Raw genomic sequence first — 56,480 nt, forward strand, 5'->3', positions numbered from 1 at the left:
GGCTCTGCGAGAACCCGGCGGTCCTGGCCGCGGCGGCCGACGCCCACGGCCCGAGCGCGGCGCCACTGGTCTGCCTCCAAGGCCAGCCCTCCGCCGCCACCCTCACCCTGCTCAGCCATCTGCACGAGCACGGAACCGAGCTCCTCTACCACGGAGACTTCGACTGGGGCGGGCTGCGTATCGCCTCCACCCTGCTGCGCCGGGTCCCCTGGCGGCCCTGGCGCTACACGGCGGCCGACTATCGCGCCGCCGCGTCCGTGCACCCCGGGGGCCCGCCGCTCACCGGCCTGCCGGCACAGGCGCCGTGGGACTCCGCTCTGCCCGAGGCGCTGGCGGAACTGGGCGTACGCGTGGAGGAGGAGACGGTCCTCGACGACCTGGTGGCCGATCTGGCGCGATGAGACCGGCGCCGCCCGCGGACTCCCGCCCCTGCCTCGGACGAGACGATGTCCGGCCGCCGGAGCGTGAGGACGTGCAGGGGCCGAGCACGTCGCCGACCCGGACGGCAGCGGGTCCGACGGCCTGCCGACGGTCGCGCCCCGCCCCTCGGCGCATCCCGCTTGAGGCGGGGCACCCCGGCCGGGCCCCGGAAGACCCAGAAGAAGAGATGATCGCCGGTAGGGCCGTGTGAGGTGGGTACCCGGCGCGCATGGCGAAACTGCGTCTTCCCAAGCGCGACAACCACCGCACCAACCACGAGGAGCCGGCCGCGGCGGGGCCAGGGCCGGAGGTGGAACGAAGAGAACCGGACACGCCGGCCAAGCTGCCGAAAGGCGCCTGGAGGGCGGCCCTCAAGGGGAGCCTGCACGAGTTCAAGGACGACGAGCTGACCGACCGCGCGGCCGCACTGACGTACTACGGGGTACTGGCACTGTTCCCGGCGCTGCTGGTGCTGGTCTCCCTGCTGGGCCTGACCGGGAAGTCGACCACGGACAGGGTACTCGAGAACATCCAGCAGCTGGCACCTGGGTCGGCGCGTGACATCCTCACCAATGCCGTGGAGCAGTTGCAGGGAAACGCCGGCATCGGCTCGGCCATGGCCATCGTGGGCCTGGTACTCGCGGTGTGGTCGGCCTCCGGTTATGTGGCGGCGTTCATCCGCTCCGCGAACGCCGTCTACGACATGCCCGAAGGACGCCCCGTCTGGAAGATCCTGCCGGTGCGGCTCGGCGTGACCGTCGTGCTGCTGGTGCTGGCCGTGGCCAGCGCGGTGATCGTCGTGTTCACCGGCAGCCTCGCCCGCCAGGTGGGAGAGCCACTCGGCATCGGGGACACCGCCCTGACCGTGTGGTCGATCGCGAAGTGGCCCGTCCTGGTCGTCCTGGTCACCACCATGATCGCCATCCTGTACTGGGCCAGCCCGAACGCGAAGGTGAAAGGCTTCCGCTGGATCACTCCCGGCAGCCTCATCGCACTGCTCATCTGGATGATCGCCTCCGCCGGGTTCGCCTTCTACGTCGCCAACTTCGCCTCCTACAACAAGACATACGGCACCATGGCCGGAGTCATCGTCTTCCTCGTCTGGCTGTGGATCACCAACATCGCCATCCTGCTGGGCCTGGAATTCGACGCCGAGACCGCACGGCAGCGCGCCATCGCGGGCGGCTACCCACCCGACGCCGAGCCCTACACCCAGCCCCGCGACACCCGCACATGGGACGAGCAGGACTGGCGCCGCGTCGACGAGACACGAGGGCCCGGCAGTCCCCACTGACCTCCCCGACCGAGAGGCGCGGCGAGATCCACGCCTTCCACCGCCCGGGGCATTCCCCGTGCAGAGGCCGAAACGGTTTCACAAGCACGCCGTGGGCGTCCCGGCCCGGAGCGGCGACGGCCCCGTCGCCGACCTCACGCCGGGCATCACCGTCCGCAGCCTCGACGCCGCGAGTCCTCGTTCCGAGGGCCGTCCTCGGGGGCTGCCGCAGATGACGATGAGAGGGTGGTGAGCGAGGAACGGCAGCGGGGCGGATATCGACGCGGTGCTGCGGTCGGCACTGCGCCGTCCGACACCGTCGGCCGAGGCAACCGAGTCGGGCCCCCTTGCGCTGGTTGACGCCGCGGAGGAGCCGGCGGCCGATGGTCTGCCGCCGGCTCCTTCGCCGTTTGCGTCAGTTCTGGCCGGGTGGGGCGTGCCCGGCCGGGTTCTGGTTCTCGCTCTCCTGGGTGAGGCCGCCGCCCGTGCACGTGGGCTGCTGGCCGCCCGGTTGCTGACCGCCGTTGTTGGTGCACTGAGTGTCCACCGGCTTGATCTTCGCGTCGGCGACACTCGCGCCGCCGAGACCCAGTGCAAAGGCCGCGGCTCCCGCGCTGACGGCTGTGACCAGGCTCTTCACCGTAACTCTGCTAAACATCCCGTTCCGCCTCCACTCTGTGTGTGCGGCTGCGGCAGAGTGTCATGGCTGTCGCGTGTCACTGATCCGCGCTTCTCTCCGAGGCGCCCCCGGTCAAGACAGAAAGGGCAATCCTTTACAAAAGGCCAGCAGGGTCACACTTCCCTCGACGAGGCCCCAGTACGTCCCACGAGGGCACCCAGGGGGCGAGCCGGCGTCTCGGCAGCTGTCGGCGGCGGAGGATCGACCGGGGCGCAGGGACACGAGGACGGCCGTATTGCCGACGTCGGCCGCAGTCCGCCGAGGCGATCGTTCCGAGGAGGTCAGCAGCCGGCGGTGCGGGTCGGGATCCTCGCCGAACCGCGCTGGCGCTGAGCGGGCTCCCAGCCCCTCGCCACAGTATTCGTGCTGCCTGCCCGCCCTTGACGTCAGGCGCCACCGCGGCCCCTCGCTCAGTGGGGCCACGAAGGCCATGAGCCGCATCTACATGGCTGCCTGGAACATCTGCATGCAGACCACGCAGTGCCTGTCCGTCGCTTCCTCTCCACCGAGTTTCTCCTCCCTTGCCATTCCGCACATCGTCCAGGTCTTCTCCGCCGTCAGGACATGCCACACCCAATGTCCCGAAGCGTCCGTACCACGCCACATCTCGTGCATGATCAACTCCCTTCAGGTCAGCGCGGAGCACCCTTCCAAGGGAGCACGGAGTGCACTGGTTGGCCCTGCGGGAGCGTCCGAGCGCGTGACGGGCGCTGCTGGTGACTCCGGGCGCGGATGGCACATCCGTCGCCGGAGTCGCCGAGTACTTCCCCGGTACGGCTGGTGCGCTGCAGGCGCAGGGGACCCCACTCTGCGGCAGAGCGCCGAAAGGCCCGCCAAGCGCTGAATCAAAGAGTCCTGGGGCTGGAGGCCCTTCTCAGCACATGGAAAACCCCGGGTGGCAGCAGGGGCAGCCAGGGGATCGGTACTGGCCTGCGCCCGGAGGCTGCCGGGCGCAGGAGTGCGGCAACCACGTCCATGGCCGCCGTGGAGCGGGGACGGTTCATGACACCACGGGAGCGGTGTCCGTGACCTCGCTGAGGCGGACCGTGCACAGTCCGCGGGGCTCGCTCTTGACCTCCGTCACCTTGAGCTGAGTACCCGGCGTAAGGATGTACTCCTCCTCGCCGGTGAACGCGGAGAAGCTCTTGATCCCGACCGCCCGGGCCGGCGTCACCTCGAAGAGGGTCCGCTTGCCGCGACTGCCCAGGAACGCCCTGGCCACCTTCAGTTCGGAGGTGCACGAGGAGACGCCCCACCAGGTCACCGTCCGGCCCACCGGGTACTGCGCCCGAAGGTCCAGCGACACCCCGCGCCACAGCGGCTGCGTGTAGGCCGGCAGCTTGGAGACCGCCGAGAACAGCAGCCGCAGGTACGGCAGGTACGGCGTGACCCTGGTGCGGTCGGGGGAGCGCAGAACGCTGTTGATCTCGCGGTAGAAGGCTGACTCGCAGGTGTAGAGGTGGAGCGCGGCGATCGCGTCGGCGGACAGGCCGCCGCCGACCGTCTGGTCCGCACGCTGCTTGCCGAAGTCACGGGAGCGCGTGACGTGCCCGGCGAGCCCGGACAGCGCCTCGGAGACCGGGGCTACGGCGTCCTGGAAGTCCATCAGCGGGGTGTCGAAGACACCGGTGATCTCGGGGAGGACCAGGCCCTCGTCCTTGACGCTGGTGAGGCGCTCCAGGTACAGCTGGTGCAGGTTCATGGTCGACTCGATGAACGCGCCCATGCGCGCCGCGACACCCCCGTCCGCACCGCCCGCGCCGGCCGCCGTCTCGTTCCACCCCTTGCTCGGCAGCCAGTCGATGCCGTCGGCGCCCAGCGAGGCCAGAGCGTCGTTGACCTGGGCGAAGTGGTCGCCCTCGCAGAAGATGTCGCCCTGTGCCGCCGGGTTCGCGTGGTCGAGGTGGCGGACCTCGACGTCCGGGTACTTCTGCTGGAGCCGCAGGACGACCTTCTTCAGGCTGCGGGCGTGCGCTCCCCACCACGCGAACACGACCCCGCGGTCCTCCTCGGGTGCGTCCTGCTTGGCCTTGAGGATCTCCTCGACGATCCGCTCGGCGACCGGCCGCCAGAACGCCGTGTGCTGGTCGGCTCCCATCGCCCCGTCACCGCTCGCGGTCAGCGACGCGTTCAGCAGGAGCACGCCCTGCGTCAGCATCGCCTGGAACCACTCCGGTGGCTGGACCGTGTCCCGCTCCTTCAGCAGCTTCCGCACGTCGGCGATCGGGGTCTTCTTGGCGATGCCGTACTTCCACATCGCCGCCGCCTTGATCAGGCACCGGATGCTGACGACCCGGCCGAACTGGCTGTCCTTCCAGTCGCCGAAGGTGTTGTCGAACATGGCTATGCCGGTGGCGCTCTCCGGCCGCGGATACGGGTTCTGGCCGAAGACCACGACCTTCCACTTGTGCGGCGGGTTCGGCTTGAGCGCCTGGAACGTCAGCTCGCGGACCGGGACCACCTCGTGGCTGCGGCCCTTCCCGATGAACCGCTCGGCGTCCGGCTGCGCCTCGATGACCGGCTTCAGCAGCGGGAGCCAGGTCTCGCCGCCGCCGTCGAAGAGCTCGGTCAGGGCGAGGGGGTCGTTCGCGTCGGGCTGGGGCTGCGGCGGCTGGCCCGGCGTCGGGACGCCGGTCGAGGGTCCGGTCACGGTGGAGGTGCTTTCGCTCGTCGTGGCAGGGGGAGTGGAAGGAGCGGGAGCGGCAGTCTCGGGCGCCGGAGCCGGGGCGGGGGCGGGGGCGATGGGAGTTGCGGCCGTCGGTGGCACGATGCGCACCCGCTGGTCGACGGGCGCGTTCTCGATCCCGTGGAGCTGGGAGACGATCGTGGAGCGCAGTTCGTCGTCGTCCTCGAACCAGTGGTCGTGGAAGAGCGTGTAGCCGGTCCACATCAGATTGGCGCACACCCGGGCCGGCACCTGGCCGGTCTGCGCCCCCAACCCGACCAGCGCCACCGACCGGATGCTGCCCGGCTTCTTCCGGTTCTGCCGGTGGACGGCCTGGAAAGCGGCAGCGCACGCCAGCGCCACGTTCAGGGTGGCGCTCACGTTCTGCGAGGACCGCACCATCGTCGGCGTCGATATCAGGTACCGGGGGACGCTCGCGCCGGACGCGACGCAGACCGCGCTGCCCACCGGCATCGGTCCCGCGAACCGGTCGCGGATCGCCCGCTGGACGCGTACCTGGATGCCGGACCCCAGATACCGCTTGATGACGGCGTCGACCCCGCCGTCCATCCGACCGCGGGAGTTCGTGGGCGTGACCCAGGCGTCGACGTCCTCGTCGAGGATCGAGCCCTTGCGGATCTCGATGCCCGGGGTGTCGGCGAACGCGGCGCGCCACGCCTCCACCACACGCTCGTTGACGTCCGTCAGCACCACCCTGAGCGCGGGCAGCGCACTGCTCTCGGTCATCGTCCACTCCTGTCGTGCAACAGCGCTTCCAAGACCTCGAACGTATCTCCCCCCACTGACAACGCGGCTCTGACAAGTGACCGATGACGTGCCGTCATGCCCTGGGGGGGTGAGGGCAGGGGCGGTGAGCGCGGCGGCGGCCGCCGTGACGGATCTGCGCAAGGGATTCCTCCGACCCGGGCGCGCCATCCGCGCCCGGTCGACTCACGGGCTCCCCGCGAGGTTGGCACCTGCGGGTTGCCCGAGGGAGCTGCGCCTCAGCGGGTGGGACGGTCCGTACGTGCGTCAGGCGGCGGATCCCAGCTGCATACCGTCGCGTCCAGTGCGATGGTGACCACCACCGGGTGGCCGGTGTCCGTCGCCACCCCTATTCCCCAGGCCTCGTCGGTGTGGGCGGCGATGAGTTCGCCGAGGGTCGTGAAGGTCCGCGCGTTTCAGCCGCGCAGAGAGCCGTCGCCGCAGACGGCCAAAACGACCTTCCGCCCGAGCAGTTCGCCGAGCCAGACGTCGTACGCTGCGCTGGATCCGGCAGTCAGCGGTGGCGTCACCCGCTCGATGGTCGTGCTGTCCCACACTCGGACGTTGCCGTCCCTGCAGCCGTGTTCGGCCGGCCCGGCCCACGGTCTACCGACGCTCCACCACGTCCTTCTCGACGAACTCGGCGCCAGAGGCGAGTTGGGCTGGTCACGGTGCGCGATCGACTCCCTCAGCCTCCGGGCGGCAAAGGGGGCACTGACCGGACCGATTCCTGTCGGGACGGGAACCGGGGCCGGCGATGCGGTCGTCCCGGGACATGCCCAGGCGGGCGAAGTCCTTGCTCAAGCCTGTTCCCCGGTGGTGAAGAAGCCGGTCAGGACGGGGGCGAGGAGCTCCGGGTCGATGTTGTGTTCCTGGCCGGTGAAGACGTGCAGGGTGAAGTTGTCGGCCAGCGCGGCGAGTTCCCGTGCGCCGGTGAGCATGTGCGGGGCGCCCGCGTCCCCGCTGCCGACGAGGACGGGTACGGTCACAGATCGCCAGCGGTCTGCGGGCAGCGGTCGGCCGGACATGGTGTCTCCCATGACCTGGCCGTCATAAGGCAGGGTTCGGGCGGTGGCTTCCATACCGGTCCAGAAGGGCGACTGCCGCATCCCGGCGACGACCTCGGCGGGCATGCCCACGGCCGCGGTCATGAAGTAGGCCGCGGCGTCGCCGTACGCCTCCTGCTGCACGAGGTCCGTCAGGTGGGCGACGTAGTCGGCGGGCAGCGGTGGGCGGCTGGAGTCGGTGATGAAGGGCGGCTCGTACACGGCCAGCCTGGAGACGGCGCTGCCCCGGGCTACGGCCTCCAGCGCCAGGACGGCGCCGGAGGACATGCCGAAGACCATCGCCTCGCCGCCCGCGCGCTCGATCAGGGCGTCCAGGTCCTCGACCTCGCGCTGTACGTCGTACTCCGGGCTGTCCCCGCTGTCGCCGCGGCCCCGTCGGTCGTACGTGATGACGGTGCAGTGCTCGGCCAGCAGGCCGGCGAGTGCGGCGGAATCGCCGCGCGTCATGAAAGCGCCGCCGACGAGTACCACCGCGGGGCCTGAGCCCTGCTGCTCGTAGGCGATGGCCGTGCCGTCGGCAGAGAACACCTTGTCCATGAGGAACCACTCCATATGTCTGCGGGGTGCGCAGGGCCGGAAGCCCCGCACCTTCGGAACTGGACGGTACAGTACTCGAATGGGTACTGGTCAGTCCAGTACTCTTGGTGGGAGAGGCGGACGCATGGAGAAGGGGTCGATGATGGACAGCCGTTCAGCGCGCAAGCACGAGGCGATTCTGGAGGCCGCGACCAGCGTCTTCCTGGACAAGGGATACGCGGGAACGAGCATGGACGACATCGCGAAGCTGGCCGCGGTGTCCAAGCAGACCGTCTACAAGCACTTCTCCGACAAAGAGAAGCTCTTCGCCGACATCGTCCTGGCCACCACCGACCGGCTCGACACCACGATCGACCTGCTGGCCGACCTCCCCACCGACGACGCGCACCTGGAAGAGAACCTGACCCGGCTCGCCCGTCAGTTCCTGACCGCCCTCACCGCCCCCCGAGTGATCCAGTTGCGGCGCCTGATCATCGCCAACGCCGACGTCTTCCCCGAACTGGGGACCGAGTGGTACGAGCGGGGTTTCCAACGAGGGCTCGCCACGCTGGCGGCGACCTTCCAGCGCCTGGCCGACCAGGGGCTCCTCCGCATCGACGACGCACTCCTGGCCGCTAACCACTTCTCCGGCCTGCTGCTGTGGATCCCGGTGAACAAGGCCATGTTCACCGGCAGCGCCCAGCACACCGAGGCCGACCTCGACCGCTACGCCGCCGCCGGCGCCCGCGTCTTCCTCGCCGCCTACCGCTGACCACCGCCCCCGGCCTCACCGACTCACCCGCATCGGGCGGGTGCTGCCCCGCCAGTTCATGGTCCGAGTGCGACCGGCACCGCTTCCGGAACGCCGCCCGGAGCTTTGGGGGTGAGGCCGTCGGCGCCCCTGGCCCGGTCGCTCCGCCCAGGAGGAGGCGCAGGGCGACGGTTGATCGGGTCAACCCGGGTTCGGCTGGTCGGGTGGGTGGGCGAAGTCGATCTCCTTCGCGGCGACGATCTGTGCGTTCATGTTGCGCTGCATCATCTCCATGGCGGCGGAGCCCAGTTGGGGATGGATGGTGGCGACGGCGTCCTCGGGCACGGTGACTTCGAGGTGGCGGATGTGCGCGTCCAGGGCGGAGTAGAGGACGCATTGTTCGGTGACCTGGCCGCTGAGGACGATGTGTCCTGCGCCAAGTCGCCACAGCAGGTATGACATCGGGGTTTCGTGGAAGATCGAGTGGCGGGCTTTGACGACGAACAGGGAGTCGTCGTCCGGGCGGACGGGCTCGACCAGGTCGGCGTGGGCGCCGGCGAGCGCGGTGTCCACGAGTTCGCCGTGGTGGGAGCGCCAGCTGCCGAAGTTGTCGTTCGCGTAGATCACCGGTGCCCGCGCCAGCCGGGCCCGCGCGATCAGGTCGGCCAGGACGGGTACGACGCGTCGGGCGGAGGGCACCAGCAGCTCGGCGTCCTCGTGATCGTAGGTGTTGATCATGTCGATCACGATGAGGGCGCAGGGTCCGCGTGGCTGCGGCTTCATCGGGCCGGCCTCGCCGGGTCCTCGTCGACGACGCGCACCGTGGCCAGCCCCTGGTCGGCCGGGTCGGGCAGGAACATTCCGGCTCGTACGCCGGTGGTGAGGTACTCCAGTACGGGCTGGGTCAGGCGTTCGCCGGGCAGGACGACGGGGATGCCAGGCGGGTACGGAGTGATCATCTCGGCGGCGATCCGGCCGGGGGCTTCGGCGACGGGAACCTTCGTGTGGCGGGCGAAGTAGGCGTCCCGAGGCAGGCGTGCCTGCTCCAGCCGCAGCTCGGACGGGGGAGGGACGGCTACGGCCGGGGCGTGTTGCAGGCCGGGCGCGTGGGCGGCGAGGTCGCGCAGGGCGGCGAGGAGCGCTGCGGCGGTCTGCTCGTCGTCGGCGTGGGTGAGCTGGGTGCCGAGGCGACGGTGATCGCTGAGGTGGGCGTCGATGCGATGGTTCGCGCGCAGCCAGTCGGCTGCCCGGTAGCCGGTGGTTCCCAGTCCGGTGATGTCGATGACGACGGGGAGCGGGTCGAAGTCGGCCGCGAGGCCCGGGCCGCAGAAGTCGTCCGCGTCGTTGACGTGGAGCCCCTCGATCGCCTCGATGGCCTCACGGGTGCGCGCCGCCAACTCCATTGCCCCGCCGACGAGTTCGTGGCCATGCTGTGCCATCTGCCTGCGCCATGCGTCGATGCCGGCGTAGATGAGGACGTTGGGGCTGGTCGTGCCGAGGAGGTCGGCCCGTGAGGCGAGTTCGGCGGGATCGATCAGATCCCCCTGGAGGTGGAAGACGGAGCCCTGTTCCAGTCCGCTGCCCATCTTGTGGATGCTCGTCACGCAGATGTCGGCGCCCGCGTCCATGGCCCAGGACGGCAGATCGTGGTGGAAGGGAAGGTGCGCGCCCCACGCCTCGTCCACGACGAGCGGCTTTCCGCGGCGGTGACAGACCTCGGCGATACCCGTGAGGTCCGCCGCGCCGCCGTAGGGCGTCGGGCTGGTGACGAGCGCCCCGTCGGCGTCGGGATGCTCGGTGAAGGCCTTGTCGTAGGCGACCGCGGAGGGCGGGTGGGCGAGGTGTCGGGCCGGGTCCCACTGGGGTTCCACCCAGACCGGTTCGACGCCGGAAAGGATCAGTCCGGCGATCACCGACTTGTGCGCGTCCCGTCCGACGAGCAGCCTGTGGCCGGGGCAGGCGACCGTGAGCATCGCCGCCTTGACGGAGAGGGAGCTGCCGCAGGTCGAGAAGAACGTGTGCTCGGCGTGGACGGCGTCGGCCATCAGTTTCTCGGCCCGTTCCAGGACCCGGTGACGGGCGAGCCGGTCGTCCAGACCGCCGTCGGCCAGTACGTCTCCGTAGAAGACGGCGTCACCGAGGACCGCCCGGGCGCGCGGGTCCGCGCCACGCGCCTGTTTGTGGCCTGGGGGAGCGAACCCCAGTTCGTCGGAGTCATGGTACTGAGCGAGTGCTTCGAGGACCGGGGCCTCCGCGTGATTGACAGCCATGGGCTCCGGGTTCCCCGCACGGGGCTGGCGTAAAGCCCTGTGACGGTGGGCCTCGATCGGGCAGGGCGGGGCGGGATCGCGGCCCGTCGGATCACGCTGCCAGGGTGAGGTTGTGCAGGCGGGCGGGCTTCGAGGTCCTCGGAGCCGAGCCCGAGCCCCCGGCGGATTGCGTGATCCGGCGCGGGGTGCCGGGCCTGGCGGTACGTCTCCGATCGGGTGACCACATGCGGAGGAGGGGTGTGGACGATCGTCGGTGAAGCAGGAACCACCGTGGGCGACCGCCGGAATGCCCGCCTGCAGGCGGGCGAGGAAGTCAGATCTGTCGCTTCTCGAGTGGCCGTACGGCGGGGCCCTGGAGGATGCGGCCGTCGGGGGCGAAGCGGGAGCCGTGGCACGGGCACTCCCAGGCCTGCTCCGCGCGGTTGAAGGCGACGAGACAGCCGAGGTGGGTGCAGCGGGCCGAGACGGCGTGGAGTTGTCCGTTGTCGTCCCGGTGGACGGCGCACTGGTGCCCGCCCACGCGCAGCACGGCGCCGTCGCCCGGTGCGAGATCCTCGACTGCGGGTGTCGTCACCGACGGCAGCCGGTCGCCGACGAAGTGTTTGGCCACGTGCGCCTGGTTCTTCAGGAACGACACGCCCTCGCGCACCACGGTGCCGAGGCGGCGCGGGTCGTACAGGCCCGCCCACTCGGGCTTGCGGCCCTCGACGAGGTCGGCGATCAGCTCGCCGGCCATGACGCCGCCGCTCAGGCCCCAGCCGCCGAAGCCGGTGGCGACGTAGGTGTGGCGGCTGCCGGGGTGCAGTGGCCCGACGAGGGGGACGGAGTCGGTGGAGTCGTTGTCCTGGGTCGCCCAGCGGTGGGTGAGGGTCAGTCCCGGGAAGCGGCTGGCGGCCCAGGCGGCGAGCCGGTCGAAGCGTTCCTCGACGTCGGTGCTGCCGGGGGTGAAGTGCTCGCCGGTGACGACCAGCAGCCGGGTGCCGTCGGCGTAGGGGGCGCTGCGGACGGATCGGGTGTTCTGCTCGGTGGTGATGTGCATGTCGCGCGGGGCCCGGTCCGCGCCGAGGGTTCCGGCGACGACGAGCTCGCGGCGTGGGGCGAGCCGGGTGAACAGCAGCGCGCGGTCGAAGACCGGGTAGTGCGTGGCGACGACCACCTCGCGTGCGCGCACCTTCACGCCCGTGTCGGTCGCCAGGACGCAGGGCTCGCCTTCGGTGAGGCCGGTGACACGCGTCCCCTCGTAGATGGTGGCGCCGCGTCGGCGCAGCTCGTCCGCCAGGCCGTGCAGGTACTTCACGGGGTGGAACTGCGCCTGCCCGGTCACCCGGACCGCGCCCGCCACGGGGTAGGGCAGCTCGGTCTCGGTGACGAACTCGGCCGGCAGGCCCGCCTCGCGCGCCGCCTCCGCTTCCGCGCGGAGCTGCGGGACGCGCTGCGGATCCTCGGCGTACGTACAGGCCGCGGCCTCCTCCCACGCGCAGTCGATTCCCAGGTCGTCGACGGTCTCGGCGGCACGGCGGATCGCCGCCGACTGTGAGTGGGCGTACAGCCGCGCGCCGTCGCGGCCGCGGGTGCGGCGCAGATGGTCGTACACGAGGGTGTGGAGCGCGGTGAGCTTGGCCGTCGTGTGGCCGGTGACGCCGCCGGCGATCCGGCCCGCCTCCAGCACGGCCACCTCGCGCCCGCGCCGGGCCAGCTCCCACGCCGTGCTGAGTCCCGCCATACCGCCGCCGATCACGGCGACATCGACGGTGATGTCCCCGGCCGGTGGGGGAGCGGCCTCATGGTCCGGTGCGGTCTCTATCCAGTACGACGTCCGGAGTACCTGATCAGTGTCCATGGCCGCCGAGTGCCCGGCCTGCCCGGGTGACACGCACAGGCGTGCGCTCGATCGACACCATGCTCGGGGCACCGTCGCCGCAGGTGCTCATCAGCCTGTGGGCCGGTGCGACGCAGCCAGTGCGGGGGCATGGGCTCTGGCGACATGACCGCGCAGGCGAATGTCCTGACCATCGCGCGCAGCCGATCGGGACTCGCCGCGGCGAGATCGTCCTCGGCGAGGGCGTGCGGGGGCAGACTGCCAGATGCGGTCATGGTGTCGGCTTCCATCGGGCTCCGGCACCTCGAAGGTCAGCCGGTGGCCTTCATCTGTGCGGGTGTCATCCCGACGCCGGGGAAACCCCCCGAATCAGGTCGAACCCGGACACCCTTTCCCAGGACGCAGTCCCGGCCGAATGATCATCGGGGGAGGGTTGGCCCGATGGTGAACAGTTCGTAGGTTCCCGTCAGGCGGAACAGCCGTGTGGGCTGGTGACGCAGGCCGGTGAGGGTGAAGGAGCTTCCGCCGGCGCTGTGGTGGCGGCGTAGTCGCAGCAGCAGGTTCAGACCGCCGGCGTCCATGAAGGAAACGCCCGACAGGTCGATCTGCAGCGTGGTGCACCGGGGTGGGATCAGTTCTGCGGCCCGGGAGAGGGCGGGGCTGGTGTCGAAGTCCATTTCCCCGGTGACGGTGATCACCGTGCAGTGCGTGTGCTGCCGCGTCGATGTGGTGAGCTGGTTCACGGTTCGGCCCTCGGTCCGGGTCGAGCCCATCACACCCCCGGCACGGGGGCGTCAAGCACGCGGCGTGGGGCCGCGTACAGCCGAGCAAGACAACCCGTACCGCGTCCTGGCCACTTGGGCCGGCACTCAGGGGCGGCGCGGGGTCTCCCACCAGACCAGGCTGGTTGTCCCTGCAGCCTGGCACAGGCGCAGCACGCCCGGCCAGCCTGCTCCCGCTCCAGGGGCGGCAATTGTCCGGAAGACGTCCCTCCGCCCTGGCCCCTCGCGCCGGATGGACATGCCGCAGCTGTCCCGCAGTCACTCGTGACGCATCCCGGCCGGTTAGCCGAGCACACGCCGCCGTCGCCGTCGCTGCTGCGACCGAGCACGGTGGCCCTCTGTGCTGCGTCGGGCCGTTTTCAGTCGGTGTCGGTGAGGAGTTCTTCGCGCAGGTGGGTGAAGCAGGCGGTGAGGAGGCGGGAGACGTGCATCTGGGAGATGCCGAGTTGTTCGGCGATGGCGCTCTGGGTCATGCCCTGGAAGAAGCGCAGGTAGAGGAGGGTCTGCTCGCGCTCGGGGAGTGCCTGGAGGCCGGGTTTGACGGCCTCGCGGTCGATGATGTGGTCGTAGGCGGGGTCGGGGGTGCCGATGGTGTCGGCGAGGGTGTAGTTGTCGGTACCGGGCAGTTCGGCGTCCAGGGACAGGGCGGAGAAGCAGTCGAGGGCGTCGAGGCCGGTGCGGACCTCGTCGTGGGTGAGGCCGGTGTGCCGGGCGATCTCGTCGAGGGCCGGGACTCCGCCCGGTGTGGTGGCGGTGAGTTCCTTGACGGCGCGGCGGACCTTGTTGCGCAGTTCCTGGGCGCGGCGCGGGACGTGGAGGGTCCACAGGTGGTCGCGGAAGTGGCGCTTGAGTTCGCCGGTGATGGTCGGGATGGCGTAGACCGCGAAGGCGCGGCCGCGGCCGGGGTCGTAGTGGTCGACGGCCTTGACGAGGCCGACGGCCGCGACCTGGTAGAGGTCCTCGAGGTTCTCGCCGCGGTTGCGGAAACGCATGGCGATGCGTTCGGCCATCGGCAGCCAGGCGCTGACCAGTTCGTTGCGCAGTTGACGGCGTTCGGGCCCGTCGGGCAGCCGGTGCAGCCGGTCGAAGGCCGCGGCGGTGTCGGGGGCGTCGTCATGGGGGTGGTGCTTCGTGGTGGCGGTCACACGCACGGCGCGTACACCTCCCGGATCGGGTGGTGCGGTAAAGGGGGGCCACCGTGGGAGGCAGCGTGCGTGTGCTCGCAGAGAAGGATGGGGGCCGACGCGCGGTGTCCCACGGTCGTGCCTCCGTTCCGAAGCACGTTGTTCACGTACCCGGCATGAAAAGGGCGAAACGGACTTCGGAAAGGTTGTACGAGCAGCGACCGGCCGACTTCGCAGCGGTACGGCGCTTTACCGGCCTCACCGGTCCGCAGCAGGACGACATCGTCGCCGCGCGGGAACGGGACATCACGGTGAGCGGCCGTCTGGACGTCGGGCGATCGAGTCTGCCCCGCACCACCGAGCCGCCGCACATTGCGCGCTGACCGCACGCTCGTACCGAGCCCGGCCCGCGCGGGCTGGAACGGCTCACGGTCCGCATCGTCGGAGGCGCCGGGCTGAGGCGGTTCGCTGGAGGCAGTCACCGGCGGCAGAGGCTCCCCCAGGAGCTGTGCCCCCGGGGGAAGCCCCAGGGGCTGTTGTCTCAACCCCTCAGGAGCCGGGTAGCCCTGCGGCAGGGCTCCCACACACGGGGAACGCCGATAGATGAAGGCTGCACGGTGGCGCCCACCGTCACATCTGGTGGGTGGCGCAGGCGTGCAGGTACTCCAGAGCGTCGGCAACGATGGTCTGCCGGTACCAGGTGTGCCATGCGGCCAGGTCGTCCGCGAGAGCGGCGAGGCCCGTGCGCTGGACATGCGTCATCCAGGAGCCTGGCTGTCGGCGGTGGACGCAGATGACCCCGAGACACTCACCGGTGCCGTCCATCCCCGGCACGGCATACAGGGCGCGACTGCCGTTGGCCAGCGCGGCCTGCCCTTGGTCGGAGCGGGCCAGGTCCGCGTCTTCGGTGATGTCGGCGACGAAGACCGGTCCTTGCCGGGCCGAGGCGCGCGCGGCCAGTACCGGCGGACTGCTGACGACGGCGAGGCAGTCTCGGTAGGCGGCGTCCAGGCCGACGTGGGCCTCCAGGACCAGGTGGTTTTCCAGCGCCGGGTCGGGCAGGTGCACTTCCGTGGCATCGGCATCCGTGAGCGTCACCGCCTCGCCGGCCACTGCACGCAGCAGGAACGCGCGGTCGCGCATCTGGGCGGCGGTGCAGTCGAGCAGCTCCGGCAGGGGTGGCGCTGTGTCATAGCTCCCTGAGAACGGCTCCTTCGACGTGGTCGGCGACGCTGCCGTCACGACGGCCGAGGCGACGGTCCGCAGGGGTACGTTGTACTGCTGGGAAGCCCTGCGCAGCAGGTCAAAAGCCTTCGGCGCAGAGGCCAGGCCGTAGCGCTCGTACAGGATCCCCTTAGCCATCCCGATCACCACGCCGGCCCGCGCCTTGGCGCGCAGACCGAACAGCTCGCTCCGCAGATCCCCGAGCGCCGCGGCGGACTGGTCGGCCGGCCCGGAATCCGCAGGCAGTGCGGGCTCCAGCTCCGCCAGGGCGGCACCGAGAGTGGAGCACACCCGCAGACCCGGCGTGGACGACAGCGCGAACATGTCCAGCACATGAGCGGCCTGGGCGACCACCAGAACGGGCCTGCGATCGAGATGGCGTGTATGGAGGTCGAGAAGACGGATGCCTGCCGCGCTCACCAGCCGGAGGTCCGACAGGTCAAGGACAAGCGGCCGCTCCCGAACGGAGGCCCGTTCCAGGTAGGGGGCCAACTCGGGCAGCAGTTTGGCGGCCCCGTCGGAGTCGAGGATGCCGGACAGACACAGAACGTCCACGCTGCCGCCGGTCACCGGCCTCAGCGTCACCTGCTCACCCGGCTGCGCACATGGCGCGCCGGGCGAGGCCGACTGCCCACCGTGAGACATACGGCCGACCCTTTCCTGACTTCCCGGCCACCCTACGACCCCGCATGTCAAGCCTTGCCCTGCCTCGCGGCAAAAGCAAGAACACGGCCGTCGGCCGACGGAGACCGTCCGGGCAGGACCAGGAAGGGCGCGCCCCGTCCGCTGTCGAACAGGCTCGTCCGGGGTCGGGATGCGCGTTGTCTCCCGTTGCCTCGGCCTCAGGCTCTGCAACTTCCACAGCACACGGCCCCATCGATAGCGGCCTCGTTCGGTCGCTCCGGCTGGTACCTCGCACATTCTTGCCATGCCGCTGGGAACATGTGCTGGGTTACGTACTCGGCGTCTGGCCGTTGAGCTGTCCGCGACACACGGGAGGAGCGCGGTGCGAACCCGGCAGGTCCCTTGCGTTCAGTCTTCAAGGGTGGCTTGGGGTTGCGCGTGGATGATGGAAGTCACTGCCAGCTGTCGTCTGCCGAGGGTGTAGGCGGTCTCGGTGAGACGTAGGTGCCGCTCGTTCACATAAGCGTTGAGCAGGCGGCCGCCTCCCCGATCGTTGAACCCGCGTACTCGGCGATCATGCCTTTGGCGAGCTCCAGCGTCGTTTTGGCGGCGATGACGCTCTGGAGGCGGGTGATGGCGTCGTCACTGCGGGCGGGCTCGGTCGACCAGTGCATCAGGGCCAGGCTCGCGGAGTCGGCGAGGGCCTGAGCCGGGTCCGCATCGTTTCCGGGCAGGTTTCCCATGGGCCTGCGCAGGGGTGAGGGCGCCCAGGCCGCGGTCGTGGAGCCGCACGGGGATCGCTTGCAGGGAGCCGTACCCGAGCTCGGTCATGGCGGTGGGCAGTCTGGGCCACCGCTCGTGTTCCGCGGCGATGTCGGGAACACTCACCGCTTCTGCGGTGCGATAGCAGTCCATGCAGGGGCCAAGGCCACTTTGCATCTGGAGCAGTTCGGCGAAGGCCGCGTCCTCGTGGGTCGTGGCCATCGGCTTCAAAATGCCCCTGGCGTCGGCGATCATCACGGCTGATGCGTCGGTGTCCAGCAGGTCCAGGCAGGTGTGGACGAGTAGGCGAAGAGCTGCAGCGGGTCGAACTCCGCCGCATAGGTGTCGGACAGGGCGACGAACGCCTGCGCCAGCTGTCGCTCGCGGTTCATGCCCGCCTCCCCGGCACTGTCATCGTCTGGGCCGGCTGCCTATTCATCATCGAAGCTCATCGAACGGTCGATGACGGCCCGGGCGACTTCCGCTGAGGTGCGACCCTGCGCGAAAGCCCGCGCGCGCAGCCGCAGCAGTGCCTCCTCGGCGCTCACTCCCAGCCGTACCATGATCATTCCTGTGGCCTGGTGCACCTCGTCGCGGTCCGTCTCCGCTCCTGACAGCCACGTTACGACTCCTTCGGGGTCTGGGGAAGCATGATCAAGGGCGATGACGGCCAGGGTGACGGCGTCGGCGACCAGCAGGGCGGTGCGGACGCGGTCGGTGGTGAGCGGTCCTGGCGTTTCGCGGTACAGGTCGAGGGTTCCTAGAGGATCTCCGGGACCCCGCAAGGGCAGCGAGAACGCGGCTTCTGCTCCGGTCTTGACCGCCTGGACGGAGAACAGCGGCCAGCGGCGGATGGCCGGAGGACCGGTCAGATCCGGGACGAACACGGGCGCGCGCAACCGGATCGCCTCCCTGCAGGGGCCCTCGCCAAGGGTGTACTGGATCTCCGCGAGTCGCGCCGCGACGTCGTCACTCGCGCACAGGACGACTCCTGCGTCCGGCACATCGCCTGTGATGGAGACGGACAGTCCCGACGCCGCGGGCAGCAGCGCCAGACAGGCGTGACACAGGGCCCGGGGCACTTCGGCGAGAGGCGTCCCGCGTATTGCGGCGATGAGTGCGTGGGCGATGCGGGCACGCTCGACGTCCATCTCCTGCTCGGCGTCTCCGCCACCCAGCAGACCGTCACCTGTCATGACCACCTCCCCGCCGCTCGTCCTCGGCACGGCTGCATCCGCTCTTGGCACACGGCCAGGTGCAGTCGCTTCACCCGCGTGCAGTCCGCACCGGCGTCAGACCCCCCGCGACGCAGCGCTCGTGAAACGGGGTCAGCCCTCGCTGCTGATGGTCCCGCTCGTCGACCCGGCGTTGTGCCATCCTGCCGTGCGCGCTCGCAGAGGATCATCTTTCCCGGCTCCAGCCCACAGCCGGGACTGCGGTCGGCCTGCGAACCACCGGGTTTCCGGCGGGTGCGCGGGGAAACGCCGGAGGCGCGCAGCCGCTGGGTGGGGACGTCAGCGTCACGCTGTCCCGCTTCGGCGAATGCGGTTGAATGCTCAGGATCGTGACCGGCCGAGATCGCGAGAGTTTGCGTGACGGTCGTCGGCCGGTCCTCGCGGCACACCAACGTCAACTGTGGTGCATGGGGGAACTGGTTCTGCTGTGGGGGCGGTCGAGTGAGATACCGCTGGAGGTTCGTGCCGAGCCGGAGGCGGCCCTGGACCGTCACGGCCCCATCCAGATCCTCGGCACAGGCTATGAGGTGTGCGCGGCGACCGCTTCCGTGCGGGGCGGAGCCGGCCGGAGTGCCAGGTCACAGGCACTGTGCTGTGCTCTTCGCGCGGCGCCTGTTGCGCTCGCCCGGCGTGGCGGCCGTGTTTCGTCTCGGGGATGGCCGGCATGCGGTCTGTTCGTTTTCGGGGATGTGGCCGCACGTTCGGGCGGGAAGGTTTCCAGTAGCCCTGAACAGCGGGGTTCCGTCCCGCGGCGTGGGCGCGGTTGTCCGATCCGAGGCGAGCGTCGATGTCCGTGCGGACAACTGGTGCCGGCCGTTCCCGTCCGGCGGCGGGCCCCCAGCCAGCCCGCATCACACGCTACGCGGGGGGCTGTCTTCCAAACGAAAACGGCGCCGCTCCGCGCCGCACCGCCGCGGACAGCGGTCCTGCACGAGCACGCTCCGTCCCGGGCGGCCGAGCGCCGAATCGGCCGATGGCGCCCGCCAGGCGCCATCCGGCGAAGGCCGGGCATCGGCCCGGTAATGCGGGATCTTTGCCTTGTACCGGGATTCGATCCGGCCGGTCAGGAACACCCGGTGAAAGGAATCCGACGCCAGTGCGAGGGAGCGGGTGACATGGCCACGCAGCCGTCACGGATCGAGCGGCATCCGAACGTCATGACCTCACGCCACACGAGGGGGATTCCGGCAGTGGACGACGCGCACGGTCGGCTGCCGTCGCTGGGAGGCTGACATGGACGCCTCCGTGGACCGGATCGCGTACCCCTGGGGCGGCCGTACCCCGTACAGCCGTGACGAACCGTGGCCCGAGCGGGTCGACATGTATCTCGAGGACGGTGTCGAACCCGCCCAGGTGGAACGGTGGCTGCAGACGGCCTCACTGCTGCATTCCGACGGTGACGCCATGGACATCGCGGTCCTCGACGGCCGCATGGTGGGCGTGCGCGGGCGGGTGGAGGACCGGGTCAACCGTGGCCGCCTGGGGCCCAAGGACCTCTTCGGCTGGCAGGCAGGCGCCTCAGCGGACCGGCTGACGACGCCGCTGGTCCGCGAGGACGGACGCCTGGTCGCATGCGACTGGGACACGGCGATGGAGCGCGTCGTGGCCCGTTCACGGCAACTGCTGGCGGAGCGGGGCCCGGGGTCTATCGGCTTCTACACCACCGGGCAGTTCTTCCTTGAGGAGTACTACACGCTCGCGGTGCTGGCCCGGGCCGGGATCGGCACGAACCACCTGGACGGCAACACGCGCCTGTGCACCGCGACAGCCGGCGAGGCGCTGAAGGAGTCCTTCGGCAGCGACGGACAGCCGGGCAGCTACGACGACATCGACCACGCCGACGTGATCGCGCTGTTCGGGCACAACATCGCCGAGACACAGCCCGTGCAGTGGATGCGGATCCTGGACCGACTGGAGGGCGGCGAGCCGCCCCGCCTGCTCTGCGTCGACCCGCGCCCCACGCGGGTGGCCCGCAGGGCGGCCGTGCACCTGGCTCCGCGTCTCGGCACGAACGTGGCGCTGCTCAACGCGCTGCTGCACGAGATCATCCGTACCGGCCGCGTCGACCGCGACTACATCGAGGCGTACACGGTCGGATTCGAGGAACTGGCAGCCCGCGTGCAGGAGTGCACGCCGCAGTGGGCGGCCGGCGTGTGCGACGTGCCGGCCGCGCGGATCGGTGAGGCGGCGGAACTCGTCGGCACGGCGGAAAGGCTGCTGTCCACGGTGCTGCAGGGGGTCTACCAGTCCCACCAGGCCACCGCGGCGGCCGTGCAGGTCAACAACCTGCACCTCATCCGCGGCATGCTGGGGCGGCCGGGTGCCGGGGTGCTGCAGATGAACGGACAGCCCACCGCCCAGAACACCCGCGAGTGCGGCGCCAACGGTGACCTGCCCGGCTTCCGCAACTGGCAGAACGACAGCCACGTCGCCGACCTGGCAAAGGTGTGGAACGTCGACCCGCGGACCATCCCGCACTACGCTCCGCCCACCCCCGCCATGCAGATGTTCCGGTACGCGGAGCAGGGTTCGATCCGCATGCTGTGGATCAGCGGCACCAACCCCGCGGTGTCGCTCCCGGAGCTCTCCCGGATCCGCTCGATCCTCGGACAGGACCGCCTCTTCACGGTCGTACAGGATGTGTTCCTGACGGAGACCGCGCAGCTGGCCGATGTGGTGCTGCCCGCCGCGACCTGGGGGGAGAAGACCGGCACGTTCACCAACGCGGACCGCACCGTGCACCTTTCCGACAAAGCGGTGGAACCGCCCGGCGAGGCGAAGCCGGACCTCGCCATCTTCCTCGACTACGCGGCCCGGATGGACTTCCGCGACAAGGACGGCGGCCCCCTGATCACCTGGCACGACCCCGAGGCCGCGTTCGAGGCGTGGAAACGGTGCAGCGCCGGCCGGCCCTGCGACTACACCGGCCTCACCTACGGCCGGCTGCGCGGAGCGAGCGGGATCCAGTGGCCCTGCAACGAACAGGCCCCGGGCGGAACGCAACGCCTCTACACCGAAGGGATCAGCTGGGCGCACCCCGACCTCTGCGAGAGCTACGGCAAGGACCTGGTGACCGGCGCGACCGACGACGTGGTCGAGTACCGCTCCCTCAACCCCGACGGCAAGGCGGTGATCAAGGCCGCCGCCTATTTGCCGCCGCACGAGACGCCCGACGAGCGCTACCCGTTCCAGCTCACCACCGGCCGCACCCTCTACCACTTCCACACCCGTACGAAGACCGCGCGGGCACCCCAGCTGAACGCGGCGGCTCCTGACGTGTGGGTGGAGGCGTCCGCGGCCGACGCGACCGCACTCGCCCTGGAAGAGGGCGACCTGGTCGAGGTCAGCACCCCGCGCGGCGCGCTGCGAGGGCGCCTGCGGGTGACCGCCATCCGCCCGGGACTGCTGTTCGTGCCCTTCCACTACGGCTACTGGGACACCGCGGGCGGATCCGGCCCCGACGACACCCCGGGACGCGCGGCGAACGAGACGACCATCACCGACTGGGACCCCGCTTCCAAACAGCCGCTGTTCAAAACCGCCGCCGCCGCACTGCACCTGGTGGAACGCGGAGACGGCCGCCCTGCTCCCGCGCCGACCACCACCGCGTCCGCGCCGGCACGCCCCGATGCCGTCCCCGCCACCAGGGGAGGAGCGTCCGCCCTCACGGCGGAGGCGGGCGGCGCCGATCGTGAGGAGGCCACCGAGTGAACGGCATCAGCCTCACCCTTCGCGCCCTGCACCAGGGCGAGACCCACCTCGCCCGGCAGCTGACGACCGTGGCGGAACGCCACCGCACCGACCACGAGGTCCACCACGTGGCCATCGACCTCGCCGGCTGGTCCCGCGAACACGTCCGACGCCTGGCCCAGGCCGCCCGCTCCCATGGCCTCGACCTCGACGACTCCGCCGCTGACGCGGGCCCCACTCTCCTCTCCACGCTCAGGCAGAAGGCCGCCGAAGCGGTGGGGCGCCGCCACGAGCCCGGTCTGCCGCTCCTGCGCGACCTGCTGGACCTGCACCTGGACGCCGCCGAGAACTCCCTCCACTGGGAGATGCTCGCGCAGGCCGCGCAGGCCACCAAGGACGAGGAACTCCTGGCCGTGGCGTCCGCCTGCCACCCGCAGACGCTGCGGCAGATGCGCTGGACCAACACCATGATCAAAAACCTCGCGCCCCAGACCCTGACAAGCCCGTGACGGACTCGGCCCGCAGCTTCGTGAACCCCAGGGCAGCAGCCGGAACACGGGGTCTTGTCGGCAGCGTACTTCCTGCCCGTGGCCTGGCCAACGGTCTCCGAGCGGCACGACGCGGCCACCGTGGTCGCCCCGGTCTCGATCCGGCTCGGCGCCCCGGCGCTGGCCGTCGCGCCCGTGGCCGCCGGCCAGTAGCGCCTCGTGGACGGCGCCGCGTACGGCAGTTGCTGAACAGCCGCTGAGCCCGCAACGGCCCGGGAAGGACCGGCAGTAGTCACCGTTGCTGAGGACGTAGTCATGCCTCAGCATTCCGGGGCGCGTCGGCTCGTGCCGACCGGGAGGTGACGGTTCGGCCGACCGCGGAGCCGGACGAGCGGTTGTGCGTTTCACCGTCGGCGGGGCACCGACGCGTGCTCCGCGGGCCCTGGCTCGATCGGACCTCGTCCGCTGGCCGTCGGCTGCGCCTCCTACTGTGACTCCCTCCGCCTGGCTTCCAGTCGGTCTATGCGCTCCTGCAGATCCTTCACATACGGGTTGTTCGCCCTGGCGTGCTTGCCGATCGCCGAGACGACGCCCCACCCGTCCGCGAGAACCACCCGGAAGATCGGCCAGAGCGCGACCCATCCGACGCCGACGCTCACAAAGATCATGCACACCTCGTCCGTAGCTGACGCCACGGACGAGGGATCACGGAGCGCGTTCAACGCAAGGATGACTGCCAAGACCTGGGCGACCATCACGGCGGCCCAGAGGAACCAGGCGCCCAGACGCATCCAAGCCACCCACCCGGTTCTCACCAAGGGCACCCGCTTCTTCCTGTCGGCCAGCCGTCGAGTCGCCCACCACGCCGTGGTCGGGTACATCTCGGCAACAGCCTTACGCAACTTGAGCTCCGCTATCACAGGGGTAAGGTCCCACCCGTCATCAGGCGGCGGGATCTCTGACGCCTGACGTCGCCTCTCCCGGAGGGCGCGCCACTCACCAAGATCCACCAAGATCGCCTCCGCCATCTCACGCGACCTCTCCCGCCTGTACCGCTCACGGCTGGCCACCTCGACAACAGCCACCAGGAGCACCACGGGAGCAACTGCCGCCACTGTCGCTGCAAAAGCTTCAGACATCTCTGCTGCCATCCCGAGTGCATTCCGCAGGTGAAGCACCGTCATGCCGCGCAACGCGCTACAGGTCTGCACCAGACCTGGATGCCCGACCCTGACCCAAGCCGGACGTTGCCCCGCCTGCGAGGCCAAGCCCAGAGCAGCCAGGCCGGCACCGAGCAGCCGCGGCTGCAACGCGGTCCGGCACAGAGCCGGCGCCGCCTGCCCCCGGACCCACCCGCACTGAGAGTGCCCCGCCTGCTCGGCCCTCCACCAGCTCCAGCGCGACCTGGCGACCGAGGCCGACGGGGCGTGGAACGGCACGCCGGCGGTGACGTCGCGGCCGAGATGGCCCCTGCGCCGGTGCTGGAAGCCGACCTCGCGCGCCGTACCGCGCACCGGTCTCTTCCCCGTCCGGAACGCGTCGTCAGACGTTCGCCGCACGCGCCTCCGCCGGCACCGCCGCCGTGGAGGTGGCGGTGCAGGGCGAGGAGCTGACCCTGCGCTTCGGCTACCGCACGGATGCCGAGGGCACCCATCCGGGAGGCACTCGTGTTCGACCGTGTCCGTCAGGAGCTGAAGGACAGCGTGCATGTGTGGCCGGCGACATCGCCCTCGTGACCGGGCTGGGAGCCGACGGGCAGCGCTGGCAGGCGTGGCTCAACGTGGACGTCGCCGCCCGAAGGACGACTGCTTGACGGCTCTGGTCGGATGGTAGGGCCCCCGGCGTGCGTCGCAGACGTCTCCGACTCGCGGACGGGCGATTGGCAGACACTCCAGTGGGACCACGGGCTACGGCAACATCTGGTCGAGGAGCCCGAGGACCGCGAGGACCAACTCCTGCGGCTGGACACGCCAGCGATTCACTCCTGGGTGCCGGGAGCCCGGTACCGCACTTGCCCGGCTTTGCGGAGGGCGGCGATGGTTTCGTCGATGGTGAGGAGAACGGTCGTCTCGAACGAGCTGAGTGCGCCGCCTCCGCTGATCGCCAGGGCGACCGCGGCCATGGAGACGTTGTCGGGGGCCTCCCACAGGTTGTAGCCGTCGCGGGTGCCGAACGCATACCAGAAGCCATGGAGCTTGCCGCCGACGGACTCGATGTACGACTGGGCTGCCTTGGCGCGGTCCTCGGGGTGGTCGATGAGTCTCGACCAGGTCTCCGGGGTGTAGCTGAACCTTGACAGGTAGAGCGGCATCATGTGTCCCTTTCGTCCCATCAACAGATGCCACGGTGGAGGGACACGCCCCCTGTACCACTCGCGTTTCCCCCGAACGGCCGAGGCGGCCACCGGCACGACCTTTGCCGGCGTCGGCCGGCTTGGACGGGTTCCAGAGGCCGGTGCTGACTGGTGATCTACTCGGTGTGCAGCGCCGAGGCGATGGTCGTCCGGGCCGCCGACCGGGCCGGGACCAGGGCGCCGAGGACGGCGGTCGCCACGCCCGCCAGAAGCATCGCGGCAAGCTGTGGCGCGTGCCACACGTCCTTCATGTGCGCGGGGAAGTCGACCACGGCGATGTTGTCCACGACGAGGCGGTGCGCCACGATGCCGAGCGGGATGCCCAGCAGCCCGCCGAACACGCCCAGCCAGGCGACCGAGGTCACCGTCATCACCACCACTTGCCGGGGGGTCATCCCGATCGACTTGAGCATGCCCAGGTCCCGGCGCCGCTCACGGGTGTTCAGGAGCACGGTGTTGAAGACACCGAGCGACGCGACGAGCGTCAGCAGCACCGTGAACACCGTCGAGAAGGTGATGACGGTGGCGGTGCCGGCGTTGCCGGAGTCCAGAACCGATGTGTGCAGGTCCGGGTCGAGCGCCGCGACCGTCTGGGCGTAGGCGCGCGCGTCGGCGCCAGGGGCGAGCCGCACCGTGTATTCGGTGGCGCGGGCGTCCGGTGCGAGCTGGGCGAAACTCTCCCAAGCGGCTTCCAGGGACCGGGCGTTGCCCTCTATGAGCTGACCCACGACGATCGCAGTGATCTTCCTGCCGTTCAGCTCCAGCGTGACCCGGTCGCCGACCTTCAGCCCGCGCTGGGTCAGGAACGCCGGCCCAGCTACGATCTCGCCCGCCGCGGCCGGCGCCCGGCCCTTGACGATGGTGTGCTCGTACAAGGAGTCGTCGCCGCGGTAGAAGTCGGCGAAGACAGGCTGGGGCTGCCCGGTCATGTTCACCTGGGACAGCGCGCGGGCCCGTACCCCCGCCGCACCCGGCAGGGATCGCAGCCGTTTCTCGATCTGCGGGTCACCGAGCCGGGGCGGGGTCCGGTCGTTACCCGGCCCTCCGGTCGTCACGTGGATCCTGGCGCCTCCGTCCTCCCGCCCGACATTGCCGTACGCCAGCATGGTGCTGGTCAGTCCGGTCGCCAGGGTCACCGTGGTGACCCCGAGGACGATGGCCGCCATGGTCAGCAGGGTGCGGCTGGGGCGGGCGAACGGCTGGCCGAGGCCCAGGCTGACCGGGCGCGGCAGCCGGGTGGCCCCGAGCATCCGCTGCACGCGCAGGCCGCGCCCCGTGCGCCGCTCGCCGTCCGCGCTGATCGCCCGTGCGGCGGGCAGCCGGTGGGCGCGCAGGGCGGGGACCAGCGCGGTCAGCAGGACGAGGGCGGGCATGCCCGCGAGGCAGGCGACGGACCACCACGGGCTGATGCCGCCGACCGAGGCCCGGCCCACCTCGACGCCGGTGAACGCGACCTTCAGGATCGGCCCGGCCAGCGCGTTGCCGGTCACAGTGCCCAGCACGCAGCCCACCACCGCCGGTACGGAGAGCATCGTCAGATAGACGGCGACGACCTGGTTCGGGGTGAAGCCCAGGGCCTTGAGCACCCCGATGTGTCGGTACCCGGAGACGACCGCCCCGCTGACCACGTTGCCGACGATCAGGGTGGAGACGAGCAGGCCGAGGATGCCGAAGAGTGTGATGAACGGGAGGTAGGAGTCGGCGAGCGCGGAGAAGGCCTGCTTGAGGGTGAGGTAGGTATGTGCGCCGGTCAGCGATTCCTTGGGCAGGTCAGTGGTGGCCCCTGCCAGTGAGGCGCTCAGCCGGGCTTCCGTCGAGGAGTCCGTGAAGCGGTAGAGCATCTGGGCGGAGGCCGGGTGCAGTGCGGCCATCTGCTCGGGCGAGACCCAGGCGCTCGCCGACCTGCTCATGCTGGTGGCGAATCCGACGACGGTCAGCGTCGGTCCGCCGGGGGTCTCCAGCCTGGTGCCGAGGAGCGCGGTCCCGGGAGAGCCCTGGGCGGACCAGTTGACGACGATCTCGCCGGGTGCGGTGGCCCAGTGGCCCTCAAGGAGTTCGATCCGGTCCACGGGGCCCGCCGGATCGGCCCGGCCCACCACCGTGAGCGTGCCGCCCGCCATCCAGAGCCAGTCCTGGGGGATGTCGACGACGGCCTGTCCGAACGGTCCGGCCGCGGTCTCCACCCCGGGCTGCCGGGCGGTCCGCGCCAACTGTTCCTGCGAGACCTTCGTGGTGTCGAAGGTCGCTACCGTATGGGCACCGCGCTGTGCGGCGTAGGCCTTGTCGAAGGGGCTCGAGGCCGCGCTCAGCAGCGCCAGCGCGAGCAGGACGGTCGTGGTGGAGCAGAAGACGACGAGCCCGATGACGAAGGTCTGGAGCCGACGGCGCTTCACGGCCGCACGGGAGGCTCTCCATACGGCGCTCACGCGGTCGCCTCCAGCGTGCTCTCGCGGGCGACCCGACCGTCGGCGACTTCGACCAGCCGGCTGGCGCAGCGGGTGGCCAACTGCGGGTCGTGGGTGACGATCAACAGGGTCTGGCCGATCTGATTGAGGTCGATCAGTAGATCCATCACCTGCTCGCCCGACCGGCTGTCGAGGGCGCCGGTCGGCTCGTCGGCAAGCAGCAGAGCCGGGCGGTTCATCAACGCCCGTGCGACGGCGACGCGTTGGCGCTCGCCACCGCTCAGCGTCCCCGGATAGCTGTTCCGGCGTCCGGCGACGCCGAGTTCGTCCAGGAGTTCCAGGGCACGGTGGCGCGCCTGCCGGGCCGGGGTACCGGTCAGTTGCGCGGCAAGCGCCACGTTGTCAAGGACAGGCAGATCGTCGATGAGGTTGAAGAACTGGAAGATCATGCCGACGTTCCGCCGCCGGAACAGCGCCAAGCCGGTCTCGTTCAGTTTCCCGAGGTCATGACCCTGCACCTCGACTGTGCCCGAGGTCGGCCGGTCCAGGCCGGCCACCATGTTGAGCAGGGTGGACTTGCCGCAGCCGGAGGGGCCCATCACGGCGACCGCGTCCCCGGCTCTGATCTGCAGCGACAGGCCGTCCAGGGCCTTCGCGTCGCCGTACTCCTTGTGCACGCCGTCCAGCCGTACCACCACTTGCCGGGCACTGTCGTGATCAGTTGTCATGGCTCGAACCTAGGACCCGGTGTGCGGACGGGGCGTCACACCCCGGATGTATCCGCCCGGGCAGGTCATCCCGGGGATGTACGGGGCTGCGTCCAGGGGCTGTTGTGGGGCGCGTGGTGCAGCTGCGAAGATGATCCGGTGTGGGGATCCGGGACGGTCTGGCTGGTCATCGCCCTGGCGGCGGCAGTCGCCATTGCCGGGTGTCTGTGCGTGGCGACGGTCCGGGCTCGGCGGCTGCACCAGGCGGCCGTCGAGGAGCGCGGCTGGCTGCTGGAGCGGGAGCGGGAGAGCGCGGCACGGACCGCGGTCGACGCCGAGCGGGCCAGGATCGCCACCGAGCTGCACGACATCGTCAGCCACAACGTGAGCCTCATGGTGGTCCAGGCCGGGGCCGCCCGCGAGGTGCTGGCCACGATGCCGGACGAGGCCGTGGCGGCGATGAGCGCCGTCGAGACCGCCGGGCGGAACACGATGACCGAGCTGCGGCACCTGCTCGGCCTGCTCGCACCCGCGCAGGACGGCGACGACGAGCCCTCCGGTATGGACCTGTCACCGCAGCCGAGCCTGAGCCGGCTCAGCCCGCTGATCGACCGGATCGCTTTCGCCGGCCTGCCCGTGGAGATGCGTATCTCGGGTGAGCCGCGTCCCCTGCCGACGGGCATCGATGTCACCGCTTACCGGATCATCCAAGAGGCCCTGACCAATGCCCTTAAACACGGGGACAGAGCGAAAGCCGAGGTGACGGTGCGATACGCGGACCACTACCTGCGAGTGGAGGTGCTGAACAGCGGACCGAGCGTCCTGTCGGGCAGCCGGCCCGCGCGGGGAGAACCGGTCCCGGGGCAGGCGGACGGAACGGGACGCGGGCTGCTCGGCCTGCGGGAGCGGGTCGCCGTCTACGGCGGCGACCTGGACGCTCGCCGTCGTCTCGGCGGCGGCTACCGAGTGCGCGCCCGCATCCCCCTGGGCCGGCCATGACGACACACACCGAACCCGCCCCTCGCGTCGTGATCGCCGACGACCAGGAGCTGGTCCGCACCGGCTTCCGCCTGATCCTGACCGCCCGCGGCATCGACGTGGTGGGCGAAGCAGGCGACGGAGCCGAAGCCGTGGCCACCGTGCGGGGGCTGCGGCCCGATGTCGTACTGATGGACATCCGGATGCCCGTCATGGACGGCCTGGAAGCCGCCCGCCGCGTACTCGCGCAGGCCCCGGACTGCCGGGTGATCATGCTGACCACCTTCGACCTCGACCACTACGTCTACGCCGCCCTCGCCGCCGGGGCCAGCGGATTCCTGCTCAAAGACGTCACCCCCGCGCATCTGGCCGCCGCCGTACGCCTGGTCGACACCGGTGACGCCCTGCTCGCACCCTCGATCACCCGCCGCCTGGTGGAGCGCTTCGCCCCCGGCGCCACCAGAACCGGTTCGGGTCTCTCGACCCCGGCCGTCCACCGAGACCTGGCCGCACTGACGCCGCGCGAGCGCGAGGTGCTGACGCTCATGGGCCGAGGCCTTTCCAATGCCGAACTGGCGCGGAAACTGACGCTCAGTGAGGCGACAGTGAAGACCCACGTGGCCCGGATTTTCGCCAAGCTGACCCTGCGCGACCGGGCCCAGGCCGTCGTCCTCGCCTATGAGACAGGACTCGTCTCACCGGGCGAGTCCGCTGACACCACCAGCCCCTGCCGTTAGCCGGCAATCTGGAGATCACGCATGCCTCTTCAGTCCCTTCGAGGGCTGTACCGCCTCGGGCTCCGCCGCGTCCTGGCTGTCGGCCTGCGCTCCGACGACCTGAACGCCCTCCGAGTCATCTGACCGAAGCAGCAACCCGATCTCGCCACCGACCGGCGGCTCTTCGGCATGTCCTCAGCCTCACCCTGTCGCCGCAGCTGACGCCTGCCCTGTGAGATGGCCGACCTCACGACGAGCCGCCCGCCCCACCCCCGCAAACGCTTCACCTCGTCCTCGCCGAGGTTCTCGCCGACGTCGCAGGGCGTCCCCGCCTCGGGGGCAACGGAACTTCTCGGGTGCTGGTGTCGGCGCGCGGGGTGGGGCCGCGGCAGGTGAGCGGGTGGTGCTGAAAGACCGGCTGACCCGCTGTCACGGGGTGGAGTACTTGCGCCCCGAGGCGCGACTGCCTCGCGACGGTGACCTCAGCCCCCACCCCGTCCAGCTCGACGCCGGAGGAGTCGACCTGGTGAACCGATGGGGGGATCAGCAGTCTGTACGGCAGGATTGCGGGTCTGGTCCGTGAAGGAGGTCTCGTCACCATGCGTGCTGAAGACGCCGCTGTTCCGGAGCCCGGCCTCATGCGTCCGCCGCAGGTGCCGCCCAGCGCGACCAGGGTCACGCGGGGGGATGCCTTCGGCATCGCCGATCGGTACGGGGTCATCGGTTCGCTGTTGGAGGCGGGCGTCGAAGCAGCCCGGATAGAGGTGTTCTACGACCCCGAGGTCGGCGGTACCTACTGGGTCGTCGCTCTGGACGGCGGGCGCGCGGCCGTGCTGACCGACGACACGGAGGAACACGTGGGTCATGTGGAGGGTCCGTGGCCGTTCAAGGCCGTGTTCCTCGGCCCGGACGGTGTCCGAACGGAGATCGATTACTCGATCGGTGACATGAAAGCGCGCCTTGTGACCTGGTGCGCGGCGGCCATGGGTGACGGGGCGACGGCCGTCGATGTCCCTGACCCGCGGCCGTCCGGCGCTTGAGGACCGGCGAACGAGGCAGTGAGCAGCAGCTGCGTTCTCCCTTCAACTTACGCGTGGCGTCATACCCGGGTTCCACGGCTGCTGGTACCGGCGCGCCGACGCCCCGGCGGTGAAGGCGGCCGAGGAGGCGCGGCTCGTGCCCACGCGCCAGTCGATCTCCTTGACCGCCTGGTACCAGATGATGCCGATGATGTCGTCGTGGCGCGGCAGCGAGCGGAACATTTCGGTGATCCACTCTGCTTTGCGTCCGGCGGCGTTCGTGGCACCGAGCTCGGTGATGACGAGCGGTCTGCGGGTGAAGCGCCGTATCTCGGTCTTCGTCGGCGTGAACAGGCTGTCGAACGACTGGTAGTTCTCCTTGCCCACCGTCCCGTAGTAGCCGGACAGGCCCACCCAGTCCACGTACGCGTCTCCCGGATAGAGCCGGGTGAGCGGCGTGGAGTTGGTGTAGCTGACGTTGGGGCTCCACACCCATACGGCGTTGCGGGCTCCCACCGAGTCGAAGACCTTGTGGACGTGACGCCACGCCCGGACGTACTCCCCGCGGCGGTTGCCGTTGGACTGCTCGCACCAGGGGTACCAGTAGCCGTTCATCTCGTGGGCGAGGCGGATGGCCACCGGGTAGCGCAGCGACTTGATGCCCCGAGCCCAGGACCTGATGTACCGGTCGAAGGAGCCGTTGATGATTCTCGACAGCCGGTACTCGGACTGCTCACCGCGCAGGGTGGGTTCGTCGGCCTCGGCTTTGTGGTCCCAGGGCTCCCAGGCGACCAGGGGCAGCATGCCCCGCCTGGCGACACTGTTGATGGCCTCGGCGTCGAACTGATCGCTCTCCCAGTCGGCCGAGAACTCGTAGACCTGCGGGCGGTGCCCGGTCTGCCGGACGAAGTCGGCACCTTCCGTGAAGTCATGGACGCCCGCCGACGTGAAGACACCGATGAACGCCTTACCCACGGCGGGAAAGGGGACCGTGGGACGCTGGGAGGGGCGGCGCGGCGCGGGCCCCTCGTCCGGCAGCACGGTCGTGGGGGGCAGCACGGCGTCGGCGCGTGCGGCTGCCGCCCGGCGTTCGCGGTCCGCCAGGCCCGGTGCCACCTGGAAGGTGTACCAGGACAGGAGGACCGCGCTCAGCACCGCGAGCACGCGTGGCGCGGTGACCCTCACCGGTCGGTCCTCGCGGTACGCAGGCGGGTGGAGATCCCCTCCGCCAGAGCGAGCACCGGCGGCGCCGAGCCGGCCGTGAGAGCCAGCAGCGTCCAGATCCGCAGGGCCGTGTAGTCATGCTGGTCGAGGAAGCTGACGATGAGCAGGCACCCGGCCAGCAGTGCCCACATCAGGTGCAGTCGGAAGGTGCGCAGGGACTCCTGGCTGCGCAGCTCGCCCTTGGCGGTGACCACGTACGCCAGCGGCCGGCGCAGCAGTGCGTTCGCCGCGGCGGCGATGTAGACAGGTCCGGCGAAGAGCGCCAGCAGGATGCCGGCCATACCGATCTCCCGCCTCTCGTGCTCGGCCAGGTGGAACCGGCGCAGCCACAACCACATGGCGAACGAGCCCGCCATGCCGGCCGACCACAGCAGGAGCCAGGGGAGTCCTGGCAGTTGGATCGACGAGACGCCGAGCAGCATGTACAGGGCGGTGGCCAGGGTGCCGAGAGTCAGGCTCATGGCGACGCTCGGGTAGTAGAACTGAACCAGGCCGTACAGCAGTCGCTGTCGGGGGCGGAGCCGGATGTCCTGCCTCAGCCGGGGGCTGAGTTTGATCTCCCAGATGCCGTAGGCCCAGCGCTTCTGCTGGTTGAAGTAGTCGGTCCAGGTGGTCGGGCCCTCGCCCACGGCGACGACGTCGGGGGTGTAGACGCCCTTCCAGCCGTTGCCGGTGGCGGGATTGAGCGTGCCGTGGATCCTCATGCTGGTCAGATGGTCCTCGATGATCGAGTCCTGGTAGCCGCCGATCTGCTGCCAGGCGGTGACCCGGTAGAGGTGATTGGTGCCGATCAGCAAGGGGGCGTCCAGACCGTTGCCGCCCCGCTCGACGATGCTGCTGAACAGGTACTGCTGTACCGACGCGCCGTGGGCGACCCAGTTGTCGTAGGCGTTGCCGTACACCTGGGGTGCCACCACGAAAGCGGTGTCGGGGTCGTGGAAGTAGCCGAGGGTCCGCTCCAGGAAACACGGCAGCGGCACGTGGTCCGGGTCCATCTGGGCGACGACGTCGTAGTCGTTCTCGTGCTCGGCGCGCCAGGCGTTGTGGTTTCCGGCCTTGGTGCGTGCGCGGAAGGAGCCGGACTGCTGGTTGTACTCCGGCCGCCCCTTGCGGCTGAAGTGATGGATTCCCAGGCGCGCCGCCATCTGGCGTACGGCCGGATCATTGCCCTCGTCCAGGATCCAGACGTCCACGGTGCAGCCCCAGCGCTCCACCTCCAGCATGGCCCGCAGCGTCTGCTGTACGACGGCCATCGGCTCCTTGGACGGCACGATGGTGGTCAGCATGGCGACCCGGAGGCCCTCCGGCGGCACCATGGGGATGGGGTCCTTTGCCCGGAAGGCGAATACCCAGATCGCCACCGCCTGCACGATTTTGATCATCTCGACCGCGATGACCAGGCAGAACCCGATCCGGGCCAGGAACAGCCAGCGGTTGCCGATGCCCGTGACCCCAGGGCCCGGCACATGTTCGGGAAGCAGCAGCCAGCCTATGAAGACGATGTCGGCCAGGGCTGTGGCAAGGGTGAGAGCGGTGAGCGCCACTCGGTGGCCCGGTCGCAGCAACGACCAGTACCGTACCTCCCGGCCGGGGTTGGCGAGCGGGCCGCATGATCGGGCGGCACGCGCGTAGGCGGCGACGGCTGAGGCGTTGCGGCCGCTCCTCTTCTCGGCGCGCCGCTCCAAGTGGCGTGAATATCTGGACATTTCCCCCCTTGGTAACCAACAGCATCACTCAGAGGTGAATAAGCCGCTAGTTGCGCTGAGTAGGACTGCTCGCGGTACCCGGCCGGTTCCCGGCCGCCTCAGATGCGAACGGAGTAGAGCGTGTTGTCGTCACTGCCGAAATACACCGCGTCCTGGGTGACGGCCGGTGCGTGTACCGGAGCGGATGCGGAGTAGGCCCACAGTTGCTCTCCTGCGGCGACGTTCACGGCGTAGAGCTTGGCGTCGTCGCTGCCCACATAGACGACCGCGCCTGCCGCGGCCGGCGCGTGGACGTCTCCGGCGGCCGTGAACTCCCACAGAGGTTGCCCGGTGCTGGCGTGCAGTGCGTGCAGTGTTCTGCCGCCCCCTACGTAGACGATCCCCTTGGCGACCGCCGGGTTCGATCCGACGGAGGCGCCCTCGAACCGCCAGGCGCCCTTGCCTGTGCCCGCGTCGACCGCGTAGAGGGTGCCGTCGGTGCTGCCGAAGTAGACGAGGCCGCCCGCCACGGTCGGGATGCCGGACACCGCACCGCGTGTGGTGAAGGCCCAGCGCTTCTCGCCCGTGTACGCGTTCACCGCGTAGAGACTGGTGTCGCTGCTGCCCACGTAGACCGTCTCGCCGGACATGGCGGGGGAGTGGGTGTCGTTGTCCGTGGTGAAGGCCCACCGGCGTTCTCCGCTGGCCGCATCGACGGCGTACAGCCGATGGTCCGCGCTGCCGACGTAGGCGACGCCCCCGGTCACGACCGGGGTGTGCACGATGCCCCCGGTGGTGAACCGCCAGCGGACCTTGCCCGAACGGGCGTCGAAGGCGTACAGGACGCGGTCGTCGCCGCCGAGGTACACGCTGCCGCCCAGTACGGCGGGTGCGGAGCCGATGGCCGCGGCGGTGGTGTGCTGCCACTGCCGCCGCCCGTCGTCGGTGGCCAGTGCGTACAGCGTGCCGTCGTTGCTGGCCGCGTAGACCAGATCCCCGGCCACCCTGGGGTAGGACAGCACCGTGCCGGTGGTGGTGAACCGCCAGCGCAGCGATCCCGCGCCCTTCGGTTCGCGGTCCCGCGCGATGCCCCAGGCGGCTGCCAGCCCGCCGGCCCCCACGGCGCCGGCCGCGGCGTACAGGAGCCGGCGACGGCTGACCGGCCGCTCCGGCGAGGGCGCTGGGGGACGCACCGGCGACGGCTCCGGCAGCCCGCGCTGCTCGGGCACCGGGTTGTGGCCCGCAGACGTCGACGTCGGCATCTCCGGCAGGGCGAGCGTGCCGGAAGTGTCGTCGCCCTGCCAGGAGTTGGGAAGCCACCCCTCGCCGAGCAGTTCCACCGGGGAGCGGCCGCCCGTCAGAGCGGGCATCAGCTCGGAGAGGGCCGGGCGGTCGGCAGGACGTTTGGCCAGGCACCAGCCGATCAGCTCGCGCAACCCGGGCGGGATCGTGTCGAGTTGGGGTGCTTCGTGCACCACGCGAAACAACAGCGCCGGTACGGACGCCTCACCGAAGGGTCCGGCACCCGTCGCGGCGAAGGCGAGGACCGAGCCGAGCGAGAACACGTCGGACGAGGTCTCGATCCGCTGTCCCTGGATCTGCTCGGGTGACATGTAGCCGGGAGAGCCGATCGTGGTGCCGGTGAGCGTCAGTCCGCTCTTCTCGACAAGCCGGGAGATCCCGAAGTCGATCACCCGTGGGCCGTCCGCGGCCAGAAGCACATTGGCGGGCTTGAGATCCCGGTGGACAAGACCCGCACCGTGAATCGCGGTGAGCGCTTCCGCCAGCGCCGCACCCAGCGCCCGTACGGACTGCTCCGGGAAAGGGCCGGATTTCTGCACCGCTTGTTGCAGCGACGGGCCGGGAATGTACGCCGTCGCGAGCCACGGAAGGCTTCCTTCGGGGTCCGCGTCGACCACGCCGGCCGTGAAGAACCCGCTCACGGCGCGCGAGGCGATCACCTCCCGTGCGAAGCGCTGGCGAAAGGCGGGCTCTTGTACGTAGTCCGGACGGATGACCTTGATCGCGACCCGCCGACCGCTCGGGGAGTACCCGAGGTAGACCCGGCCCATCCCGCCACTGCCCAATTGGGCGACCAGCCGGTACGGCCCCACGACGGCGGGGTCTTGAGGTCCCAACGGCTCCAAAATGCCCCCCGGGTCACATCCTGGACAAACGACCGTGTCAGTTGCGGCGGCAGTGTATCGGGTATTCGCGGACAAAAGATATCGACCGGTAGTTCGTCAATTCGGGCAGCAGACGCCCTCGTCGGCTCCGGAGAGGGTGCGTTCGGTCAGGGCCTGGAGCCCGGGGAGCCTCGTCCGTGCGGGGCCTTCGCGACCGTTCGAGGGCGACGGCAGGGGTGAGACAGGCACGTGTGGCTGCGGGCCTGCAGGGCCTTGGGGGCGGCTGGTGGGCCGGGGTGAGACGGTCCCCGACGGCCCGTACGGTCCGGCGGGAGGCGTCTTGCGGGGTGCGTCGGGTGCCTGGCGTCAAGACCCTCGCGTCCGGTACCCGACCCGGCACTTCGGCTTCCACCACGCTCAGCTCGCCCTCGGCCCGAGCGGCTGAAACGGATCAGTCGATGTGCGGGCTGCGGCGCTCGATCAGGACGGTGTCGCGCCAGCGGCCGTGGTGGCGGCCGATGCGCTCGCGGGTGCCGATGACCCGGAAGCCGGCCCGTTCGTGGACGGCGAGGCTGGCGGCGTTCTCCGGGAAGACGCCGGACTGGATGGTCCAGATGCCGGCCGCCTCGGTCGAGTCGATCAGGGCCTTCAGCAGCGTGGAGGCGATGCCGCGGCCCCGGGCGTCGGGGTGCACGTAGACCGAGTGCTCGACGACACCGACGTATGCGCAGCGGTCGGAGACCTTGGTGGCCGCGACCCAGCCGAGCACGCGCCCGGTCTCGTCGACGGCGGCGAAGCGGTGCTCGGGCAGCTTGGCCGCGTCGAACTCCGCCCAGGTCGGAGCGGTGGTCTCGAAGGTGGCGTTGCCCTCCTCGATCCCGGCCCGGTAGATCGCGACGACCTCGTCCGCGTGGTCGCCGGTCAGCGGCACCACGAGAGTGGAGGCGGTCACGCGGCAGAGGCTCTGGTCAGGAGCTGCCCCATGGCTGCCAGGACCGCCGGCTCGACGCGGTAGTACACCCATGTCCCGCGGCGCTCGGAGGAGAGCAGCCCGGCATCCTTGAGCTTCTTCAGGTGGTGGGAAACGGTGGGCTGCGAGACGCCGACGTCGGAGATGTCGCAGACGCACGCCTCGCCGCCCTCGTGTGAGGCGACGGCCGAGAAGAGCCTCAGCCGGACCGGATCGCCGAGCGCCTTGAACATGACCGCGGTCCGCTCGGCCTCCTCCGCTGTCAGCGGCCGCTCGTTGAGCGGCGGGCAGCAGGGCTCGGCGACGGTCTCCAGCAGCGGCAGCGCCTTCACGTTCGACATACGTCTATGTTGACACATGTCGAATCAGTCGCATAGGGCTGCGGGCGGCCGAGGATGTGACCCGGTCGCCGGGCAGCCCGCAGTGCATCGCGGCCGGCTCCGGGCAGGGGTGCGGACGACAGGCTTCGCTGTCGTTCCAGCCCGACGTGGGCGAGGCGGGGACGGGCCGGCGAAGCGCCGTCGCGGTGCCTCCGGCCGGCCCCTCTCGTCGAGGGCGCCGAGCGGGGCGGGGCAGCCGAGATCCGGCGCGTGGCCGGTGGCCTGGATGATCGCGGCTGCGTCCTCCTTGGCGCCGTCGGCCCAGTGACCCCGGGGCCGTCGATGCGCGTGAACATCCGGCGGTGATCCGGCCGGCCTGCGGCGAGGGCGGCTCGATACGCCGTCGTCGATCACCGCCATGGTGGCCGGGCGGCGCTGGAAGCGGCCGAACGGTGCCGTGTCCGAGCCGGTCACGGTGAGCCGGAAGCGCAGATCCCGCCCGAACGGCTTCCGCGTGAACCGGCGCACCGGGCCGCGGCTGGCAAGGCTCACCCGCGCGACGTTCGCGAGCCCGGCCGCCACCCGTACCGCGGAATCCCCCGCGCCAACGGCCACGGCCCGCTGCCCCGCGAACGGCTGCGAGGTTTGCTGCTGCCCGACGTGCGGCACCGTGCCGACGAAGGTGCCGAGCCCAGGCGGAGCGAGGCGGTTCGGCCGGCCGAAAGCGCCGGTCACCGCCTGGTCACCGTCACCACCGCCCGAGCTCCGTGCCGCCGCCCGTGCGCGAGGCCGACCGCGATGCCCTCGCCTCGCGAGCGCATCGACGTGACCTTCTGCCGGGTGCGGATGTCGGCGTCCAGGTGCTCGGCGTACCGGAGCAGGCGGGCCGCCACCTCGTCGCGGTGCGGGTACCGGCCGGGGTCGCCGCCGCTCGGCAGCCCCGGCGGCGGGCTGTACCGGGCGGGCGGGAACAGGGTGAGTATTGCGGGGCCCCGACCCCGCCGCCCGCTCCGAAGCCTCCAGGACCACGGGGTGGGGCCTTCCCGGAGCAGGCTGTGCGCTGCCGCGGGACCTGTCTGGCCGCCGATGGCTGCGACGTCGACGTGTTCCATGAGGCCCAGCCCAAATCGATGGATGTCTATGTTGACGCCTATCGATACAGGTGCCATGCTGAGGGCATAAGAGATCGACGGATGTCGAAACAAAAGGGGACCCGCATGAACGCCACCGCCGCCGAGCAGCTGCCCGTCGTGGTCATCGGGGCCGGCCCCGCCGGCCTGGCCGCCGCCGCCCACCTCGTCGAACGGGGCCTGGAGCCGCTGGTCCTGGAGGCCGGCGCGAGGGCGGGCGCCGCTGTGCGCGAGTGGTCGCACGTGCGACTGTTCTCCACCTGGGGCGAGGTCACCGACCCGGCCGCCGAGAAGCTCCTGGCCCCGACCGGCTGGGTGAAGCCCGACGCCGAGACCTACCCGACCGGCGGCGACTGGGCCGACCAGTACCTCCAGCCCCTCGCCGACATCCTCGGCGACAAGGTCCGCGTCGGCGCCCGCGTCTCCGGCGTCTCCCGCGCGGGCCGGGACCGGATCGTCGACACCGGCCGCGAGACCCAGCCGTTCACCGTCCACGTCGCGTACGCCGACGGGCGCGAGGGCCGGATTCCCGCCCGCGCCGTCATCGACGCCTCCGGCACCTGGGCCGTCCCGAGCCCGGCCGGCGGCGACGGCCTCCCGGCTCTGGGCGAGCGCGCGGCAGCCGGCCGGATCTCCTATCGCATCCCCGACCTCAAGGACCCTGCCACCAGGGCCCGTTACGCGGGCAAGCGCACGGCCGTCATCGGCTCCGGCGCCTCCGCCTTCACCGCCCTCGCCTCGCTCGCCGAGCTCGCGAAGTCGCAGGACGGCGACGGCACGCACGCCACCTGGATCCTGCGCCGGGGCATAACCGGCTCCACCTTCGGCGGCGGCACCGCCGACCAGCTCCCCGCCCGGGGCGCGCTCGGCCTCGCCGCGAAGGCCGCTGTGGGCGAAGGCCACGCCGACGCCGTCACCGGCTTCCGCACCGAGGCGATCGCGCGCGACGGCGAACACCTGATCCTCGTCGCCGAGGACGGCCGCCGCCTCGCCCCGGTCGACGAGCTCATCGTCCTCACCGGCTTCCGCCCCGACCTGTCCTTCCTCGACGAACTCCGCCTCGGCCTCGACGAACGCCTCCAGGCCCCGATCGAGCTCGCCCCGCTGATCGACCCCAACCAGCACTCCTGCGGCACGGTCTACCCGCACGGTGTGAAGGAGCTCTCGCACCCGGAGGAGGGCGTGTACCTGGTCGGAATGAAGTCCTACGGCCGCGCGCCGACGTTCCTCGCCCTCACCGGCTACGAGCAGGTCCGCTCCGTCGTCGCCGCGATCGCCGGCGACCGCGAGTCCGCCGAGCGCGTCGAACTCGTCCTGCCCGAGACCGGGGTCTGCGGCGGTGCGGGCCTCTTCGACCAGCCGCAGACCGACGAGACGGCCGACAGCGGCGGCTGCTGCGCGGCACCGGCAACCCTGCAGATCGGCGTCGGCGCACCGGCCGCCGCCTCAGGTGGCTGCTGACCCCGGTCCACCCGCTCAACCACCCACAGGAGGAACGTGATGTCCCGCGTACAGCTCGCCCTGCGTGTCCCGGACCTGGCAACGTCCGTCGCCTTCTACACCAAGCTGTTCGGCACCGAGCCGGCCAAGCTCCGTGACGGATATGCCAACTTCGCCATCGCCGAACCGCCTCTCAAGCTCGTCCTCATCGAAGGCGCTGCGGGCGAGGACACCCGCATGGACCACCTCGGCGTCGAGGTCGACAGCACCGACGCCGTCCACGCCGCCACCACCCGGCTCAGCGGCGAGGGCCTGGCGACGACTGAGGAGAACGACACCACCTGCTGCTACGCCCGCCAGGACAAGGTGTGGGTCCACGGCCCCGGCCGTGAACCGTGGGAGGTGTACGTCGTCAAAGCCGACGCCGACACCCTGACCAAGGAGAAGAACAGCGCCTGCTGCGCCGGCCCGGCCACCGTCGAGACCGAGGGGCCCGCACCGGTCTCCGCAGGCGGCTGCTGCTGACGCCACGATGACCGAACTCCACACCCGCGGGGTCACGACCGGAGTCAGGGACCGGCCGAGGCCCCGCGCCGTCCTGCCCGCACCGTGCGCCACCCGGATCACGGGCTGGGGAATGGTCTACTACGTGTTCCCTGTCGTGTATCCGGGGGGCAGAGGACTCGTCAGTTCGCCCATGTCGGCCTGCGGCAGCCGTACCTGCCCTCCACGCGGATCACGCTGCGAGCGGGTCGGGACCGGCGGGCGGGAGTGGGATGATTCTGTCCTGTTCGGTATGCCCGGCGACGTCACAGGTTCCGGGGTTTGCCGATGTCCGATGAGGAAGACGAAGGATCTATGACGCTGAGTGTGGGGCAGCGGGTGCGATTGGCGGTGGAGCTGCGGTTGGGCGGGTCGGCGACCCCGGCCGGGGAACCGCCGGAGGAGACGGGTGCCTTCGCCGCCTCTCTCGCCCTGGCGGCAGGCGTCGAGGGCACCGTCGAGCGTGTGGACGAGCACGACCGGGAGCAGAGTCACGAGGTCCGCGAGTACCTGCGCCTGAAGTCACTCCTCGAGGATTTCGGGCACCAGATGCCGCCCGTGAGCAGAACGCAGCTGGAGGAGCAGGTGGGGGACTTGGAAGAGCACTGGGTCGCCCATCAGCGACGGATGCTCCACGTCACGGTCCGGGTCCGGCTCGACAACGGATTCGTCCTCGACCCCGCCCCCGAGGAGGCGTTCACCTCCGCCTTGCCTGCTTACTGACGGTGAATGTGACTGGCGGTTCTGCTGGTGGGCCTGACTCACTGGCTGACGTCACCGACTGTCCTGCTTTAGCTTGACCTGGAAGCTTCTACAGATCGTCAAGCTGAAGACGACAGGCCGGGCGTGCCGCTGACTGGACCAAGGGCATCGCGCGGCAGCTGCGCGGACGAGAGGGCTTCACCCTGCTCCGCCACCGCATCCTCCTCGGACAGTCATCGCCCTGAGTTACCACCGAAAGGGAGACGGGGCCGTCAAATCGAGATACCCGGTTCCCGCGATGATTTGCCGGTGAGCGGTGCTCAACTGCCGTTTCGCTGAGGGTTCGTGTCGGCGTTGGCGGGTCGGAAGCACGCCGTCACCGTCTTGCCGTGCCGCTGGCACCTGGCTCCCCACTCGTCGGCGAGCCGGCGCACGATGGCCACTCCACGGCCGGAGGGCGCGTCCGGCTTCGGATCGCGCTGCCGGGGCAGCGCGGGGTCCTCGTCGTGGACGCTCACCTGCAGGCAGTCGCCGTCCCAGGTGAGTACGAGGTGGGCGTCGCTGTGTGCGTGGACGTGCGCGTTGGTGATCAGTTCGGACACCGCCAGCACGATGGCGTCCACCGTGTCCGGCCGGGCGGTGCTCCACGGCAGGGACTCCAGTCGTCCGCGGGTCCACTCGCGGCCGGCGCGCACTCCTTGGGACATGGGGAAGGAGTGCGCCCAGCCCATCGCCTTCACTGTCACTTTCCGGCTTCCTCTCCGTCGTCCGTGCCATGACGTGCGCGCATCGTGTACCCGGCCCCCCGGCCGACAGGCATCGGACCATCTCGGGGCCGCGACCTCCTTGTCGGCGCCGCGATGCCGGGCTGGAACCCGCCTGCGCGAGGGCGTCTTCGCCCGGGCGGCGTAGGACGCTCTGACCTGGCTGGCCGGGTGTGTGCGGTGGGCTCCGGCCGTAACCCCGTCCAGCCGGTGCCTCAGGCGTGGTCTGTGGGGGAGGGGCGAGCGGCACGATGGCGCAGTCGCAGCGGCAGCACGTACCAGCACAGGCCGAACCAGAGCATGACGGCGCCGACGAGTATTTCGGCGAGGACACCGGGTACCACGAAGCGGAGGATCAGCAGGAGTGTGCAGCCGATGGTGAGGGCGAGGAGGACCATGCCGCACATCATCAGACGGCCGGCGGTCTCCACCACGTCGTCCTTCATGCGGTGGCCGGACAACAGCCGGTGGATGGAGACCGGAGCGATGAGCGACGCCGTGGCCGACGCGCCGAGCACCACGGTTGCGACATAGATGACCCGGTCCAGCGTCTGCAGTTCCTTGAACACGGGCGTGAATGCCACGCTGAGCAGGAACCCGAAGAGGATCTGCACACCGGTCTGGGTGACCCGGGTCTCCTGCAGGATCTCGTTCCACCGGCGGTTGATCCGCTCGTGCGGCGATTCCGGCTCCTCGGCGTCGGGGCCTGGCCGGTGGGCGGGTCGCTCCGCTGCGCTCTGCCCGCAGCAGAGCTTGTCGTCGCTCGTCGACCGCCCCGGCCGCTCCGTCATGGTCATGGCGTCCTCCCTCTCGTCGGAGAGACCGTTTGCCCCGCTCGGAGCCCGGCATGCCGGTCATTCCAAGGACGGAGACCGTGCCGGTGGATCGCTGCCCGTCAACCGAGGCGCCCAGCCCCACGCGGCGTGGGGGAGGTGAAGACGCGACACCGACAAAGCTCACCCCTTGCATCGTCACCCGGCGTCGACGCAGCCCGGATAAGGGTGTTCCAGGACCCGGAGGTCGGCGGTGCCTGCTGCGTCGTCGCTCCGGACGGTGGGCGCGAGGCCGCGCTGACCGACGACACGTGGGTCATGTGGAGGGTCCATGGCCGTTCAGGGCCGTGTTCCTCGGCCTGGGCGGTGCCCGAACGGAGATCGATTACGCGATCGGGGACTTGACCTCCTCCCCCGCGTGAGGGCGGGAGGTTCCAGCGGTCGCCCGCTGGGGTTCCTGCTTCACCGACGACCGCCCCGTCCGGGAGGACTCCCGTTGAGGTCCTCCACCGTCTCCACGGGCGGACGCCGCCGGCTCGGCGGCCAGGGTGTCCCGTGCCGCGCTCACGTCGCGGTCGTGTACGGTACCGCAGCCGCAACGCCACTTGCCGACGTCGAGCGGCAGTGCCTCGCGGACGGTGCCGCAGGTTCCGCGCAGCCGGGAGCTGGGGAAGAAGCAGTCGACCGTCACGAGTTCGCGCCCGTACCAGGCACACTCGTACTCCGGCATGGAGCGCAGCTGCGTCCACGACGCGTCCGAGACGGCGCGCGCGAGGCGGTCGTTCTTCAGCAGGTCGCGGACGGCCAGGTCCTCGATCACGACCGTTCAGACGCCCCCATGACTTTCAAGTCGTCATGGGCTGATCGGTGTGGACTCTCGCCCCCGCGACGGCACCCTCACAGCGAAAACATCGGACGGTCGAGCAGAAGCACTGCGTTCGGTGCCGGGGTGGTGGGTGTTGTCGGCGGGCGGGGCTGCTGTTATGTTCCGCGAGCCGTCGATGGGGCGGGTGAGTGACCAGGGAGAACACCGGCTGATGTCCACCACAGGGTCTTCGTCCACGGCTGCCGCGTATGCCGAGGCGGTGGTGAACGGTGTGATCGTTCCTCTTCGGTGGAGTGATCTGGAGGCGAGTGCGTTCGGCCGGGTGCCCGAGGTGTACGAGGCGGCGGTGGCGGCGGGCGCCGATCTCGACCGGGACAGGACCGGGTGGGACCTTGCGCGGGACGCGGGGTGGCTCGCAGTCCTCTTTGCGCCTCTGGCTCTTCCGGTGCTGACGGTCTTCGCGGTGAAGGACACGGACGGTGCCGCCGGCCTGTACGGCGTCATCGGGCTGGTCTCGGTCGCCCACGTGCTGCTGCGCGTCCTCGAACGGCGGCGGACCCGGACCGGCGGGCCGAGGGCCACGGCGCGGGAGGCGCTGCTCGCCGGCTTCGAGGCCTGCTTCGCCATGATCTCGGCCGGCATCCTCGCGGCCGCGTCCCTGGCCGGGCAGTCCTGGTGGCTGTGGAGCCTGTGCGCGGTCCAGATCGCCGTGACCGTGGCCTGCGTGGTGAGCGTGCGCACAGCCCGAAAGGCGGCCGGACGCGGCGTCCCGACCGTGGCGCGGCCGCCCTTCGAGGAGTTCACCGCCCGCGTGGCCGATCTCGACGAACACGACCGCGCGGCGATACAGGCCGACCTCGGCACCGCCCTGGACCGGCTGGAGGACGCGGGCTTTGTCAGTCCCCCCGAACTCGCCGAGGCACGCCGAGCCCCGCTGGGCAGTCTGGCACGACGGCTGTGGGCCCTGGAGCGCTCTGCCGCGCGCCAGGCGCGGTGAGCACCGGGCGCCGGTACGGCCGTGGCCGGCGGGAGGCGTTCATGGTCTTCGGCGCCCTCGGGACTGCCGCGTGACGGGGCGCTGAGGGACACGCTCCGAGTTTTCGGGTTGGCCGGGCGGCAGCACCGGCGGGCGGATCCACGCCGAGGACGCCCGCAGTGGAGCGTCCCTCTGGCCCACGGCGATGCCCTGGTGGCCACGGTCGGCGACGTCAACGGCGACGGACACGGCGACCCCGGCGGTGCCTGGCACCAGGCCATGGCCTCCGTGCGGGTTCCGCCAGTGGCGCACCGGCCCGTCATCCCCGCCTGCACCCGGCCCGCCCTGTCACCCTGGGCCCACCGGCGGCCAGAAGTCCGAGACCGGGACACGGCTCGGCAACATCGGCGCCGACCAGCGGGAACTCGTCGACAACGCACTCCGGGCCGCCCTCGATCTCTGACCGGGGAACCCGCGGCAGCGGCGGGCTCCGGCCATGACGTCAACCTGATCGGCAAGGACCCGGGATGTCCCCGCCGTCGGCCGCGCGGTGTGCAGGACCGCGGCCGGCACGTGCTTCACGTGCTTCCGAAGGACGGTCACCACCCGGTCAGCGTCTGAGGAGAGCGGTCATCACGGTTGCCAGGTACCCGGCGTCCGCCGGCACGGAACCCGGGACGGCTTGAGTGAGCTGGGCGTGGCCCACGTAGCTGGTGTAGGCGAGGAGGCCGCGCCGACGGGCCTCGGGCGGCGGGAAGCCGAGCAGTTCGAAGAGGTGGGCGAGGTAGCCGACCCGGCGTTCGGTCACGCGGGCGAGGGCCGCTGTGACGGCGGGGTGGTCGGCGGCGGCGAGCAGCCGCACTTCCAGGGCGTCCGTTGCGGCCGTGGCGATGGCTCCGCGCAGGAGCGCCCGGAGCCGGTCGGCGGGATCCGGCTCGGTCGCCTCCATGGCCTGGATGATCCGCTCGGTGGAGAGTTCCTCCCAGCGGGCGAGGGCGGCCGCGACGAGTGCGTCCCGGTTAGTGAAGTGCCAGTAGAAGCTGCCCTTGGTGGTGCCCAGACGGGCCGCCAGTGTTTCCACGGCGACCGCCCCGAGGCCGCGTTCGGAGAGTGCGGCGAGGGCGGCGTCCGCCCAGTCGTCGGCGGTGAGGCGTTTACGGGCGGGGCGCTTCGAGGGGTCGGGCTGATCGCGCATGGCTCCATACGCTACCGTACGGTAGAACATACGCTCCCGTATGGAGGTGCGGTATGCGCACGCTGCGCAACGTTCACGAGCGGATCATCGAGGCCCCGGCCGAGACCGTAGGGGCCCTCCTCGACCGGCTCGCCACGTCGGACGATCCCCTGTTCCCCACCCCTGTCTGGCCCGCCATGGTCCTCGACCGCCCCCTCGGTGTCGGCGCCGACGGCGGCCACGGCCGGATCCGCTACAAGGTCACCTGCTACGAGCCCGGACGGTCCGTCCGCTTCGACACGACCGGGGACGGCCTCGGCGCCGGATACCACCGCTTCGACATCGAAACCCTCGGCCCCGACCGCTGCCGGATCTCCCACATCCTCGAAGTCACCACGAGCGCGGCCAAGTTCACCTTCTTCAAACTGGCGATCGAACCGGTGCACGACACAATGGTCGAGGAGATCTTCGACAACGCCGAGAGGGCCGCTCTCGGCTCACTGCCTCACCCGCCGGCCCGCCGCCCACGCCGCGCCCTGCTGGTCAACCGGCTCCTGTGGCTCCGGCCGACCGGGGTACCCGTACCGGCGAACGCGCGGCTGCTCCACGCCGCCGTCGAACGGCCCGACTTCACCGACGCCTGGCGCATGCCGCTCACCCCCGGCATGCCCCGCGACCCGCAAGCCTGGCGGCACGTCCTGCCCTTCACCGAACGGGGCGCCGGGGACCACGAGCTCATGCTCGGAGAGGACGCCTCCCACCTGGACTTCCGAGCCTCGGTCCTGGTCGACGAAGACTCCGTGACTCTGGCCACCGCCGTACGGCTGCACCACACGGGCGGCAGGCTCTACTTCGCCTTGGCGCGCATCTTCCACCCGTACCTGGCCCGCCGGGCGCTGCGCCGGGCCCACCGCCGCGTCGCGTTCGCGGTCCCGCCCGCCGGTGAGCGCAACGCACGTGCCACGGGCTGACACTCCTGCCTGGCCAGACGCTACGCGAGACGGCGTCGCCCCGGTGGCCGTCATGTCACCACCGGACGGTGGACCTGCGGAAACCGCTGCGCGGAACGACGACCGCCTTGCCCCGGCGCTGGCCGACCGAGGCCCGCCGCCTTCACCCGATCGAGTCAGGAAACCGACGAGCCCCCGACCCCTGATGATCACGTCGGCCAAGAAGGCGTGACGGTGACGTCACGGGACACGGTGTCACCGAGGCGGTCACCATGGCACGGCTGCGCACAGCAGTCCGTACCCTTGCCGACCTCGACATCCCCTGACGACCCGCTCGCCCGTCTCAGCGACCTCGTCCGCGAACTGGGCGACGACTCGTACGCCACCTGCCTGTACGCCGAACACGACCCGGTCACACGGATCTGCGTCTTCTCCACCGCCGGGCACCCGCCGCCGGTCGTCGCCCATCCCGACGGGACTGTCGTACGGCCCGAGCCGGCCGTCGACCCGCCGCCAACCACGGCCCTCCAGTCCGTACCTCGCGCAGGACATCGGGCCGCCCTTCCGGAAACCGTTGCCGGCGCCGCGACCGTCCTCGGCGGAGGTGCCGAGTGGCCAGAACCGGTAGCGTGCAACTCCGTTAAACGGCTGCCCACATCGTCCGGCCGGCCGTCTGCTCCCCTCAACCGCGAGGACGCGCCCGGCGCGGGCACCGCGTCCACGGCCGTGGCTGCCGCGGTCGGCGAAGACGATGCCGGGCCGCGTTGACGGCCAGCGGCTCCGGGCCGGTTGTTCAGCCTCCGAGGCCTGTGGTGCTGCGGAGTCGGGTGCCTGGGCAGAGGTGCAAGAGTTCGGGGTCTGCCTCGTCGAGGCCGTGGAGCAGGCCGACCGGGCGCCAGCCGGCGCGTTGCAGCAGCTGCATCGAGTGGTTGGAGACATTGGTGGAGGTGAACAACTTCCCGGTGGTGCATGCGGTTTCGGCGGCCGTGAGCAGATGGGTGCCCACGCTTCGTCGGCGAGCGCTGGGGGCGACTATCAGCATGGTGACGAAGCCCTGTTCGAAGAAGGTGTACTCCAGCACGCTGTAACCCAGCGGTCCGGACGGGTCCCGGGCGACGAGGACCGCACTCTGTTCGCACCAGCGCCGGATGCTGTCCCGTCGAGCGCGGTCGCCGGCTGCCGCGACCGAATCGATCCCGGCCAGCGCGCACAGTCCGACGGGTCCGCGCGCTCCACCTGAAGCCTGCTGAGGTTCGCACCGTCCATGAGGCGCATCCTGGCAGTGCAGGGGCGGTTGAGGCTCGCCAATTCGGTTCGACGGGGCGTGGCTCCCTCCTTGTGATGTGCGGCGCGCCTGCGCACCTCGCGGGCGCCGACCTGTCTGACGTGCGGCAGGGGATCTGACCCGGCAACGGTTCGGGTCCTGTGCGGGGTTGGGGTGCCTCTGCACGATGGTCACGGCACCGGACGGCAGTCCCGGGCGGGGGATCACCCGCACCTTTGGAGCGGGGTGGTTGCGTCCGGTTGCCGCAGGCGGTCTGCGATGTGCTTCATACGCGTGTGCATGCGCTGCAGCGGTGATGTCCTTCGGCACGCCGACCCAGGGGTTGATTACCAAACGGGTCGACCCGTATCGTAAGTGGTATGAGTTCCGCTCCGCCCTCCAGGGGCCGTCCCAGGGACCCCCGCTCGCATCAGGCGATCCTCAGCGCGGCCACAGAGCTGATGATCGAGGTCGGCTACGCCGCGACGTCGATCGGGGCGGTGGCCGCCCGTGCCGGGGTCGGCAAGGACACCGTCTACCGGCGCTGGCGGGGCAAGCCTGAGCTGGTCTTCGACGCCGTGTTCACCACCACCGACCACGTTCCGGTTCCCGACACCGGAACGCTGGCCGGGGACCTGACCGCACTGCTGCAGGGCCTGATCGACGAGTTCCACGCGCCTGCCGCGGCAGCGGCGCTCCCGGGACTGCTCGCCGACTTCGCCGCGGATCCGGTGCTGCAGGCACGCATCCGCAGCGACTTCCTGGCCCCGTCGAAGGAACGGCTGCTGATCGTCTTCGAGCGCGCCGTGACGCGCGCAGAGATCGCGGCCGACACGCCCGTGGATCTGGTCCTGGACACGCTGGCCGGGGCCGTGTTCTTCCACATCGGCCTGGTCGGGGAACGCCCCGACCCTCAGCTGGCCGGCCGGCTGGCTGCTTTCATAGCCAACGGGATCGAGGTCCGATGAACGGCTGGCTTCTCGCAGCGGGCATCACCGCGTCCGGTGTGGCCGCAGTACACATGGCCGCCGGACACCGGGACGTGGTCCGCCCGCTGCTGTCCTGCGCACTCGCAGACGAACCCCGACGCGTCCTTCACGCCGTATGGCACATGGTCACCGTCGACCTGGTCCTCTCCGCAGCCGCCCTGGTCTACCTCGCGCTATCGCACGACACGTCAGCGACCGCCCCGATGGCGTGGTTCGTGGCCGCGCACTTCGCCGCGTACACCGTCGCCTTCCTGGTCGTCACGTTGTCGGTCGGCTGGCCGAAGCCACTGCTCCGGCTGCCGCAGTGGATTCTGCTCCTGCCGGTCGCGGTCCTGACAGCGGCGGGTGCCGTGTAGCGACAGCCTGGAGATTGAACACGCTGTCGTCGGGCTGGAACGGAACGCCGGTGGGTAGCAGGAGACCGCGCAGCAGGGTTTCTCGCTGTCCGTTGTCCGCTGTCCGTAGCGAACTAGCCTTGGGGAGACGCTCGTTGATGGCCTGTGACCGGGTGCTCAGGTCAGGGTCTGGACTGCGTACAGGGTGCCGAGGGCAGTGGCGAGGGCGCCGAGGAGGAGGCGTAGGACGCGTTCGGGCAGGTGGGACTGGAAGCGGGCGCCGAGGTAGCCGCCGATCAGGCCGCCGGTCCCGCAGACGAGTCCGAGCCACCAGTCGGGGGCGACGTCTCCGGGACTGACGAGGGAGAGCAGGACGTAGGTTCCAGCCCCGACGAGGGAGGTGACGAAGGTGGCAGCGAGCGCGGCCGGGGCGACACGGGCGACGGGCAGGCCGCGGCCGACGAGGATCGGGCCGAGGAGGGAGCCGCCGCCGATGCCGTAGATGCCGCCGACCACGCCGACCGCCAGGGCGAGGCCGGTCAGGGCGCGGGGAGTCAACTTGTCGGCCGGTAGCGGCCGGTGACGGGACGGGGCGAGGGTGCGCAGGCACAGCCACAGGCCGAGAGGGAGCAGCAGGGCGGCGATCAGGAGGCGGAAGACGTCGGGGCCGGGGAGGGCGAAGACGCGGAGGGCGGCCCCCAGGGTGACGCCGGGCAGAGTGCCCAGCACCAGGCGCCTGGCGAGGCCGCCGCGCAGGGCGCCGTCGTGGCGGTAGCGCCACAGGGCGCCGGGTCCTGCGACGACGTTGAACAGCAGGTTGGTTGGAGTGACGGCCGGGTTGGGCACGCCGAAGACGCTCAGCTGGACGGGGAGGAGGAACACTGCACCGGACACGCCGACCGGTGCGGTCACGGTCGCGATCAGTAGCCCGGCGACCAGCCCTCCTGGCACCGTCCAGTCCACCGTCGCCCCTGCCGGTTGTTCGCCTGGCCAGTATCAACGCCTCTGTGGACAGTGAGGTGACCTGCAACGAGATGTTCACGATCGGCCAGGCGGGGTCGGGTGCGCTCGCCCGGCCGTCGGTGTCACGGGACGGTCGGGCCTGGTGGGAGCCGCGGTCATGGGGCGCGGCAGCGTCTGGAGCCGTGCTGAGGTCGGCTGGCCTCACGGGTTTGCCGATGGCGCCGTACATGCCGATCGCGTCGTGGGTGGCGGTGTCGGCGAAGCCGAACTTCTCGTACAGGAAGCGGGCCGGGCCGTCGGCGATCAGAGAGAGGTGGGCGGTGACGGGGCCCGGCGTTCCAGTTCCTCGGTGAACGCGGCCATGATGCGCCCGCCGAGGCCGGCGTTCTGCGGGAAGGCGTCCACCAAGCCGAAAGCCTGATCGAGTCGTCGAGCTCCTCAATCGCCGTGTGCCCTCCGGAGGTTCGCCGTGGTCCCCGTCCCGGGCAGTGCGGCCTCGCGCCGACGGTCGGCGACTCCTTACTCTCCCCCGTCGGCGGTACGGAGCTGGAAGTCGACGACGACGCGACCAACCTGTCCGTCATCGGTGCGGCCGATCCAGACGGGGTAGGCCCCGTCGCCCCGGCCGGCACGGAAGGCGATGAGGTTCGGCTCGGGTTCCGTGCCGGGCAGTTCGACGGTGAAATGGCTGTCGAGGGGCATGAACAGGTCGTCGTCCAACTGCTCTTCTAGCACCGTCGGAGTCGGTATCTCGCCTTGGCGGGCTCCCTGCGGGCGGCCTTGGCCTTCTGCACGGGCTCCGAGAGCGCGGCCGTCAGGTCCAGCCCTGGCCGGGCAGCCCCACGTAGGGGCGCATCTGCGTGTAGCCCTCCGGAAGATGCCTACCGGAGGACAGTGGGGCCGTCGCTGCCGCCGCGGCTCGGTCGGAGCGACTTCTCTGAGGCTCGTTGCCCGTCGGGCGCGGGGCCGGCCTCCCCAGTCATGGAGATTCCCCTTCCTTCGCCCACATGCCTGCGGCTGGACGCACTTGCGCAGACAGGTCGGCAATCCCGCCGTCGTCCGGCTCGCCTAAAGATGTGCGCCGGGTCTGCGCCGTCTGCATGAGCGCTTTTGCACCCACCTCCGCCGGTCATCCGTCACCCAATGAGCCCGATGACGTCCGGTCCGAAAGTGCTCGAGTAATGCTTCGCGAACGCATCTGTGTACTGCAGATCTCGACCGTAGTCCCACACGTAAATTTGGTCACTGAATACCTCTTCCGCATACTCTGACCTACTGGCCGCACCCCGTGGGCGGGATGGAAGATTTCGACGCCGTTTTGAGTCAGATCGCGCGGTCTTTCGAAAACTTTCAGTCCCGGAGAACCGGAATCTGCCGCTCAAACGTCCGATGGCGCCCGGCTGCGGACTGCGCCATTGCTGTCCGTATTCAGCCGACGGCGTGGCGAAATCAGGCTCTTTACTCGAAGGCCGGCCGCGGTGAAGATTTGTTATCGAGGCGAGGAGCGGTGGAGCCGTTGCAGGTTTTCTTCCCGGTCTCGAGCATGAATGCCCAGCTTTTTCGAACGAGTTCGAACGTCGATTCTGTGTTCGATGTATTGCGTGGTGGCGGGACGATGGATTTCTCCGCAAAGGCGGCGGTGGATCCAAGTGTCCTGTGGTCGGCGCGAAAGTGTGTGGTGGTCTGCGTCCGGACGCCGGATTCGGTATGGAGAATCCCTTGATTCCGTTCGAATATAGCGAGCGTACCCGTCTTCTTCCTTCCCGCTCGCATGGTTTCCGACTCGCGATGACGCCGCGCCGGACGCCTCGGCTGTGCGTGTTGAAGGCATTTTCCGAACAGTGTGCTCCTCGCGGTGGAGAGGGACAGGAGGGACAGGCATGACGAGCAATGCGAGCGAAGTGGATCTCCAGTCGCTGCTGCACCAGGCGCTGGACGCTACGGGTGAGGACGCGCGGTGGACCACCGACGCCGACGACATGTGGTGCCGCCTCACACCCTCGTCCGCGATCCGGCGCACACAGGGCTGGAAACTCCATGTGTCGGCGACCGCCGCCTCAGCACCCGCCGTGCTGGCGAAAGCCCTCCCCGTCCTGCTGCTGCGGGATTCGGCGTTCAAGTTCGTCCGCTCCCTGGACCAGGTGGGCGCCCTCAACTCCCGCGCCACACCTCGGGGAAGCTCCGGCAAGTTCATCACCGTGTACCCGCGCTCCGACGCCGACGCGGCCCGGCTGGCGCAGGAACTGCACAGGGCGACGGCCGGACTCGCCGGCCCCCGTATCCTGTCGGACCAGCCGTACGCCGCGAACAGCCTGGTGCACTACCGCTACGGCGCCTTCGTCGCCCGGCGGCGACTCTCCGACCAGGGCCTGTTGGTGTGGTTCATCGAAGACCCCGACGGCAATCCCGTCGAGGACGTCCGCACCGGCCACTACGCTCCGCCGTCCTGGGCGGTCAGCCCCTTCCCCGCCACGGTCCCGACCGCGCCGCGCCCCCGCACGGAAAACGCGGCACCGGTGCTGCTCGGGGGCCGCTTCGCGATCCGGGAGGCGATCCGCCACACGAACAAGGGCGGCGTCTACCGGGGGACCGACGTCACCACGGACCTACCGGTGGTCATCAAGGAGGCGCGGCCGCACGTGGAGGCCGACGCGTCCGGGACCGACGTACGCCAATGGCTGCGTGCCGAAGCCCGGATGCTGGAGTACTTCGACGGCGAGGACCTCGCGCCACACGTGCTGGCGACGTTCGAGCACGCCGGGCACCTGTTCCTCGCCCAGGAGGAGATCCCCGGTATCCCGCTGCGCAACTGGACCGCCGAGCACTTCCGCGACGCCGGAAGCGAGCGCTACCGGGCCGACGCCCTGGACCTCTGCGCACGCCTCGTCGAACTCGTCGCCGCCGCGCACGCCCACGGCTGCGTCCTGCGGGACTTCACACCCGGCAACGTCATGGTCCGGCCGGACGGGCAACTGCGCCTGATCGACCTCGAACTGGCGGTCCTCAAGGACGACGACCCGCTGCCGACCACCGTCGGGACGCCCGGCTTCAGCGCCCCCGAACGCCTGACCGGCGCGCTCGTCGCGCCGACGGCGGACTACTACAGCCTCGGTGCCACCCTCTGTTTCGTCCTCGCGGGCAAGGTGCCCCATCTCCTGCCCGATGAACCGGCAGCGAGGCCGACGCAGGAACGGCTTGCCGAGTGGCTGGCCGCAGGCGACGCGGTGCTGCACCTGCCCGCAGGGCTGCCCGAGATCATCCTGGGACTGATGAAGGACGACCCCGCCGAGCGCTGGGACCCGGCCAGGGCCGGCGCAGCGCTGCGCAGCGCCCGGCGCTCGGCCGAGCACCGAACAGCTCCACCGGCTCTCCCGGCCCGACGGCCCGCCGGGCTCGGGGGAGGGGTACCCGTCGCTGCCGCCGGGTCCGGCCGGACACCGCCCGACGCCGTGGGCAACGCCCCGGCGAACCCTTGCACGGTGACGGCCGTGGTGGCCGGCATCGTGGACCACCTCATCGACTCCATGACCCCGCAGGACGACCGTCGCCTGTGGCCCGTCTCCACCATGGCGGGGGAGAGCGACCCCTGCACCGTTCAGCAGGGGGCCGCAGGCGTCCTCGGTGTCCTCACCCGCTCCTTCGAACTCACCGCCGACCGGCGCCTGCCGGAACTGCTCGCCACCGCGGGCCACTGGGTGGCCGCCCGCACGGACATCCGGTCCACCCGGCCAGGGCTGCACTTCGGCGGCCGCGGCACCGCCTGGGCCCTGTACGAGACCGGTCGCGTCCTGGACGACCGCGCCCTGACCGACCACGCGCTCGCCCTGGCCCTCGCGCCGCAGCAACCCGGCCCCCACCGGGACATCACCCATGGCCTCGCCGGCGGCGGACTGGCCGCCGTCCATCTGTGGCACCGCACCGGTGATCCGCGGCTCGCCGCCCTGGTCGCGGACGAGGCCGAACGACTGGCTGCCGCCGCGACCCCGGAAGCACACGGAGTGAGCTGGCCCGCACCTGTGGAAGCGGTCGCCGGGGAAGCCGGCAAGCGCTACCTCGGCTTCGCCCACGGCACTGCCGGCATCGGCTGCTTCCTCCTCGCCGCCGCCACCGCCACGGACAGCCAGCAGTACCGGGACCTGGCCGTCGCGGCCGGCGAGGCACTGGCGGCGCACGCCGTCACGGTCGGCGAGGCGGTCCACTGGCCGGCCCAGGCAGGCGATATGCCTACGGCCCCGTACTGGTGCCACGGTTCAGCCGGTATCGGCTCCTTCCTGCTCCAGCTGTGGCAGACCACCGGTGACGACCGGTACCGCGACCTCGCCACCGGCGCCGCGCGAGCCGTCATGGAGCGCGCCTCCCGCGCCCCCCTCACGCAGTGCCACGGTCTGGCGGGCAACGGCGACCTCCTCCTCGACCTGGCCGCCGCGACCGGCGACCCGGCCCACCGCGCCGGTGCCGAAGCCATGGCCCGTCTCATCGCCGCCGAACGCTCCCACCGCGGCTCCCACGTCGTCTTCCCCAACGAATACGGGGAGGTCTCGACGGGCTGGAGCGACGGGTCCGCAGGAATTTTGGCCTTCCTCCAGCGGACCCTCCACACGGACTCCCGGCTCTGGATGATCCAGCAGCCGGGCTGAGCGACAGGAACCCCTGTCGCCGACCTCGCAGAAGAAGGAGAAAGTCATGGAGAACCGCGACCTCGAACTGCTGGCAGAGCTCCACGCCCTCCCGGAGACCGACCCGGTCGGCGCCGACGGAGCGGCGTTCGCCGCGACGTGTGAGTGTGTCGGCCTGCTCACGCTCCTCAACACCGTCTGCGTCGGCGTCAGCTGCGCCTGACCAGGCACGAGCCCTCGCGGATCCGGCACCACCCAGCCGCCCCGGCAACCGCATCTCTTGTTGACGGGGCAGTGAACGCCGGTTCCCCGTAGGCCAGCAAAAAGGCCCCGTGCACCCGCGTCGCCAGCCGACCAGGGCGGCACGAAGGGGCTGCTCGACCTCCGGGCGGTGGCTGCACGCGCAGCAGCCACCGGCCGGAGCGTCCGGCTGGGCCACCAGGGGGCACCACGTAAGCGCCCCGAACACAGCCGTCCCCTTCAACATATCGCTCACGCAGGGCCGTTGACGACACCCAGCAGACGAGGACCCGAGTGACCATGCAGCCGCACGCCGGTGCCGACGCCCCCGCCCGGGCCGCGCTCCCCACCACCGCCGGCACGGACCCGGACGATGCGGGGCCCGTCACCGGGGAGCCGTACGCCATCAGTACCCGCGCACTGGTCAAGAACTACCCAGGCCCGGACGGCGGTGTCACTCCCGCCGTGCGCGGCCTCGACCTCGACGTGCACCAAGGCGAGACCTTCGCTTTTCTCGGCCCCAACGGCGCCGGGAAGTCCACGACCATCGCCCTCCTGTGCGCCCTGGCCCGCCCCACCTCCGGAGCGGCCACGGTGGCCGGCGCCGACGTGCTCACCCACCCCGACCAGGTCCGCCGTCGGGTCGGCATGCTCTTCCAGCACAGCGCACTGGACACGGAACTGACGGCTCAGCAGAATCTGCGGATCCATGCCCGGCTCTACGGCATGAGCCGCCGCGACGCCCACCGACGCACCACTGAGACCCTCCAGGCCGTCGGCCTCGACGACCGGCGGCGCTCCCCGGTCCGCACCCTCTCCGGAGGCATGCGCCGCCGCCTCGAACTCGCCCGTGGCCTGCTCCACGAACCGCGCGTCCTCTTCCTGGACGAGCCGACCACCGGACTCGACCCTCACGCGCGTGCCCGGGTCTGGGACCACCTTCGCCAACTGCGAGACCGGCAAGGGACCACGCTCTTCGTCACCACGCACTACCTGGACGAGGCCGAGAACTGCGACCGCCTCGCCATCATCGACAGCGGCCGCCTCGTCGCACAGGGAACACCCGCCGCCCTCAAGGCGGCGATCGGCGACGACCGGGTGGTACTGCGCACCCACGACGACGCGGCCGCCGACCGCACCGTCCGCCGCACCACGCCGCCAGGCACCCCTACGACTCTCGGCCCCGACGGAATCAGCCTGCGCCTACCCGACGGCAGCTCCTGGATCCCCCGCCTGTGCGGGGCCCTCGCCGCCGACGGCATCCCGGTCCAGGCCGCCTCGGCGACACCACCGACCCTCGACGACGTCTTCTTCCACCACACAGGCCGCAGCATCCACACCCCACGCCCCACCCCAACCCCCACCACGGCGAAGGAGGGCCCATGACCGTCCCCGCCGTCACCGCACCAGCCGGCCCCGACGGCCACGCCCACCCCGGTCCGGCGCAGCCGGCCCGTCTACGCCGGGAACTGCGTGCGATCCACGCCCTGGTCAACCGCGACCTGCTGCGCCTGTGTTCACAGCCCACCCACACCGCGCTCATGCTGATCCAGCCGGTGCTCTACCTCTTCGTCCTCGGGGGCGGCCTCGCGGCCCTGATCCCCGCCTCCACGCTCGGCGTCGGCTACCAGACCTACCTCTTCCCGGGCATGCTGATGATGACCGTCCAGACTCCGGCCATCATGGTCGGCATCCGCCTGATCACCGACCGGCAGACCGGCTACCTGCGCGAACTGCTCATGGCACCGGTCAGCCGTGCCACCCTGCTCCTGGGCAGTTGCGCAGGCGGCACCGCGGTGGCCGCCGTCCAGGGCACCGTCCTCCTCGCGCTGGGCGGCACGGTCGGTCTGCCCTACGACCCCCTGCTGCTGGCCCTGCTTCTCGCAGGCATGATCCTGGCCTCCTTCACCATCACCGCCCTCTCACTCGCCCTCGCCGTCACCCTCGGCCGCCCCGAGCTCTTCCACATGCTCCTGGGCCTGGTGATGATGCCGCTGCTCTTCCTGTCCGGCGGCTTCTTCCCCCTCGACAACCTCCCCGGCTGGGCACGCGGGCTGGCCGCCCTGAACCCCATCGCCTACGGTGTGGACCTGCTGCGCCGCTCCATCACCGTGCGGGTGCCCCAGCAGACGACCGCG

At 70.5% G+C, this 56,480-nt stretch carries 49 protein-coding genes and 4 pseudogenes (2 of these 53 running past the window's edge); 22 read left to right on the plus strand and 31 right to left on the minus strand.

Annotation, left to right across the window (positions count from 1 at the left end; genetic code table 11):
• Positions 1-401 carry the final stretch of a TIGR02679 family protein gene (locus ACFYR0_RS28175; RefSeq protein WP_389333886.1) on the plus strand. Its footprint begins 844 nt before the window's first position, so the window shows 401 of its 1,245 coding nt (coding positions 845-1,245); its start codon lies off the left edge, out of view; the stop codon is at positions 399-401.
• 248 nt (positions 402-649) lie between these two features.
• Positions 650-1,714: a YihY/virulence factor BrkB family protein gene (locus ACFYR0_RS28180; RefSeq protein WP_389333889.1), complete on the plus strand. Its 1,065-nt coding sequence runs from the start codon at positions 650-652 to the stop codon at positions 1,712-1,714.
• Between the two features lie 394 nt (positions 1,715-2,108).
• Here the strand turns inward: ACFYR0_RS28180 and ACFYR0_RS28185 are convergent, their stop codons facing one another.
• Both ACFYR0_RS28185 and ACFYR0_RS28190 read right to left on the minus strand, forming a co-directional pair.
• Positions 2,109-2,351 (minus strand): hypothetical protein, encoded by a 243-nt coding sequence (locus tag ACFYR0_RS28185; protein ID WP_389333892.1) that lies wholly within the window; start codon positions 2,349-2,351, stop codon positions 2,109-2,111.
• Positions 2,352-3,372: 1,021 nt separating this feature from the next.
• Positions 3,373-5,784 (minus strand): ADP-ribosyltransferase domain-containing protein, encoded by a 2,412-nt coding sequence (locus tag ACFYR0_RS28190; RefSeq protein ID WP_389333895.1) that lies wholly within the window; start codon positions 5,782-5,784, stop codon positions 3,373-3,375.
• A gap of 633 nt (positions 5,785-6,417) precedes the next feature.
• Here ACFYR0_RS28190 and ACFYR0_RS28195 point away from each other — a divergent pair.
• Positions 6,418-6,546, plus strand: a pseudogene (locus ACFYR0_RS28195) (IS5/IS1182 family transposase); the annotation flags it as partial.
• 56 nt (positions 6,547-6,602) lie between these two features.
• Here ACFYR0_RS28195 and ACFYR0_RS28200 read toward each other — a convergent pair.
• A complete protein-coding gene (locus ACFYR0_RS28200; protein ID WP_389333898.1) occupies positions 6,603-7,406 on the minus strand; it encodes an alpha/beta fold hydrolase in 804 nt (267 codons plus the stop codon).
• A gap of 124 nt (positions 7,407-7,530) precedes the next feature.
• On the opposite strand from ACFYR0_RS28200, the gene ACFYR0_RS28205 reads away from it, so the two are divergent.
• Positions 7,531-8,157, plus strand: coding sequence for a TetR/AcrR family transcriptional regulator (locus ACFYR0_RS28205; RefSeq protein WP_389333901.1), 627 nt, complete (start codon positions 7,531-7,533; stop codon positions 8,155-8,157).
• A gap of 180 nt (positions 8,158-8,337) precedes the next feature.
• Here ACFYR0_RS28205 and ACFYR0_RS28210 read toward each other — a convergent pair whose 3' ends face one another.
• The 5 genes from ACFYR0_RS28210 to ACFYR0_RS28230 form a co-directional block, all read right to left on the minus strand.
• Entirely contained in the window at positions 8,338-8,919 is a 582-nt protein-coding gene (locus ACFYR0_RS28210; RefSeq protein ID WP_389333904.1) for a cysteine hydrolase family protein, read from the minus strand.
• Positions 8,916-10,406 (minus strand): aminotransferase class I/II-fold pyridoxal phosphate-dependent enzyme, encoded by a 1,491-nt coding sequence (locus ACFYR0_RS28215; protein WP_389333907.1) that lies wholly within the window; start codon positions 10,404-10,406, stop codon positions 8,916-8,918. Before ACFYR0_RS28215 ends, ACFYR0_RS28210 begins: the two co-directional genes overlap by 4 nt.
• 313 nt (positions 10,407-10,719) lie before the next feature.
• Positions 10,720-12,246, minus strand: coding sequence for an FAD-dependent oxidoreductase (locus ACFYR0_RS28220; RefSeq protein WP_389333910.1), 1,527 nt, complete (start codon positions 12,244-12,246; stop codon positions 10,720-10,722).
• Between the two features lie 398 nt (positions 12,247-12,644).
• On the minus strand, positions 12,645-12,998 hold the full coding sequence (locus ACFYR0_RS28225) for an STAS domain-containing protein (RefSeq protein WP_389333913.1): 354 nt from the start codon (positions 12,996-12,998) through the stop codon (positions 12,645-12,647).
• A gap of 368 nt (positions 12,999-13,366) precedes the next feature.
• Positions 13,367-14,158: a SigB/SigF/SigG family RNA polymerase sigma factor gene (locus tag ACFYR0_RS28230; RefSeq protein WP_389333916.1), complete on the minus strand. Its 792-nt coding sequence runs from the start codon at positions 14,156-14,158 to the stop codon at positions 13,367-13,369.
• 179 nt (positions 14,159-14,337) lie between these two features.
• Here ACFYR0_RS28230 and ACFYR0_RS28235 point away from each other — a divergent pair, with 179 nt between their 5' ends.
• Positions 14,338-14,514, plus strand: a complete 177-nt coding sequence (locus tag ACFYR0_RS28235; protein WP_389333919.1) for a hypothetical protein — start codon at positions 14,338-14,340, stop codon at positions 14,512-14,514.
• A gap of 247 nt (positions 14,515-14,761) precedes the next feature.
• Here ACFYR0_RS28235 and ACFYR0_RS28240 read toward each other — a convergent pair whose 3' ends face one another.
• The 5 genes from ACFYR0_RS28240 to ACFYR0_RS28260 form a co-directional block, all read right to left on the minus strand.
• Positions 14,762-15,925, minus strand: coding sequence for an ANTAR domain-containing protein (locus tag ACFYR0_RS28240; protein ID WP_389333922.1), 1,164 nt, complete (start codon positions 15,923-15,925; stop codon positions 14,762-14,764).
• A gap of 569 nt (positions 15,926-16,494) precedes the next feature.
• On the minus strand, positions 16,495-16,722 hold the full coding sequence (locus tag ACFYR0_RS28245) for a hypothetical protein (RefSeq protein WP_389334093.1): 228 nt from the start codon (positions 16,720-16,722) through the stop codon (positions 16,495-16,497).
• Positions 16,622-16,999 carry a GAF domain-containing protein gene (locus ACFYR0_RS28250; protein ID WP_389333925.1) on the minus strand — a complete coding sequence of 126 codons (378 nt, stop codon included), beginning with the start codon at positions 16,997-16,999 and terminating at the stop codon, positions 16,622-16,624. Before ACFYR0_RS28250 ends, ACFYR0_RS28245 begins: the two co-directional genes overlap by 101 nt.
• Positions 16,996-17,133 (minus strand): hypothetical protein, encoded by a 138-nt coding sequence (locus ACFYR0_RS28255; protein ID WP_389333928.1) that lies wholly within the window; start codon positions 17,131-17,133, stop codon positions 16,996-16,998. The genes ACFYR0_RS28250 and ACFYR0_RS28255 overlap by 4 nt, the downstream gene beginning before the upstream one ends.
• Before the next feature lie 39 nt (positions 17,134-17,172).
• Positions 17,173-17,937, minus strand: coding sequence for a GAF and ANTAR domain-containing protein (locus ACFYR0_RS28260; RefSeq protein ID WP_389333932.1), 765 nt, complete (start codon positions 17,935-17,937; stop codon positions 17,173-17,175).
• A 1,272-nt stretch (positions 17,938-19,209) separates the two neighbouring features.
• On the opposite strand from ACFYR0_RS28260, the gene ACFYR0_RS28265 reads away from it, so the two are divergent.
• Together ACFYR0_RS28265 and ACFYR0_RS28270 are read left to right on the plus strand one after the other, a co-directional pair.
• Positions 19,210-21,687: a molybdopterin oxidoreductase family protein gene (locus ACFYR0_RS28265; RefSeq protein ID WP_389333935.1), complete on the plus strand. Its 2,478-nt coding sequence runs from the start codon at positions 19,210-19,212 to the stop codon at positions 21,685-21,687.
• On the plus strand, positions 21,684-22,175 hold the full coding sequence (locus ACFYR0_RS28270; protein WP_389333938.1) for a hypothetical protein: 492 nt from the start codon (positions 21,684-21,686) through the stop codon (positions 22,173-22,175). The genes ACFYR0_RS28265 and ACFYR0_RS28270 overlap by 4 nt, the downstream gene beginning before the upstream one ends.
• 464 nt (positions 22,176-22,639) lie before the next feature.
• On the opposite strand, the gene ACFYR0_RS28275 is transcribed toward ACFYR0_RS28270, so the two are convergent.
• The 4 genes from ACFYR0_RS28275 to ACFYR0_RS28290 all read right to left on the minus strand — a co-directional run bounded on the left by ACFYR0_RS28275 (position 22,640) and on the right by ACFYR0_RS28290 (position 27,610).
• Positions 22,640-23,305, minus strand: coding sequence for a hypothetical protein (locus tag ACFYR0_RS28275; RefSeq protein WP_389333941.1), 666 nt, complete (start codon positions 23,303-23,305; stop codon positions 22,640-22,642).
• Between the two features lie 827 nt (positions 23,306-24,132).
• Positions 24,133-24,465: a GYD domain-containing protein gene (locus ACFYR0_RS28280; RefSeq protein WP_389334090.1), complete on the minus strand. Its 333-nt coding sequence runs from the start codon at positions 24,463-24,465 to the stop codon at positions 24,133-24,135.
• A 158-nt stretch (positions 24,466-24,623) separates the two neighbouring features.
• Positions 24,624-26,900 carry an FtsX-like permease family protein gene (locus ACFYR0_RS28285; RefSeq protein ID WP_389333944.1) on the minus strand — a complete coding sequence of 759 codons (2,277 nt, stop codon included), beginning with the start codon at positions 26,898-26,900 and terminating at the stop codon, positions 24,624-24,626.
• A 29-nt stretch (positions 26,901-26,929) separates the two neighbouring features.
• On the minus strand, positions 26,930-27,610 hold the full coding sequence (locus ACFYR0_RS28290) for an ABC transporter ATP-binding protein (protein ID WP_389333947.1): 681 nt from the start codon (positions 27,608-27,610) through the stop codon (positions 26,930-26,932).
• A gap of 168 nt (positions 27,611-27,778) precedes the next feature.
• Here ACFYR0_RS28290 and ACFYR0_RS28295 point away from each other — a divergent pair, with 168 nt between their 5' ends.
• The 3 genes from ACFYR0_RS28295 to ACFYR0_RS28305 all read left to right on the plus strand — a co-directional run bounded on the left by ACFYR0_RS28295 (position 27,779) and on the right by ACFYR0_RS28305 (position 30,353).
• Positions 27,779-28,618 carry a sensor histidine kinase gene (locus ACFYR0_RS28295; protein ID WP_389333950.1) on the plus strand — a complete coding sequence of 280 codons (840 nt, stop codon included), beginning with the start codon at positions 27,779-27,781 and terminating at the stop codon, positions 28,616-28,618.
• Positions 28,615-29,334, plus strand: a complete 720-nt coding sequence (locus tag ACFYR0_RS28300) for a response regulator (RefSeq protein ID WP_389333953.1) — start codon at positions 28,615-28,617, stop codon at positions 29,332-29,334. The genes ACFYR0_RS28295 and ACFYR0_RS28300 overlap by 4 nt, the downstream gene beginning before the upstream one ends.
• Before the next feature lie 617 nt (positions 29,335-29,951).
• Positions 29,952-30,353, plus strand: coding sequence for a hypothetical protein (locus tag ACFYR0_RS28305; RefSeq protein ID WP_389333956.1), 402 nt, complete (start codon positions 29,952-29,954; stop codon positions 30,351-30,353).
• A 42-nt stretch (positions 30,354-30,395) separates the two neighbouring features.
• Here ACFYR0_RS28305 and ACFYR0_RS28310 read toward each other — a convergent pair whose 3' ends face one another.
• The 6 genes from ACFYR0_RS28310 to ACFYR0_RS28335 form a co-directional block, all read right to left on the minus strand.
• On the minus strand, positions 30,396-31,517 hold the full coding sequence (locus tag ACFYR0_RS28310; protein ID WP_389333959.1) for a glycoside hydrolase family 26 protein: 1,122 nt from the start codon (positions 31,515-31,517) through the stop codon (positions 30,396-30,398).
• The gene (locus ACFYR0_RS28315; RefSeq protein ID WP_389333962.1) at positions 31,514-33,262 is read right to left on the minus strand and encodes a glycosyltransferase family 2 protein; all 1,749 of its coding nucleotides are present in this window, start codon (positions 33,260-33,262) and stop codon (positions 31,514-31,516) included. The genes ACFYR0_RS28310 and ACFYR0_RS28315 overlap by 4 nt, the downstream gene beginning before the upstream one ends.
• A gap of 98 nt (positions 33,263-33,360) precedes the next feature.
• Complete coding sequence (locus ACFYR0_RS28320; protein WP_389333965.1) at positions 33,361-35,379, minus strand: PQQ-binding-like beta-propeller repeat protein; 2,019 nt, start codon at positions 35,377-35,379, stop codon at positions 33,361-33,363.
• Between the two features lie 439 nt (positions 35,380-35,818).
• Positions 35,819-36,319 (minus strand): GNAT family N-acetyltransferase, encoded by a 501-nt coding sequence (locus ACFYR0_RS28325; RefSeq protein ID WP_389333968.1) that lies wholly within the window; start codon positions 36,317-36,319, stop codon positions 35,819-35,821.
• The gene (locus ACFYR0_RS28330; protein WP_389333971.1) at positions 36,316-36,678 is read right to left on the minus strand and encodes an ArsR/SmtB family transcription factor; all 363 of its coding nucleotides are present in this window, start codon (positions 36,676-36,678) and stop codon (positions 36,316-36,318) included. Before ACFYR0_RS28330 ends, ACFYR0_RS28325 begins: the two co-directional genes overlap by 4 nt.
• Positions 36,679-37,388: 710 nt before the next feature.
• Positions 37,389-37,826, minus strand: coding sequence for a hypothetical protein (locus tag ACFYR0_RS28335; protein ID WP_389333974.1), 438 nt, complete (start codon positions 37,824-37,826; stop codon positions 37,389-37,391).
• A gap of 48 nt (positions 37,827-37,874) precedes the next feature.
• On the opposite strand from ACFYR0_RS28335, the gene ACFYR0_RS28340 reads away from it, so the two are divergent.
• From ACFYR0_RS28340 to ACFYR0_RS28350, 3 genes are all read left to right on the plus strand, one after another.
• Entirely contained in the window at positions 37,875-39,248 is a 1,374-nt protein-coding gene (locus tag ACFYR0_RS28340) for an NAD(P)-binding domain-containing protein (protein ID WP_389333977.1), read from the plus strand.
• Positions 39,249-39,287: 39 nt separating this feature from the next.
• Positions 39,288-39,752, plus strand: a complete 465-nt coding sequence (locus ACFYR0_RS28345; RefSeq protein WP_389333980.1) for an ArsI/CadI family heavy metal resistance metalloenzyme — start codon at positions 39,288-39,290, stop codon at positions 39,750-39,752.
• Between the two features lie 333 nt (positions 39,753-40,085).
• Positions 40,086-40,493: a hypothetical protein gene (locus ACFYR0_RS28350; protein WP_389333983.1), complete on the plus strand. Its 408-nt coding sequence runs from the start codon at positions 40,086-40,088 to the stop codon at positions 40,491-40,493.
• 299 nt (positions 40,494-40,792) lie between these two features.
• On the opposite strand, the gene ACFYR0_RS28355 is transcribed toward ACFYR0_RS28350, so the two are convergent.
• The 3 genes and pseudogenes from ACFYR0_RS28355 to ACFYR0_RS28365 all read right to left on the minus strand — a co-directional run.
• Entirely contained in the window at positions 40,793-41,218 is a 426-nt protein-coding gene (locus ACFYR0_RS28355) for an ATP-binding protein (protein ID WP_389333986.1), read from the minus strand.
• A gap of 233 nt (positions 41,219-41,451) precedes the next feature.
• Entirely contained in the window at positions 41,452-42,033 is a 582-nt protein-coding gene (locus ACFYR0_RS28360) for a DUF6328 family protein (protein ID WP_389333989.1), read from the minus strand.
• 361 nt (positions 42,034-42,394) lie between these two features.
• Positions 42,395-42,835, minus strand: a pseudogene (locus ACFYR0_RS28365) (zinc ribbon domain-containing protein); the annotation flags it as partial.
• Between the two features lie 211 nt (positions 42,836-43,046).
• On the opposite strand from ACFYR0_RS28365, the gene ACFYR0_RS28370 reads away from it, so the two are divergent.
• Positions 43,047-43,832, plus strand: a complete 786-nt coding sequence (locus tag ACFYR0_RS28370) for a hypothetical protein (protein ID WP_389333992.1) — start codon at positions 43,047-43,049, stop codon at positions 43,830-43,832.
• Between the two features lie 589 nt (positions 43,833-44,421).
• On the opposite strand, the gene ACFYR0_RS28375 is transcribed toward ACFYR0_RS28370, so the two are convergent.
• Positions 44,422-45,006: a TetR/AcrR family transcriptional regulator gene (locus ACFYR0_RS28375; protein ID WP_389333995.1), complete on the minus strand. Its 585-nt coding sequence runs from the start codon at positions 45,004-45,006 to the stop codon at positions 44,422-44,424.
• Positions 45,007-45,059: 53 nt separating this feature from the next.
• Between ACFYR0_RS28375 and ACFYR0_RS28380 the strand changes: the two genes are divergently transcribed.
• Together ACFYR0_RS28380 and ACFYR0_RS28385 are read left to right on the plus strand one after the other, a co-directional pair.
• The gene (locus ACFYR0_RS28380) at positions 45,060-45,956 is read left to right on the plus strand and encodes a DUF2867 domain-containing protein (RefSeq protein ID WP_389333998.1); all 897 of its coding nucleotides are present in this window, start codon (positions 45,060-45,062) and stop codon (positions 45,954-45,956) included.
• Between the two features lie 251 nt (positions 45,957-46,207).
• Positions 46,208-46,703: pseudogene (locus ACFYR0_RS28385) on the plus strand (PP2C family protein-serine/threonine phosphatase).
• A 25-nt stretch (positions 46,704-46,728) separates the two neighbouring features.
• On the opposite strand, the gene ACFYR0_RS28390 reads toward ACFYR0_RS28385, so the two are convergent.
• Complete coding sequence (locus ACFYR0_RS28390; RefSeq protein WP_389334001.1) at positions 46,729-47,529, minus strand: GNAT family N-acetyltransferase; 801 nt, start codon at positions 47,527-47,529, stop codon at positions 46,729-46,731.
• Between the two features lie 50 nt (positions 47,530-47,579).
• Here ACFYR0_RS28390 and ACFYR0_RS28395 point away from each other — a divergent pair, with 50 nt between their 5' ends.
• Together ACFYR0_RS28395 and ACFYR0_RS28400 are read left to right on the plus strand one after the other, a co-directional pair.
• Positions 47,580-48,167, plus strand: a complete 588-nt coding sequence (locus ACFYR0_RS28395; RefSeq protein ID WP_389334004.1) for a TetR/AcrR family transcriptional regulator — start codon at positions 47,580-47,582, stop codon at positions 48,165-48,167.
• Entirely contained in the window at positions 48,164-48,544 is a 381-nt protein-coding gene (locus ACFYR0_RS28400; RefSeq protein WP_389334007.1) for a hypothetical protein, read from the plus strand. Before ACFYR0_RS28395 ends, ACFYR0_RS28400 begins: the two co-directional genes overlap by 4 nt.
• 156 nt (positions 48,545-48,700) lie before the next feature.
• On the opposite strand, the gene ACFYR0_RS28405 is transcribed toward ACFYR0_RS28400, so the two are convergent.
• From ACFYR0_RS28405 to ACFYR0_RS28415, 3 genes and pseudogenes are all read right to left on the minus strand, one after another.
• Positions 48,701-49,486: a sulfite exporter TauE/SafE family protein gene (locus tag ACFYR0_RS28405; RefSeq protein WP_389334010.1), complete on the minus strand. Its 786-nt coding sequence runs from the start codon at positions 49,484-49,486 to the stop codon at positions 48,701-48,703.
• Between the two features lie 211 nt (positions 49,487-49,697).
• Positions 49,698-49,876, minus strand: a pseudogene (locus ACFYR0_RS28410) (GNAT family N-acetyltransferase); the annotation flags it as partial.
• 129 nt (positions 49,877-50,005) lie between these two features.
• Positions 50,006-50,206: a DUF4241 domain-containing protein gene (locus ACFYR0_RS28415; protein ID WP_389334013.1), complete on the minus strand. Its 201-nt coding sequence runs from the start codon at positions 50,204-50,206 to the stop codon at positions 50,006-50,008.
• A 1,160-nt stretch (positions 50,207-51,366) separates the two neighbouring features.
• Between ACFYR0_RS28415 and lanL the strand changes: the two genes are divergently transcribed.
• The 4 genes from lanL to ACFYR0_RS28435 all read left to right on the plus strand — a co-directional run.
• Positions 51,367-54,123, plus strand: coding sequence for a class IV lanthionine synthetase LanL (gene lanL, locus ACFYR0_RS28420; protein WP_389334016.1), 2,757 nt, complete (start codon positions 51,367-51,369; stop codon positions 54,121-54,123).
• Between the two features lie 46 nt (positions 54,124-54,169).
• On the plus strand, positions 54,170-54,325 hold the full coding sequence (locus tag ACFYR0_RS28425; RefSeq protein WP_389334019.1) for a VenA family class IV lanthipeptide: 156 nt from the start codon (positions 54,170-54,172) through the stop codon (positions 54,323-54,325).
• A 317-nt stretch (positions 54,326-54,642) separates the two neighbouring features.
• On the plus strand, positions 54,643-55,728 hold the full coding sequence (locus ACFYR0_RS28430; protein ID WP_389334022.1) for an ATP-binding cassette domain-containing protein: 1,086 nt from the start codon (positions 54,643-54,645) through the stop codon (positions 55,726-55,728).
• A protein-coding gene (locus ACFYR0_RS28435) for an ABC transporter permease (protein ID WP_389334025.1) crosses the window boundary here: on the plus strand, positions 55,725-56,480 show its 5' portion. 117 nt of this gene lie beyond the right edge of the window; only the first 756 of its 873 coding nucleotides appear in the window; its start codon is at positions 55,725-55,727; the stop codon falls past the right edge of the window. Before ACFYR0_RS28430 ends, ACFYR0_RS28435 begins: the two co-directional genes overlap by 4 nt.

Origin of the sequence: Streptomyces sp. NPDC005017 (assembly GCF_042873115.1) — a bacterium.
In the GTDB taxonomy this organism is placed as follows: domain Bacteria; phylum Actinomycetota; class Actinomycetes; order Streptomycetales; family Streptomycetaceae; genus Streptomyces.

Excerpts from the sequence above, each read along its gene's own strand:
- ACFYR0_RS28345 (WP_389333980.1), top strand. The coding sequence starts at position 39,288 with ATGTCCCGCGTACAGCTCGCCCTGCGTGTCCCGGACCTGGCAACGTCC.
- ACFYR0_RS28400 (WP_389334007.1), top strand. The coding sequence starts at position 48,164 with ATGAACGGCTGGCTTCTCGCAGCGGGCATCACCGCGTCCGGTGTGGCC.
- ACFYR0_RS28425 (WP_389334019.1), top strand. The coding sequence starts at position 54,170 with ATGGAGAACCGCGACCTCGAACTGCTGGCAGAGCTCCACGCCCTCCCG.
- ACFYR0_RS28335 (WP_389333974.1), bottom strand. The coding sequence starts at position 37,826 with ATGGCACCTGTATCGATAGGCGTCAACATAGACATCCATCGATTTGGG.
- ACFYR0_RS28185 (WP_389333892.1), bottom strand. The coding sequence starts at position 2,351 with ATGTTTAGCAGAGTTACGGTGAAGAGCCTGGTCACAGCCGTCAGCGCG.
- ACFYR0_RS28210 (WP_389333904.1), bottom strand. The coding sequence starts at position 8,919 with ATGAAGCCGCAGCCACGCGGACCCTGCGCCCTCATCGTGATCGACATG.
- ACFYR0_RS28205 (WP_389333901.1), top strand. The coding sequence starts at position 7,531 with ATGGAGAAGGGGTCGATGATGGACAGCCGTTCAGCGCGCAAGCACGAG.
- ACFYR0_RS28300 (WP_389333953.1), top strand. The coding sequence starts at position 28,615 with ATGACGACACACACCGAACCCGCCCCTCGCGTCGTGATCGCCGACGAC.
- ACFYR0_RS28395 (WP_389334004.1), top strand. The coding sequence starts at position 47,580 with ATGAGTTCCGCTCCGCCCTCCAGGGGCCGTCCCAGGGACCCCCGCTCG.
- ACFYR0_RS28380 (WP_389333998.1), top strand. The coding sequence starts at position 45,060 with ATGCGCACGCTGCGCAACGTTCACGAGCGGATCATCGAGGCCCCGGCC.
- ACFYR0_RS28275 (WP_389333941.1), bottom strand. The coding sequence starts at position 23,305 with ATGGCAGCAGAGATGTCTGAAGCTTTTGCAGCGACAGTGGCGGCAGTT.
- ACFYR0_RS28245 (WP_389334093.1), bottom strand. The coding sequence starts at position 16,722 with ATGGGAAACCTGCCCGGAAACGATGCGGACCCGGCTCAGGCCCTCGCC.
- lanL (WP_389334016.1), top strand. The coding sequence starts at position 51,367 with ATGACGAGCAATGCGAGCGAAGTGGATCTCCAGTCGCTGCTGCACCAG.
- ACFYR0_RS28330 (WP_389333971.1), bottom strand. The coding sequence starts at position 36,678 with ATGTCGAACGTGAAGGCGCTGCCGCTGCTGGAGACCGTCGCCGAGCCC.
- ACFYR0_RS28280 (WP_389334090.1), bottom strand. The coding sequence starts at position 24,465 with ATGCCGCTCTACCTGTCAAGGTTCAGCTACACCCCGGAGACCTGGTCG.
- ACFYR0_RS28225 (WP_389333913.1), bottom strand. The coding sequence starts at position 12,998 with ATGGGCTCGACCCGGACCGAGGGCCGAACCGTGAACCAGCTCACCACA.
- ACFYR0_RS28370 (WP_389333992.1), top strand. The coding sequence starts at position 43,047 with ATGTCCACCACAGGGTCTTCGTCCACGGCTGCCGCGTATGCCGAGGCG.
- ACFYR0_RS28350 (WP_389333983.1), top strand. The coding sequence starts at position 40,086 with ATGACGCTGAGTGTGGGGCAGCGGGTGCGATTGGCGGTGGAGCTGCGG.
- ACFYR0_RS28255 (WP_389333928.1), bottom strand. The coding sequence starts at position 17,133 with ATGAACCGCGAGCGACAGCTGGCGCAGGCGTTCGTCGCCCTGTCCGAC.
- ACFYR0_RS28200 (WP_389333898.1), bottom strand. The coding sequence starts at position 7,406 with ATGGACAAGGTGTTCTCTGCCGACGGCACGGCCATCGCCTACGAGCAG.
- ACFYR0_RS28360 (WP_389333989.1), bottom strand. The coding sequence starts at position 42,033 with ATGACCATGACGGAGCGGCCGGGGCGGTCGACGAGCGACGACAAGCTC.
- ACFYR0_RS28340 (WP_389333977.1), top strand. The coding sequence starts at position 37,875 with ATGAACGCCACCGCCGCCGAGCAGCTGCCCGTCGTGGTCATCGGGGCC.
- ACFYR0_RS28220 (WP_389333910.1), bottom strand. The coding sequence starts at position 12,246 with ATGGACACTGATCAGGTACTCCGGACGTCGTACTGGATAGAGACCGCA.
- ACFYR0_RS28260 (WP_389333932.1), bottom strand. The coding sequence starts at position 17,937 with ATGACAGGTGACGGTCTGCTGGGTGGCGGAGACGCCGAGCAGGAGATG.
- ACFYR0_RS28180 (WP_389333889.1), top strand. The coding sequence starts at position 650 with ATGGCGAAACTGCGTCTTCCCAAGCGCGACAACCACCGCACCAACCAC.
- ACFYR0_RS28375 (WP_389333995.1), bottom strand. The coding sequence starts at position 45,006 with ATGCGCGATCAGCCCGACCCCTCGAAGCGCCCCGCCCGTAAACGCCTC.
- ACFYR0_RS28315 (WP_389333962.1), bottom strand. The coding sequence starts at position 33,262 with ATGTCCAGATATTCACGCCACTTGGAGCGGCGCGCCGAGAAGAGGAGC.
- ACFYR0_RS28265 (WP_389333935.1), top strand. The coding sequence starts at position 19,210 with ATGGACGCCTCCGTGGACCGGATCGCGTACCCCTGGGGCGGCCGTACC.
- ACFYR0_RS28190 (WP_389333895.1), bottom strand. The coding sequence starts at position 5,784 with ATGACCGAGAGCAGTGCGCTGCCCGCGCTCAGGGTGGTGCTGACGGAC.
- ACFYR0_RS28305 (WP_389333956.1), top strand. The coding sequence starts at position 29,952 with ATGCGTCCGCCGCAGGTGCCGCCCAGCGCGACCAGGGTCACGCGGGGG.
- ACFYR0_RS28430 (WP_389334022.1), top strand. The coding sequence starts at position 54,643 with ATGCAGCCGCACGCCGGTGCCGACGCCCCCGCCCGGGCCGCGCTCCCC.
- ACFYR0_RS28215 (WP_389333907.1), bottom strand. The coding sequence starts at position 10,406 with ATGGCTGTCAATCACGCGGAGGCCCCGGTCCTCGAAGCACTCGCTCAG.